This is a genomic window from Exiguobacterium acetylicum DSM 20416 (assembly GCF_000702605.1).
GTDB classification, from domain to species: domain Bacteria; phylum Bacillota; class Bacilli; order Exiguobacteriales; family Exiguobacteriaceae; genus Exiguobacterium_A; species Exiguobacterium_A acetylicum.
In genome coordinates this window covers 2,815,172-2,865,000 of sequence record NZ_JNIR01000001.1, presented here as the reverse complement: position 1 = coordinate 2,865,000, position 49,829 = coordinate 2,815,172, and the positions used below count along the sequence as shown (strand labels likewise).

Below are 49,829 nucleotides of genomic sequence, written 5' to 3'. Positions count from 1 at the left end.
GACACTAAAGCCGTAGATATCGGCATCAATCAAGCCGACTTTCTTCCCTGCTCGTGCGAGGGCAACTGCTAAGTTAACGGAAACCGTTGATTTCCCGACGCCCCCTTTACCAGAAGCGATCGCGATGAACGTCGTACCGGATTCTGGTTTGAGGATCGACGGTGTCGTTGCTGCTTGGATCCCGTGGTCACCAAGTGCCTCAAAACGGAGTCCAACCGTCTTGAATCCTTTTTCTTTTAGTTCCTTGACGATTTGCTGTTGGAGCACGAGTTGCTCCCCAGAACCAGATTGAGCTAAAGCGATTTTCAGACTGACATAATCACCTTTAATCCGGACGTCACGAATGCCGTTCGTATCTGCAAGCGGGCGGTCAATCGTCGGATCGACGAGCGTTCCGACTACCTCGCGAATTTCTTGTTCATTCAACATAGTGCCTTCCCCCTGAAAACGTTCGATTTAATCCTTATTAGTATAACAAAAATAAGAGAGCGCTTGCACATTTCGACACCGGAAAGGATGACTTTTCCATGTCCAGTGTCGGTTTTCATCATTTCACTCGATCATTCACTCGTTTTAGAACATTCGGTTCCATGTACCAGGACCCACGACACCATCGACATCAAGTCCTTGACGTGTTTGATAGGCGCGCACCTTCTGAGCCGTCTCTGCATCAAAGCGCCGAGTCACGGTTGCTTTGACTGCACGCTGAATTCGTTCGATATCCCGCGGATTCATATTGGCTGCACCTTGATACAACGGACGACCTGGATACGGAACGATCGCACGAGAGTGATTCGGCGTTTCTTCAGACACTCCTAGTAATTCAAAGTGTGGATAGTCCTTAAAGCTCGTCCAGTCCCCACCCCAAGAAAAGCCACGTCGTTTCATCGCAGCAACAATCTTTTGAAAGCTTTGATCGTTTCGAAACAGCGCTTGTGTACCGTCTTGGGAATATTGAAAAAGGTCGACGGCAATTCCGCGGTTATGACTCGATTGTCCCCCACGTGCATTCGTTACGATTGGTCCCGGTAGTGTCCGTCCCTGTGCGTACAACCGATTCTGTTCTGCAATGGATCGGTACCCTTGTGCGACGCCGACATAAATCCCTTGCGCATGCATCTCCCGGATGACCTCTTGCGTCCGTTTGGCGACTTCTCGTGAAAGTCCCGAAGCATTCAACTTCCGATTCGCTCGCTCGAGTAACCAGCTGATCGATAATGCCATCTATGCTCACTCCCTTTGTCTCCTGTTCCCGAAAACAAAATCCGCTATACTTATGGAATGCAGAATGATTTTAACTCATATCAAAAGGAGCATCCTATGAAAAAACGCATCATTTGGACACTTGGCGTCACCTGTCTCTTACATCTTAGCTTCGTCCTGTATCTGACGCTGCAACCGACCGTAGCTACCAAGACGGAGTTACCGGACAATGCAACCGTCTTGAGTGAAGAAACCTCTTTTACGGGACATGTCGGTCAAGCGACGACACATACACCTACCCAATTCATACAATCTCTCTTTGTTTGGAGCATCCCGCTGACGATCGTCATCCTCTATCTTCTTCTGACGGTGTTGCACCGATTACGCTCCACTAAATCGACTTGACTTGAATCGCTGTTCTGACACTTCGTCAGGAGAGCGGTTTTTTAGTGCACAAAAAAACCTCCCACCACAAGGGTGAGAGGGATTCGAAAAGAATTAACGTTTCGAGAATTGTGGTGCACGACGAGCTGCTTTAAGACCGTATTTTTTACGCTCTTTCATACGAGCATCACGAGTCAAGAAGCCTTTCGCTTTGAGTGCGCCGCGGAATTCTGGATCCGCTTGAAGAAGAGCACGTGAGATACCGTGACGGATAGCGCCTGCTTGACCAGTGAAGCCGCCGCCTTTGACCGTTACGATTACATCGTACTTGCCTTCTGTTTCTGTGATTACGAGTGGTTCTTTTGCAGTCATGATCAATGTCTCATAACCGAAGTATTCGCTGATATCGCGACCGTTAACTGTGACTTTACCGTCTCCAGCAACGAGGAAAACGCGCGCTGCCGCGTGTTTCCGGCGACCAGTGCCGTAGTAACGTACATCTGCCATCGTGTAGTTCCTCCTAAATTCGTATTAACCGCGAAGTTCGTAAACTTCTGGTTGTTGTGCTTCGTGCTTGTGTGCAGCTCCAGCGTAGACGTGGAGTTTGTTGAACATTTGACGACCGAGGCTACCTTTTGGAAGCATCCCTTTGATCGCGAGTTCAAGCATGCGCTCAGGTTTGTTAGCAAGCATATCGCGTGCAACAGTCTGCTTTAAGCCGCCTGGATGACCAGAGTGACGGTAGTAGACTTTTTTGTCGAGTTTGTTACCAGTTAAAACGATTTTCTCAACGTTGATGAGGATAACGTTATCCCCACAGTCAACGTGTGGTGTGAACGTAGGCTTGTGCTTACCACGGAGAAGTGATGAAACTTCGCTCGCAAGGCGACCGAGTGTTTTACCTTCAGCGTCGATAAGGAGCCATTTGCGTTCTACATCAGTAGCTTTCGCCATGAAAGTTGTGCGCATGTAAAATACCTCCTAAGGAATTAAAAGTTCTGTTTTTGATTTTTCATTTATTCACTAGGTGAATCTATCATAATCTTAGGTGTACGGGGCTAAGATTGTGGTTTCATAATAAATGAAATGCCAATAAACATTGTATGTTTTTTAATAGCCAATGTCAATTGCCTTTTTTCACTCCGGATAGAAAACTTCCCATAGATAGAGTCCATGAGGAGGCGCCGTCACGCCTGCGACGTTCCGGTCCTTTGCCAGCAACATTTTTTTAATGTCCTCTGGTGCAAAACGACCGCGTCCGACGTCAAGTAACGTCCCGACCATGATCCGGATTTGATTATAGAGAAAACCACTGCCCTGGAATCGAAAGACGAGTTCGTCACCGATCGTCATCAACTCTGCCTCGTAAATCGTCCGGACCCGGTTATCCGTTTCCGTCTTCGCGACACAGAACGAACTGAAGTCGTGCGTCCCGACGAGATGTGCCATCCCTTGACGGATGCGCTCGAGATCGAGCGGATACGGGATATGAACCGACAGATTTCGACGAAACGCATTTTCTTCGCGGCGGACGAAATAGCGGTATTCCTTCCCTACGACATCGTAACGTGCTTCAAAGGTCGGTTCGACCTCCTCGCAGCTCCGGACACGAATATCCGCTGGTAAGAGCGTATTCAGTGCCTTGACGACGTTCTCCGGGGGAATCGCTAGTTCCGTATCAAAATGAATGACTTGTCCGTAGGCATGCACTCTCGCATCCGTCCGTCCCGACCCGATGACCTTGACGGGATGTTTGTGCATCCGCGCAAGCGTCGTTTCAATCACTTCTTGAATCGTCAATCCGTTTGGTTGCACCTGATACCCGGCGTAGCCGGTTCCGTCATACTGAATCGTACATTTTAAACGACGCATTACCCGATCCCTCGCAATCCTACTAAACTGATCGTCAGGAGGACGAGTAGGATCATCAGACCCGTATCCCGCATCGTCCACTTGGACTCCCGTAGACGTGTCCGTCCCTCTCCTCCACGGTACCCCCGCGCTTCCATCGCTGTCGCAAGATCCTCTGCCCGCTTAAAGGCGGAGATGAACAAGGGAATCAATAACGGAATGATCGCCCGTAAGCGCTCCTTGATTGGTCCTGCTGACAAATCGACACCACGTGCTTGCTGTGCCTTCATGATTTTCTCTGTCTCCTCCGCTAAGGTTGGTAAGAACCGAAGTGAGATCGATAACATTAAGGCGATCTCATGCGTCGGGACACGGACGACCTTGAACGGCTTCAACAACAATTCAATCGCATCTGTCAATTCGATCGGTGAGGTCGTCAGCGTGACGAGCGTCGTGATCGAGACGAGATAGAAGAAACGTAATGAGACGATGATCGCGAGTCGAAGTCCTTCTTCGTAGATCCGGAGCCAGCCGAACTCAAAGAGGACGGCACCTTCGCGCGTGAAGAACAGTTGGATGACGAACGTAAAGACGATCAGGAACAGAATCGGGCGTAGTCCCTTTAGAACATAACGAAGCGGTAAGCGACTACTCATGAGTGCGAGAAACGTAAAAATGAGTAAAAAGATGTTCGTTGCTGCATTGTTCGCGAGAAAGACGAGCGGAATGAAGCAGAAAGCAAAGATGATCTTCGCGAGTGCTGACGAGCGATGCAAGTACGACTGACCGGGAATATGTTGTCCGACGATCATTCGCTCACCCCTTTCGTCATCAACCACTCGATCAATTCGGTCTCCGTCCGGATGTCCGGTCGTTCCAGTCCACGCTGATCAGCGACTTGCCAAGCAAGCGATAAGACATGTGGAAGATCGAGATGGAATTGCTCGAGCAAAGTCTCTTCTTTAAACAGATCAAGCGGTAGCCCGTCAAACGCCACCTGGGCGTCTTCCATGACGATGACACGCTCGGCATACTCAAGCACCTGATCCATGTCGTGCGTGATCAGGAGCAACGTCATACCGGTCTCTGCATGGAGCCGGGCAAACAGACTCAGCATATGCTTGCGCCCTTGCGGATCGAGTCCTGCCGTCGGCTCATCGACGATCAACACGTCTGGTTGACTAGCGAGTACGCCGGCAATTGCAACACGCCTCATTTGCCCACCAGACAGGTCAAACGGCGAACGACTCCAAAAGACTTCATCGAGTCCGACAGTCCGTAATGCCTCTTTCGCTAATTGCTCAGCCTTCGCGGCGTCATGACCGAAGTTCATCGGACCGAACATGACATCCTTTAAGACCGTCTCTTCGAACAATTGATATTCCGGATATTGAAAAACAAGCCCGACGCGACGTCTTAATGGCTTGAGGTCTTGTTTTTTCTTCGGTTCGACGATGATGTCATCGACTTGTACCTTCCCCGCTGTCGGCTTGAGCAACCCATTGATGTGCTGCACGAGCGTCGATTTCCCGGATCCGGTATGCCCTACAAACGCAACAAGCGCCCCTGACGGAATCTCAAGATTCACATCACGTAGCGCGACTCGTTCGAACGGACTATTGAGTTGATACGTATAATTTAATTCCTGGATTAAGATTGGCATAAACGGTTCACCAATTCTCTTTCATCTAGTATCGTCTCCTCGAGTGAGAGACCTTGCGCCCGTAAACGTTCTTGTACCCGAACAACGAATGGAACATCGAGTCCGATGTCTTCTAAGAACGATGCATGACGAAAGACTTCCTGAGGGGATCCTTCTAATACGATTTTCCCGGCATCCATGACGATGACACGACTAGCCCGTAATACTTCGTCTAATTCGTGTGTAATCGCGATGACCGCCATTGGGTGGGTCGCATGGAGTTCCTGAACGGTCGACATGACCTCTTGTCGTGCTAATGGATCAAGCATCGATGTAGCTTCATCGAGCACGAGAACATCAGGGCGCATCGCAAGCGCCGAAGCGATTGCGACACGCTGCTTCTGTCCGCCGGATAGTTGATGGGGTTCCCGATCAACAAAATCCGTAAGGCCAACGCGCGCTAGACTGTCGTCGATACGACGAACCATTTCCTCGCGTGGCACACCCCAGTTTTCTAGAGCAAATGCCACGTCGTCGCGCACGGTCGTGCCAACGAATTGATTATCTGGATTTTGGAAGACGATGCCGATTGCTCGGCGCATCTCCCACAGTTGCTCCGGATTCGCACTTGAAAAGCGCTCAGCAACCGTAACGGTCCCTGTCTCCGGTAACAACAATCCATTAAACAATTTCGTCAGCGTTGATTTTCCAGAGCCGTTGTGACCAACGATGGCGACCCATTCACCTGAACGAATCGTCAGAGAGACCTCGTGTAGGGCTGCTTGCTCCTGTTCCGGATACCGATAGGTGACCTGTTCCAGTTCAATCAGCTTGTCCATGATCTCTCCTCCTTCATCAAATCAATACTTTCATTTTGTAGCAAAAGGGCAGAAGCGGGATACGCACTGCCCTTTTATGGCGAATCATTTAATGAGGATTAAACGAGTTCGATGATGACCATTTCTGCGCCGTCACCACGACGTGGTCCCATTTTCATGATGCGTGTGTAACCACCTTGACGCTCAGCAAAACGTGGAGCCACATCAGCGAATAATTTTTGGATCGCGTCTTGTGCTTTGCCCTCTGCGTTTTGACCAGCAGCTTCACGGCGAACGAACGATGCAACTTGACGACGAGCGTGGAGATCACCGCGTTTACCTAAAGTGATGAGTTTCTCTACGACTGGACGAAGTTCCTTCGCTTTTTGTTCTGTAGTTTGGATACGCTCATTGATGATGAGATCAGTCGCAAGGTCACGCAAAAGTGCCTTACGTTGTGAGCTTGTACGGCCTAATTTCGAGTATGCCATGGATGGATTCCCTCCTTCGTGCAATTAATAGTATTAGTCTTCTTTGCGCAAGCCTAGTCCGAGTTCGTCGAGTTTCGCTTGAACTTCCTCGAGTGATTTACGTCCGAGGTTACGGACTTTCATCATCTCGTCTTCGCTCTTGTTCGCGAGTTCTTGAACCGTGTTGATACCAGCGCGTTTCAAACAGTTGTACGAACGAACTGAGAGATCGAGTTCTTCGATCGTCATTTCGAGTACTTTTTCTTTTTGATCTTCTTCCTTTTCGACCATGATTTCAGCATGGAGCGCTTCGTCCGTAAGACCAACAAAGATGTTTAAGTGTTCTGTCATGATTTTCGCACCGAGTGACACTGCTTCTTCAGGGCGGATTGAACCGTCCGTCCAAACATCAAGCGTCAACTTATCGAAGCTCGCATCTTGACCGACACGTGTTTTTTCAACTTGATAATTTACACGTTGAATTGGCGTGTAAATCGAGTCGATTGGGATTACACCGATTGGCATATCGTCCCGTTTGTTATCTTCAGCCTGAACATACCCACGACCACGGCGTGCTGTAAGACGCATATGAAGTGATGCACCTTCTGCAAGCGTTGCGATGTGAAGTTCTGGGTTGAGGATTTCGACGTCGCTGTCATGCGTAATGTTCGCAGCAGTGACAACACCAGCGCCTTGAATATCGATCTCAAGCGTTTTCTCTTCTTCCGAGTACACTTTGAGGGCGAGTTTCTTAAGGTTCAAGATGATTTGGGTAACGTCTTCTACAACGCCATCAATCGTCGAGAACTCATGAAGAACGCCATCGATTTGGACTGCAGTGACTGCAGCACCCGGAAGTGAAGACAATAGGATACGACGCAATGAGTTACCAAGCGTTGTACCGAATCCACGCTCAAGCGGCTCAACTACGAATTTACCAAACGTAGCGTTCTCGCTTAACTCGATCGTTTCAATCTTCGGTTTTTCGATTTCGATCATCTGAACCCCTCCTTGAATATCGTCATGTTGGCCATCGCGTTCAATCGCCAACCGCCTTGTGTACGTTTCTACTGCCTTGCTTGGTCAAACGATCAACAAAAGTCTACTCGAATCCCCGCTCTGCAGTACAAGACGGGTTACACGCGACGACGTTTTGGAGGGCGGCAACCGTTGTGTGGTACTGGAGTAACGTCACGGATTGCAGTGACTTCGAGACCGATTGCTTGAAGAGCACGGATAGCTGCTTCACGACCTGCACCAGGACCTTTAACGTTAACTTCTACAGTACGCATACCGTTATCCATTGCTGTTTTAGCAGCTGTTTCAGATGCCATTTGTGCAGCGAAAGGAGTCGATTTACGTGAGCCTTTGAAGCCCATGTTACCTGCAGTTGCCCAAGAGATTGCATTCCCTTGCATATCAGTGATCGTAACGATCGTGTTGTTGAATGTTGAACGGATATGCACGATACCAGATTCAATATTCTTTTTGACTTTACGTTTACTACGAACGTTCTGTTTGCGTTTTGCCATCTTAGTTTACCCTCCCTTACTTCTTCTTGTTCGCTACTGTACGGCGTGGGCCTTTACGAGTACGCGAGTTGTTTTTAGTGTTTTGACCACGAACTGGAAGACCACGACGGTGACGAACACCACGGTAGCAACCGATTTCGATCAAACGTTTGATGTTGAGTGAGATTTCACGACGAAGGTCACCCTCAACTTTGATTTTGTCTAAACCATCACGAAGTTGGTTCAATTGTTCCTCAGTCAAGTCGCGAGTACGAGTATCTTCAGAGATACCAGTTTCTTTCAAGACTTTTTGAGCAGTCGTTTTACCAACACCATAGATGTAAGTGAGTGAGATGACGATGCGTTTCTCACGTGGAATATCTACACCAGCAATACGTGCCATGTGTGCACCTCCTTGTTTAATTACCCTTGTTTTTGTTTATGCTTAGGGTTTTCGCAAATAACCATTACTTTGCCTTTACGGCGGATAACTTTACATTTTTCACAGATCGGTTTAACCGAAGGTCTTACTTTCATTGTGAATACCTCCTCCTGAAAAAATCGGAGTTTTTATTCGAAACGGTATGTGATCCGTCCGCGAGTCAAGTCGTATGGTGACAACTCAACCGTTACTTTATCTCCTGGCAAGATCCGAATGAAGTGCATCCGAATTTTTCCTGAGACGTGCGCGAGGACCGTGTGGCCGTTTTCTAACTCCACCTTAAACATCGCGTTTGGAAGCGGCTCGATAACCGTACCTTCCACTTCGATTACATCTTGTTTCGCCATCAATTATACCCCTTTCTCTATAAAGTTGATTGGGAGCCCAGACGATTTGTAGCGCTAGGGGCTTTCTACAAGAGCCATTGAGAGATCATCGGTCACAAACACGAGTGGATACTGGCTTATAGAAAGGTGACACCAATAACGCGCACAGCTCACTCTGCATCGACCGTTAAGATCTCGTAGCCGTCGTCTGTGATGGCGATGGTGTGCTCAAAGTGGGCGCACATGCTACCGTCCACCGTCACTACCGTCCAATTGTCGGATAGTGTGCGAACATAGCGTTTCCCGACGTTGACCATTGGCTCAATTGCCAGTGTCATGCCGGTTTTCAGGCGCGGCCCTTTCCCCGGTGGTCCATAATGTGGAATTTGCGGATCTTCATGCAAATTTTGTCCCACGCCGTGGCCCACATATTCGCGGACTACAGAAAAATTCGCTGCTTCAACATGTGACTGAATCGCATGCGAAATATCTGTCAGGTGCACGCCAGCTTTGGCGCGCTCCAATCCTTTATACAGAGATTCTTCAGTTACGTCAAGTAACCGCTTCGTCTCTTCAGAGATTGTACCTACCGGATATGTCCAGGCTGAATCTCCGTGATACCCATTGTACTCTGCTCCGATGTCAATCGAGATGATGTCACCGTCCTGAAGTACACGATCTCCCGGAATACCATGGACAAGCTCTTCGTTCACGGAAGCACAGATGCTACCCGTGAAACCATTATACCCTTTAAACGATGGTGTTGCCCCTTGACTTCGAATATAGCGTTCAGCGATCGCGTCGAGTTGCCCCGTCGTGATACCTGGGCGAATGTGAGCTTGAAGCTCCTTATGCGTCCGGGCGACGATTTGTCCTGCTTTACGCATGATGTCGATTTCACGCGGCGCTTTCGTGATGATCATTACTGATCACCAAGGAGTGCCTGAACATCGGAATATACATCGTTGATTGGACGATCACCGTCCAAATTACGAAGATACCCTTTTTCTGCGTAAAAGTCAATCAAAGGTTGCGCTTGAGCGACGTTGACTTCCAAGCGACGACGTACTGTCTCCTCTTGGTCATCTTCACGTTGTACAAGTGCTGATCCGTCGATATCACAGATCCCCTCCACTTTTGGTGGGTTATAGAGAACATGATACGTTGCTCCGCAAGTTGGGCAAATCCGGCGACCTGTCAAACGAGGGACAAGTTTCTCCGGGTCTACACCGATGTGGATGACGTGATCAATTTGTTTGCCCAGATCTTCAAGTAATGCTTCAAGAGCATCTGCTTGTTTCACTGTGCGTGGGAAACCGTCAAGGAGAAAACCATTTGCACAGTCTTCTTTGGCGAGACGCTCACGTACGATGCCGATTGTGACTTCGTCCGGAACGAGTTCCCCTTTATCCATGTATGATTTCGCTTCTTGTCCGAGTGGCGTTGAATCTTTGATCGCCGCGCGGAACATGTCGCCTGTCGAGATATGGGGGATCGCATAGTCTTCGATGATTTTCGCAGCCTGCGTTCCTTTACCAGCACCCGGCAAACCCATCAATACTAGATTCATGTCGGTAGCCTCCACTTCTATAGCTCTATAGACACAACAGAAAGGAAAGGGATGGTCCCCTTCCTCCCGCCTTATCGGATAAAGCCTTTGTAGTGTCGTTTAACCAATTGGCTTTCAATCTGTTTCATCGTCTCTAGTCCTACACCGATGACGATCAACAAGCTCGTTCCACCAATCTGCACCGAGTTCGGTAAGCCAGCAAACTTAATAAAGAATGTCGGCGTCACCGCGATGACAGCGAGGAAGAGTGAACCGAAGAATGTCAGACGGTATAGAATCTTCGTGATGTACTGCTCCGTTTGCTTACCAGGACGAATACCAGGAATGTATCCGCCTTGTTTTTGAAGGTTCTCTGCCATTTGTTCCGGGTTCACCTGAACAAATGTGTAGAAGTACGAGAACGCGATGATCAGTGCCACATAGATCGACATACCGATTGGACTCGTGTAGTCGAAGATGTCACGGATCTTCGTTGCCGTTTCCGGACTTGCAAAGAAACTCGCAATCGTTGGTGGCGTCACCATGAACGACACCGCGAAGATGACTGGAATAACACCGGCAGCGTTCAATTTGATCGGCAAGTGTGCCGATTGACCGCCAACTGGTGTCCGGTTCACCGTACGCTTAGCGTACTGAATCGGAATCTTACGTGCAGCTTGCTGGACGTAGATGACTCCGACGATGACCGCGATGATGATTAAAAGCAAGAGTACGATATAAAGCACGTTTACAAACAAAGCATCCCCTGCATTTTGGAGCTTCGTTTCGTAAATCTGGCGGAATGCATTCGGGAAGCCCGCGACGATCCCAGCGAAGATGATCATTGATATCCCGTTACCAATGCCCTTCTCCGTGATGAGTTCACCGATGAACATCAAGAATGCTGTTCCCGCTGTCAATACGAGTGCAATCATAACGTATGTCCAGGTGCCGAACTGTTCGTCGACAAGACCTGGGTAGATACGGTTAAATCCAAGCGCGATTCCAAACGCTTGGACTAATCCGAGTACGATCGTTCCATAGCGCGTTACCGTTGCTAACTTCTTACGGCCCGCCTCTCCTTGTTTTGCCCATTCGGCAAACTTTGGAACAACGTCCATCTGTAAGAGTTGGACAACGATCGAGGCCGTGATATACGGCATGATTCCCATCGCAAAGAGTGAGAAATTCTGCAAAGCATTCCCACCGAACGAGTTCAAGAAACCAAGAATACCATTCTGGTCGATCTTGAACACTTCCGTGTTTACCATCGGCACCGGGATATGTGCTCCGATCCGGAACACGATGACCAATGCCAAGGTAAAGAGAATGCGCCGACGAATGTCAGCTACGCGCCACATATTGGAGATCGCTTGAAACATTAGATCACCTCAACCGTACCGCCGGCAGCTTCGATCGCTTGCTTCGCAGCTTCGGAGAACTTATGAGCTTTAACTGTTAGTTTCTTTTCGATCTTACCGTTAGAAAGGATCTTAACGCCGTCTTTCATGCCTTTGACTGTACGAGTCTCGACAAGAAGTTCTGGAGTGATTTCAGTTCCTTCTTCAAAACGGTTGAGTGTGTCAAGGTTAATGACCGCGAACTCTTTACGAGTTGGGTTGTTGAAGCCGCGTTTTGGTAAACGACGGTAAAGTGGGTTTTGTCCACCTTCGAAACCTGGACGAACACCACCGCCTGAACGAGCTTTTTGACCTTTGTGACCACGGCCAGAAGTCTTACCGTTACCAGAAGACATACCGCGACCTACACGGTTGCGTTCTGAACGTGAACCAGTAGCTGGTTTCAATTCATGGAGTTTCATAGTGGGGCACCTCCTCATAAAATTATATCGAACTATTACTCTTGAATTTCTTTTACTGTCACTAAGTGTGACACGTGGTTAATCATCCCACGCATAGCAGCGTTGTCAGGTACGACAACAGTCTGGTGCATCTTACGGAGACCAAGCGTACGAGTAGTAACGCGTTGGTTCTCCGGACGACCGATCATGCTGCGTGTGAGGGTAACTGCGAGTTTCGCCATCTGTTTTCCCTCCCTTTCTTAACCGCGAAGTTCTTCGACGGTTTTACCGCGGAGTTTCGCAACTTCTTCAGCACGTTTGAGTGATGTGAGACCTTCGACAGTCGCACGAACCATGTTGATTGGAGTGCTTGATCCAAGTGATTTTGAAAGAATGTCGTTGATTCCCGCTAATTCGAGAACCGCACGAACTGGACCACCAGCGATGACTCCAGTACCTTCAGAAGCAGGCTTCAAGAAGACGTGACCTGCACCGAATACACCGTTGACTTCGTGTGGAATTGTTGTGTTAACGATTGGAACGTTAACCATGTTTTTCTTAGCATCTTCGATTGCTTTACGGATCGCTTCAGGCACTTCCTGAGCTTTACCCGTACCGAAACCTACGTGACCATTCTTGTCACCAACGACGACGAGTGCAGCAAAACGGAAGCGACGGCCACCTTTTACTACTTTCGCGACGCGGTTTACGGTAACAACGCGTTCTTCGAGTTGATCCATGTTAATTTCTAACTGGCGCATGTAGAGGTTCCCTCCTTTTCTATTAGAATTTGAGACCAGCTTCACGAGCTGCTTCAGCTACAGCTTTGATACGTCCATGATAGAGATATCCTCCACGGTCGAAAACGACTGTTTCAATACCCTTTTCAAGAGCGCGCTCAGCTGCAAGCTTACCAACTGCTGTTGCAGCGTCAGTCGTGTTGCCTTTTTCAAGGTCGAGTGATGATGCAGATGCGAGTGTTGCATGTGTTGCATCGTCAATGACTTGTACGTAAATGTTCTTGTTCGAACGGAATACGTTCATACGTGGACGTGTTGCAGTCCCGATGATTGTACGACGGACACGACCATGACGTTTTTTACGCGTAGCGTTTTTATCTGCCTTTGAGATCATTTATGCCACTCCTTTCCGGTCAATTCGCATTTGCGAATTACTTACCTGTTTTACCTTCTTTACGACGAACGACTTCATCACTGTAACGAATACCTTTACCTTTGTACGGCTCAGGCTGACGGTACGAACGGATCAATGCAGCGACGTGACCAACACGTTCTTTGCTGATTCCGCGAACGATGAGTTGCGTATTCGTAGGAACTTCGACTTCGATGCCTTGTTCCGGAGTGTACTCGATTGGGTGTGAGTAACCGAGGTTGAGTACGATTTTGTTACCTTGCTTTTGTGCACGGTAACCAACACCTTGGATATCGAGTGTCTTAGCGAAACCGTTGTTTACACCTTCGACCATGTTCGCGATAAGCGCACGAGTCGTTCCGTGGATCGTACGGCTTGCTTTCTCGTCGTTCGGACGAGTGACAGTCAATTCATTACCTTCTACGTTGATCGCCATAGCTGGGCTGAACTCGCGTGTGAGTTCCCCTTTAGGACCTTTTACCGTAACCGTGTTGTTTTCAACTGTTACTGTAACGCCTGCTGGGATGACGACTGGCTTTTTACCAATACGTGACATTTAAGACACCTCCGTTCTTTTTATGCGTGTATTACCAGATGTATGCGATCACTTCGCCGCCGACTTTTTGTTGGCGAGCTTCTTTGTCAGTCATTACACCTTTAGATGTTGAAACGATAGCGATTCCGAGACCACCGAGTACTTTCGGGATTTCATCAGCTTTCGCGTAAACGCGAAGACCTGGTTTCGAGATACGTTTGAGTCCAGTGATGACGCGCTCGTTGCTTGCGCCGTATTTAAGGAATACGCGGAGCGTACCTTGTTTGCTGTCCTCGAGATATTCAACATCGCGGATGAAACCTTCACGTTTGAGGATTTCAGCGACTTCACGTTTGATTGTAGAAGCTGGCATTTCCAACTTCTCATGGCGAACCATGTTTGCATTACGAATGCGTGTAAGCATATCTGCAATCGGATCTGTCATAACCATGCGATGTACCTCCTTTCACAACTTTAATGAATTACCAGCTTGCTTTTTTAACACCAGGGATTTGACCTTTATGAGCAAGATCACGGAACTTAATACGGCTGATACCGAATTTACCAATGTAACCGTGTGGACGGCCAGTGATACTACAACGGTTGTGTAAACGAACCGCTGAAGAGTTACGTGGGAGTTTGCTCAAGCCGATGTAGTCGCCTTGTGCTTTCAATTCTGCGCGTTTTTCAGCGTAGCGCTCAACGAGTGCTTGACGTTTTACTTCACGTGCGATCATTGATTTCTTAGCCATGTTGTCGACCTCCCTTATTTTTGGAATGGCATGCCGAGTGCTGTGAGAAGCTCACGTGACTCTTCATCCGTGTTAGCAGTAGTTACGATAACGATGTCCATACCACGGACTTTCGATACGCGATCGTAGTCGATCTCTGGGAAGATCAATTGTTCCTTCACGCCTAGCGTGTAGTTACCACGGCCATCGAAAGATTTTTTCGATACGCCACGGAAGTCACGTACACGTGGAAGTGACACGTTGATCAACTTGTCGAGGAATTCGTACATGCGCTCGCCACGAAGTGTAACCTTCGCACCGATTGGCATACCTTCACGAAGTTTGAAACCAGCGATTGATTTCTTAGCTTTCGTGATGAGTGGCTTCTGACCAGTGAGGAGCTGAAGCTCTTCAACTGCCATGTCAAGTGCCTTAGAGTTCGTAACAGCGTCACCAACACCCATGTTGATTACGATTTTATCGACTTTCGGCGCTTGCATTACAGAACTGTAATTGAATTTCTCCATCATTACTTTGACGATTTCGTCTTGGTATTTAGCTTTTAAACGGTTCATCAGAAAGTGGACCTCCTTTCTTTAAATCTTCTTATTTATCTAAAGCTTCGCCCGATTTTTTAGCGATACGTACTTTCTTGCCGTCAACCACAGTGAAACCAACGCGTGTTGGGTTACCTGTCTTAGGGTCGATGAGCATAACGTTCGATACGTGAATCGGTGCTTCTTTCTCGACAATTCCGCCTTGCGGGTTGAGTTGAGAAGGTTTTGAGTGTTTTTTGATCATGTTAACGCCTTCGACGATTACGCGATCTTTTTTAGGCATAGCTGTAAGGACAACGCCTTGTTTGCCTTTGTCTTTACCAGTCATAACCTGAACTTTATCACCTTTTTTGACATGCATCGTTAGAGCACCTCCTTGTAGGAATTCTTTGGAATTAAAGTACTTCCGGTGCCAACGAGACGATCTTCATGAAGTCTTTTTCACGAAGTTCGCGTGCGACTGGTCCGAAGATACGTGTGCCACGTGGGCTTTTGTCATCTTTGATGATGACTGCTGCGTTTTCGTCAAAACGGATGTACGAACCGTCTTTACGACGAACGCCGCGTTTAGTACGAACGACTACTGCGCGTACAACTTCACCTTTTTTGACAACGCCACCTGGTGTTGCTTGTTTTACTGTACAAACAATAACGTCACCAATGTTAGCAGTTTTACGACCAGAACCACCGAGGACTTTGATCGTCAAGACTTCACGAGCTCCTGAGTTGTCTGCTACTTTTAAGCGAGATTCTTGTTGAATCATACGATTGTACCTCCCTCCGGATGTTTATTCACCCGAACTAATTAGAGTTTAGATGATTACTGCTTCTTCAATGACTTCTACGAGACGGAAACGTTTGTCCTTAGATAATGGACGTGTTTCTTGAATGCGTACAACATCACCGATTTTAGCTGTGTTGTTTTCATCATGCGCTTTGTACTTTTTAGAGTAGTTTACGCGTTTGCCGTAAAGCTTGTGCTTTACTTTTGTTTCAACTGTAACTACGATCGTTTTGTCCATTTTGTCAGAAACGACGCGTCCAGTTAACACTTTGCGGTTGTTAGTGCGTTCCATTGAGTGTTCCTCCTCTCAGAATCCGAGTGAATTATGCGTTGTTGATGCCGAGTTCGCGTTCACGAAGAACGGTTTTCGCGCGTGCAATCGACTTGCGCACTTCACGGATACGAGCAGGGTTCTCAAGCTGACCAGTCGCGAGTTGGAAACGAAGGTTGAACAACTCTTCTTTCCACGAACCGACTTTACCGTTAAGCTCTTCAGTTGTTTGCTGACGGAGATCAGTTGCTTTCATTCGTATCACCACCATTTTCTTCACGTTTTACGAACTTACATTTTACTGGAAGTTTGTGTGATGCAAGACGGAGAGCTTCGCGTGCGATCTCTTCCGATACTCCTGCGATTTCGAACATTACTTTACCCGGTTTGACGACTGCTACCCAGCCCTCCGGAGCACCTTTACCTGAACCCATTCGGACTTCAAGAGGTTTTTTAGTGTATGGCTTGTGTGGGAAGATCTTGATCCACACTTTACCACCACGTTTCATATAACGAGTCATCGCGATACGCGCTGATTCGATTTGACGGCTAGTGATCCAGCTAGCTTCTTGAGCTTGGATACCGAACTCGCCGAAGTGTACTGTAGTACCACGTTTCGCTTTACCACGCATGTTGCCGCGGTGAACACGACGATATTTTACACGTTTTGGTAACAACATGTTGTGTTGCCTCCTTCCCTAGACGGATGTGGATTATTCTTCGTTTGCTGCTGCTTTTTTCGTAGGAAGCACTTCACCGTGGTGGAGCCATACTTTTACGCCAATTTTGCCGTAAGTTGTATCAGCTTCTGCAGTACCGTAATCGATGTCTGCACGGAGTGTATGAAGTGGAACTGTTCCTTCCGAATACTTCTCAGAACGAGCGATATCAGCGCCACCAAGACGACCAGAAACTTCAGTCTTGATTCCTTTGATACCAGAACGCATTGAGCGTTGGATTGATTGCTTCATAGCACGACGGAACGATACGCGACCTTCAAGTTGGCGAGCGATGTTCTCAGCGACGAGCTTAGCAACTGCATCCGGGTTTTTCACTTCAACGACGTTAACGTGAACGCGTTTGCCTTTTGCAAGGTTAGTGATGTCTTTACGAAGTGTTTCGATTTCAGAACCGCCTTTACCGATAACCATACCAGGCTTAGCAGTGTGAAGTGAGATGTTCAAGCGGTTAGCTGCGCGCTCGATTTCTACTTTAGAGACACTAGCGTCTTTAAGACGTTTTTCGATATATTCACGAACTACGTAGTCTTCATGAAGGAGATCAGCATAGTCTTTATCTGCGAACCAACGTGATTCCCAGTCTTTGATGATACCTACGCGAAGACCAGTTGGGTTAATCTTCTGACCCACGGTAATCCCTCCTTATTTTTCAGATACCACGATGTGAACGTGGCTCGTACGTTTGTTGATGCGGCTTGCGCGACCCATTGCACGTGGGCGGAAACGTTTGAGCGTTGGACCTTCGTTTACGTAAGCCTCAGTGACTACGAGGTTTTCGATGTTCATGTCGAAGTTGTGCTCAGCGTTCGCGATTGCCGATTTCAATACTTTCTCAACGATTGGCGTTGCTGCCTTGTTCGTGTAAGCAAGAATCGAAAGTGCTTCGCCGATTTGCTTCCCGCGGATTAAGTCTACTACGAGACGTGCCTTACGAGGAGCAATGCGAACCATATTAGCCGATGCTTTTGATTGCATAATGAGTACCTCCCCTCAGATTAACGTTTCGTTTTCTTATCGTTTCCAGCATGTCCTTTGTAAGAACGTGTTGGAGCGAATTCACCAAGTTTGTGACCGACCATATCTTCTGTCACGTAAACCGGTACGTGTTTACGACCATCGTAGACAGCGATCGTGTGACCGATGAACTCTGGGAAGATTGTCGAGCGGCGTGACCAAGTTTTGATGACATGTTTGTCACCAGCTTCGTTGGCTTTATCAACCTTAGCGAGCAGATGGTGATCTGCGAATGGACCTTTTTTCAAGCTGCGACCCATAGTTGTACCTCCCTTTGGCATGATTCAGGAACGGTTCCTACGAACCGTCCAGAAATCATGTAATTATTTTTTAGAACGACGGACGATATATTTATCGCTCGCTTTGTTTTTCTTACGAGTTTTGTATCCGAGTGCCGGTTTACCCCAAGGAGTAAGTGGGCCCGAACGACCGATTGGAGCACGTCCTTCACCACCACCGTGTGGGTGATCGACTGGGTTCATGACAGAACCACGAACTGTAGGACGTTTTCCGAGCCAGCGTGAACGACCAGCTTTACCGATATTGACGAGCTCGTGCTCTTCATTACCGACAGCGCCGACTGTTGCACGGCAAGTAGCAAGGATCATACGAGTTTCGCCTGATTGAAGACGAACGATCGCGTATTTACCATCTTTACCGAGAAGCTGAGCAGAAGTACCAGCTGCGCGAACGAGCTGACCACCTTTACCTGGCTTAAGTTCGATGTTGTGGATCAACGTACCGACTGGGATGTTTGAAAGTGGAAGAGCATTACCGACTTTAATGTCAGCTTCTGGTCCAGCCATGACTTGCATGTCTACTTTCAAGCCTTTCGGTGCGAGGATGTAGCGTTTTTCACCATCGATGTAGTGGATCAATGCGATGTTAGCAGAGCGGTTTGGATCGTACTCAATTGTAGCGACACGACCAGCGATGCCATCCTTGTTCCGTTTGAAGTCGATGATACGATATTTACGTTTGTGTCCGCCACCTTGGTGACGTACTGTCAAGCGACCTTGGTTGTTACGTCCGCCCTTTTTCGAAAGCTTTTCAGTTAACGATTTTTCAGGACGTGAAGCCGTAATCTCAGCAAAGTCAAGTGCAGTCATATTACGACGACCGTTAGTGGTCGGTTTAAACTTTTTAATTCCCATCGAGAGTTCCCTCCTTTTCTACAGAGTTCCGATTAACCGAGGTAATCGAGTTCTTTGCTATCTGCAGTAAGCGTGACGACCGCTTTTTTGCGGCGTGCTGTGTAACCAGCGTGACGACCTACGCGTTTTGCTTTTGGTTTTGAGATCAATGTGTTGACTTTGTCAACTTTCACTCCGAAGATCGCTTCGACTGCATCTTTGATTTGAGTCTTAGATGCCTTCACGTCTACTTCGAATGTGTACTTTTTCTCAGCCATTTGGTTTACTGAACGTTCAGTAATGACAGGACGTTTGATAATGTCGTGTGTGTGTGCCATTATGCAAGCACCTCCTCTACTCTCGCAACAGCGTCCTTCGTAATGATGACTTTGTCATGAGCGACAAGATCAAGGACGTTTACACCCGCAGCGTCAACGACTGTGACACCTGGGATGTTGCGTGTTGAAAGAACGACTGACTCGTTGTAATCAGCAGTAACGACGAGAACTTTACGTTCGATTGAAAGAGCAGCGAATACTGCGATCATGTCCTTAGTTTTAGGAGCATCGATTGTCAATCCTTCAAGAACGATGAACTCGTTGTTAGCGACTTTCGAAGAAAGTGCTGAACGAAGTGCGAGACGACGAACCTTTTTAGGAAGTTTGTAAGCGTACGAACGTGGTGTTGGACCGAAGACTGTTCCACCGCCAACCCATTGTGGCGAACGGATCGAACCTTGGCGTGCACGACCAGTACCTTTTTGTTTCCATGGTTTACGGCCGCCACCGCGAACTTCCGAGCGACCTTTTGTATCATGTGTACCTTGGCGACGTGAAGCTTGTTGCATGACGATTGCATCGTATACGACTGCTTCATTTGGCTCGATTCCGAAAACGGCATCTGCGAGCTCGATGTCTCCAACTTGTGTACCTGTTTGGTTAAGCAAAGCTACTTTAGGCATTCGTTATTCCTCCTTTCCTTGCAAACGGATTAGTTGCCTTTAACCGCAGTTTTGATGACAACTTGGCTCTTACGTGCGCCTGGGATAGCACCCTTGACGAGGAGTAAGCCGCGTTCTGCATCAACTTTTACGATTTCAAGGTTTTGAACAGTGATTTGCTCTCCACCCATGCGTCCAGGGAGCAATTTCCCTTTGAATACACGGTTAGGAGCAACAGGACCCATTGAACCTGGGCGACGGTGGTAACGCGAACCGTGAGCCATTGGACCACGTGATTGGTTGTGACGCTTGATTGCACCAGCGAAACCTTTACCTTTCGACGTACCTGTTACATCAACCATTTCGCCTGCAGCGAAAGTATCTGCTTTAATCTCTTGACCGATTTCGAAATCTGCTACTGATGTACGGATTTCTTTAATGAAGCGCTTAGGTGTCGCGTTTGCTTTCGCAGCGTGACCTTTTTGCGGTTTGTTTTGACGACCTTCTTTGATATCACCAAAGCCGAGTTGAACTGCTTCGTAACCGTCAACTTCCGTTGTTTTCAATTGAAGAACAACGTTACCTTCGACTGAAACGACAGTAACAGGGACAACTTCGCCTGACTCGTTGAAGATTTGTGTCATACCGAGTTTAGTTCCTAAGATTCCTTTAGCCATGAGATACACCTCCTAATATTGAATGATTTTGATCTTCTGGCTAGTATCAACTATCTATAGAAGAAAAATTAAAGTTTGATTTCGATGTCAACGCCCGATGGAAGTTCGAGACGCATAAGCGCATCAACAGTTTTCGGTGTTGGGTTAACGATGTCGATCAAACGTTTGTGTGTACGCATTTCGAACTGCTCACGAGCATCTTTGTACTTGTGAACGGCACGAAGTACTGTGTAGACCGCTTTCTCCGTTGGGAGTGGGATCGGACCAGATACAGTAGCACCTGAACGTTTTGCTGTGTCGACAATCTTCTCAGCCGATTGATCAAGCACGCGGTGATCGTATGCTTTCAAACGGATCCGAATTTTTTCATTTGCCATGTTATTTCCCTCCTTTTCGCCTATTTTGTAAATAGACATTCTCCGCGGAAATTTCCACACTAGCCATGGCAATGCCGCCTGGTGTGTCATAACCTCCCGCTTCATCGCGTTGTGTTTGTGACCAACATATTCTATCATACTGAATCACCAGCAAGAATGCAAGCACTAATAAAATAGAATATGTATTCAAGTCTCTCACCACTCGCACAAACACTTTCCTCAGTATATAAGATGTCAGACCATGTTGCAAGACTGTTTTCAAAGAAATGAAAAAAGGTCTTCCGCCACGGGAGACGGAAGACCTTTGTCTTAAAAATTACTCAACGATTTCTGTAACTGATCCAGCGCCTACTGTACGGCCACCTTCACGGATTGAGAAACGAGTTTCTTTTTCAAGAGCGATTGGTGCGATGAGTTCAACAGTCATTTCGATGTTGTCCCCAGGCATAACCATTTCAGTACCTTCTGGAAGTTGAACCATACCAGTTACGTCAGTTGTACGGAAGTAGAACTGCGGGCGGTAGTTCGCGAAGAATGGCGTGTGACGGCCACCCTCTTCTTTAGAAAGAACGTAAACTTGCGCTTTGAACTTTTTGTGTGGTGTGATTGTGTTTGGTTTCGCGAGAACTTGTCCACGCTCGATGTCGTCACGTGATACACCACGGAGAAGAGCACCGATGTTGTCGCCAGCTTCAGCATAGTCAAGAAGCTTACGGAACATCTCTACACCAGTACATACTGATTTTTTAGTTTCTTCGTGAAGACCAACGATTTCGATCTCGTCGTTGACTTTAAGAACTCCACGCTCAACGCGGCCAGTAGCAACTGTACCACGACCAGTGATTGAGAAGACATCCTCAACTGGCATCATGAAGTCTTTTTCAGTGTCACGAGTTGGTTCTGGGATGTACTCATCGACAGCTGCCATGAGTTCCATGATTTTTTCTTCCCATTTAGCTTCGCCGTTAAGCGCGCCAAGAGCAGAACCTTGGATAACTGGGAGGTCATCACCTGGGAAGTCGTACTCAGAAAGAAGCTCACGGATTTCCATTTCGACGAGCTCAAGAAGCTCTTCGTCGTCAACCATGTCAACTTTGTTCATGAATACTACGATGAAAGGAACACCTACTTGACGTGAAAGCAAGATGTGCTCACGTGTTTGTGGCATTGGACCATCTGTTGCAGAAACAACGAGGATCGCGCCGTCCATTTGTGCAGCACCAGTGATCATGTTTTTAACATAGTCAGCGTGACCTGGGCAGTCAACGTGTGCATAGTGGCGTTTTTCTGTTTCGTACTCGATGTGAGCTGTTGCGATTGTGATACCGCGCTCGCGCTCTTCTGGAGCACCATCGATTTGGTCAAACTTAGTTGCAGCTTTACCTTGTGCTTTTGCAAGTACAGCTGAGATAGCTGCTGTTAAAGTTGTTTTACCGTGGTCGACGTGGCCGATTGTACCAACGTTAACGTGCGGTTTAGAACGGTCGAATTTTTCCTTACCCATTCTGAATTCCTCCTCTATGTGTCTAATAATTTTTTATAACTAGGAAGGTGAGTCGTAAGATAACGTACACCTTCCTTAGCTTACACTAATCATAAAAGCGTGACAACCTGTGAAGGATTAGCCGTTCGCTTTTTTGATGATTTCTTCCGCAACTGATTTCGGTACTTCTTCGTAGTGATCGAAGTGCATCGAGTACGTTCCGCGACCTTGTGTGCGTGAACGAAGACCAGTAGCGTATCCAAACATTTCAGAAAGTGGAATCATTGAACGGACAACTTGAGCGTTACCGCGTGCTTCCATACCTTCTACGCGACCACGGCGTGATGTAACATCACCCATGATGTCTCCCATGTATTCGTCTGGGATAACGATTTCAACTTTCATCATTGGCTCAAGGATAACAGCGCCGCTCTTATCTTTAAGTTGTTTGACTGCCATTGAAGCCGCAACTTTAAATGCCATCTCGTTTGAGTCGACATCGTGGTACGATCCGAAGACGAGTGAAGCTTTTACGTCAACGACTGGGTAACCAGCAAGGATACCGTTTTGAAGTGCTTCTTCGATTCCGTGCTCAACCGCTGGGATGTATTCACGTGGAACAACACCACCGACGATTTTGTTGTTGAACTCGAAGCCAGCGCCTTCTTCGTTCGGCTCGAATTCTACGACGACGTGACCATACTGACCACGACCACCAGATTGACGAGCGAACTTCGAATCGATCTTCGCCGCTTGGCGGATCGTTTCACGGTAAGCTACTTGTGGAGCACCAACGTTTGCTTCGACTTTGAACTCGCGACGCATACGGTCAACGATGATGTCGAGGTGAAGCTCACCCATACCTGAGATGATCGTTTGACCAGTCTCTGGGTTTGTTTCAGTGCGGAACGTTGGATCCTCTTCAGCAAGCTTAGCGAGGGCTTGACCCATTTTATCTTGGTCAGCTTTCGTTTTTGGTTCGATAGCGACCGAGATAACTGGTTCTGGGAATGTCATTGACTCGAGAACGACGTTGTCTTTCTCTGCACAAAGCGTATCTCCAGTAGTCGTATCTTTCAAACCTACAGCTGCAGCGATGTCACCCGCGTATACCATCGGGATCTCTTCACGGCTGTTTGCGTGCATTTGAAGGATACGTCCAAGACGCTCACGTTTGCCTTTTGTTGAGTTTTTAACGTACGATCCTGCCGAAGCTGTACCAGAGTACACACGGAAGAATGTAAGTTTACCGACGTAAGGGTCAGTCATGACTTTGAACGCGAGTGCAGAGAATGGTGCTTCGTCCGAAGACTCACGCACGATTTCTTCATCCGTATCCATGTCGATACCTGAGATCGCTTTTACGTCGATTGGTGATGGGAGGTAATCGAGAACTGCGTCAAGCATAAGCTGAACACCTTTGTTCTTGAATGCCGAACCTACGAGTACAGGATAGAAGTCAACTGTCAGAGTTGCTTTACGGATAGCCGCTTTCAACTCGTCGATTGTGATTTCTTCACCCTCGAGGTATTTCATCATCAATTCTTCTTCATAATCCGCAACTGCTTCGATCAATGATCCACGGAGTTCTTCAGCTTGATCAGCGAGATCAGCTGGGAAACCGTCAGTCACTTCGATGTCAGTTCCGAGATCGTTACCGTACATATATGTTTTCTGTTCGACGAGGTCGATGATTCCTTTGAATTCATCTTCCGCACCGATTGGAAGTTGGATCGCGTGTGCGTTCGCTTGAAGGCGTTCGCGAAGCGTTCCGACCGAGTACAAGAAGTCTGCACCGATTTTATCCATTTTGTTAACGAAAACGATACGTGGTACGCCGTAAGTTGTAGCTTGGCGCCATACTGTCTCAGTTTGTGGCTCAACACCAGACTGAGCGTCAAGTACTGCTACCGCACCATCAAGTACGCGAAGTGAACGTTCAACCTCAACTGTGAAGTCTACGTGTCCAGGTGTATCGATGATGTTTACGCGGTTACCTTTCCATTGAGCAGTTGTTGCTGCCGATGTAATCGTGATCCCACGCTCTTGCTCTTGCTCCATCCAGTCCATTTGTGAAGCACCTTCGTGCGTTTCACCAATCTTGTGGATACGACCCGTGTAATACAGAATACGCTCAGTCGTTGTTGTTTTACCAGCATCGATGTGAGCCATGATCCCGATGTTACGAGTGTTCTTAAGGGAGAATTCTCTTGCCATCTTTAAACATTCTCCTTTCGCATTTTAGTTTAGTGGTCGTGTGTTGCCACACGTCATGACTATACCCGAAAGCCACCTCATAATTCCATTAAAAATGGCATGCATGAGGTGGTGATTTTCGGAATTACCAGCGGTAGTGAGCAAACGCTTTGTTCGCTTCCGCCATTTTGTGCATATCTTCGCGCTTCTTAACAGAAGCACCAGTGTTGTTTGCAGCGTCCATGATTTCGTTAGCAAGGCGCGCATCCATAGTTTTTTCGTTACGGAGACGTGAGTAGTTCACGAGGTAACGAAGTGCGAGTGTCGTACGACGCTCTGGGCGAACTTCGACAGGAACTTGATAGTTAGCTCCACCTACACGGCGTGCTTTAACTTCAAGAACTGGCATGATGTTGTTCATCGCTTCTTCAAAGACTTCCATTGCATCGCGACCTGAACGTTCAGCGATAGTTTCGAAAGCTTTGTATAAGATTTGTTGAGCAGTACCTTTTTTACCATCTAACATAAGACGGTTGATAAGGCGGGTAACGAGTTTAGAGTTGTAGATCGGATCAGCCATTACATCACGACGTTCTGCTTGACCTTTACGTGGCATTCCGAGTCCCTCCTTTCATATAGTGAGGTGATATCTTAAGATATCTAGATTATTTTTTAACTTTAGGACGTTTCGTACCGTATTTCGAACGACCTTGCATACGGCCGTCAACACCAGCTGTATCAAGCGCACCACGAACGATGTGGTAACGTACCCCTGGTAAGTCTTTTACGCGGCCGCCGCGGATAAGAACAACACTGTGCTCTTGAAGGTTGTGGCCGATACCTGGGATGTAAGCTGTTACTTCCATTGTGTTCGTCAAACGTACACGTGCGTATTTACGAAGAGCCGAGTTCGGTTTCTTCGGAGTCATTGTACCTACACGAGTACAAACACCACGTTTTTGTGGTGAGCTGATGTCAGTACGAGCTTTAATGAAGCTGTTGTACCCTTTGTTCAGCGCTGGCGAATCTGATTTCACAACTTTTGATTGACGTCCTTTACGGACTAATTGGTTGATAGTAGGCATCTTTGAGATCCTCCCTTCCTGAATTCATGACAAATTTCAAAACCACCGAGCCGGGTGGTTCATCGAAAGTCATAATGAAACGTTTTGCGTGGCTCAGGCATTCCATCGCCACACAAAACGCATTATCAAACTTTCTTAATTGCAACAGCGGTTGCTGCGACATCGATTCCACAAGCTTTTCCAAGCTCTTGCTTAGAAGGAACATTCACGACTGGAACGTTAGCTTGTTTTACGTGTTCATCTGCGTCATCCGCAATGATCACTTCCGACGCCTTGCCAGATCGCAACGCTTTGAGCGTTTGCTTTTGACCGACAAACTTCAAATCTGCGCCGACTACTTTTTTGTAAGACATGAAGATATCCTCCAAAATAACACAGCCGGTTGGCAACACTATATCATAGTAGCACCGCCATACCGGCGTGTCAAGGCGTTTTATTCTACCGGAGAATCGGCTTCTACAGGTGCTTCGCCAGCTACTTCGAGATCGATCTGACGGTAACGTGCCATCCCAGTACCAGCTGGAACCAACTTACCGATGATGACGTTCTCTTTCAAGCCGCGAAGGTAGTCGCTCTTCCCTTTAATCGCTGCATCCGTAAGGACACGAGTCGTTTCTTGGAACGACGCAGCCGATAGGAATGAATCTGTTTCAAGTGACGCTTTCGTGATACCGAGAAGAACTGGTTTCGCCGAAGCGAGAGCTTTCCCGTTACGGAGCGCTTCTTTACAAGCTTCCTTGAACGTGCTGATATCGACGAGCGAACCTGGTAAGAGTGAAGTCTCACCAGACTCGATGACACGTACGCGACGGATCATTTGGCGAACCATGACCTCGACGTGTTTGTCACCGATCTCAACCCCTTGCATCCGGTATACTTTTTGAACTTCTTGGAGCAAGTAGTTCTGAACGCCGGATACACCTTTAACGTTCAAGAGTTCTTTCGGATCGATCGAACCTTCCGTGAAGACTTGACCGGCTTTGACCTCGTCCCCGAGCTGAACACGTAGACGCGAACCGAATGGGATCGTGTATGTGCGTGTTTCGCTGAGTCCTTGGACCGTCAATTCACGTTTGTCACGCGATTCCGTGAAGTCGATGACTTGACCATCGATTTCCGAAATGACCGCTTGACCTTTCGGGTTACGCGCTTCGAACAACTCTTGGATACGCGGAAGACCTTGTGTGATATCATCCCCGGCAACCCCACCTGTGTGGAAGGTACGCATTGTAAGCTGCGTTCCTGGCTCACCGATTGATTGTGCCGCAATGATACCGACAGCTTCGCCGACTTCGACGTCGTTGCCTGTTGCCAAGTTACGTCCGTAACATTTCTTACAGACACCATGGCTTGTGTTACATGTGAAGGCAGTACGGATCTCAACGTTATCGACACCAGCATCAGTGATGACACGAGCGATGTCTTCATCGATGAGTTCGTTCGTTGAAACGAGGACTTCTCCTGTTTCTGGGTGAACGACGTTTTCGAATGCAGTACGTCCGACGAGGCGGTCGTAGAGGCTTTCGATCTCTTCCGTTCCTTCACGGAGTGCTGTGACGCGGATACCACGATCCGTTCCACAATCATCTTCACGGATGATGACGTCTTGAGCAACGTCAACGAGACGACGAGTCAGGTAACCTGAGTCAGCCGTTTTCAAGGCTGTATCGGCAAGACCTTTACGTGCACCGTGTGTCGAGATGAAGTATTCCTGTACCGTTAGACCCTCACGGAACGATGATTTGATCGGGAGCTCGATGATCCATCCACTTGGAGCGGCCATGAGTCCACGCATACCAGCGAGCTGCGTGAAGTTCGACGCGTTACCACGGGCACCGGAGTCACTCATCATGAAGATCGGGTTAAGACGGTTGAGGGATTTCATCAGACGAGACTGAATTTCATCCTTCGCATCATTCCACGATTTAACGACACGCTCATAGCGCTCGTCTTCTGTGATGAGACCACGACGGTACGATTTCATGACGCGGTCGACATTGTCCTGCGCTTCAACAAGAATCTCTTGTTTGTCCGGAAGAACGATGATGTCCGCGATCCCTACCGTGATACCGGCACGAGTCGAGTGTTTGAATCCGAGGTTTTTCATGCGGTCGAGCATGCGGCTTGTTTCTGTCGTCTCAAACCGTTTGAAGACTTCCGCGATGACATTTCCAAGGAATCCTTTTTTGAACGGGTCGATGATCGGACGGTTCTTCAGTTCTGCCGCGACATCTGTTCCTTTTTCAAGGAAGTACTTGTCTGGCGTCGCTTCTTGAAGGTTCGTCATCGTTGGTTCGTTCAAGTAAGGGAACGTCGTTGGGAGGATCTCGTTGAAGATCAACTTACCGACTGTTGTAATCAATAATTTCTCGTTTTGCTCTTCCGTGAATGTCGGGTTCTTGAGAACGCCGGCTGGAATCGCAACACGTGTATGGAAGTGCGCATAACCGTTTTGGTAAGCGATGAGCGCTTCGTTCACTGTCGAGAAGATTTTACCTTCGCCGATCGCGTTTTCGCGCTCGAGCGTGAGGTAGTAGTTACCGAGGACCATATCCTGCGATGGTGTAACAACAGGTTTACCGTCTTTCGGGTTCAAGATGTTTTGTGCAGCGAGCATGAGAAGACGCGCTTCTGCTTGTGCTTCTGCCGAAAGTGGTACGTGAACCGCCATTTGGTCACCATCGAAATCGGCGTTGTAAGCCGTACATACGAGTGGGTGAAGGCGAATCGCGCGTCCTTCGACGAGCGTTGGTTCGAACGCCTGGATACCGAGACGGTGAAGTGTCGGTGCACGGTTCAAGAGAACCGGATGCTCACGGATGACTTCTTCGAGGACATCCCAGATTTCAGGTTGAACGCGCTCGATTTTCCGTTTCGCACTCTTGATGTTCGGTGCGATGCCACGAGAGACGAGTTCTTTCATGACGAACGGTTTGAAGAGCTCAAGGGCCATTTCTTTTGGAAGACCACATTGATACATCTTCAGGTTTGGACCAACGACGATAACCGAACGACCAGAGTAGTCGACACGTTTACCGAGCAAGTTTTGACGGAAACGTCCTTGTTTCCCTTTCAACATATGTGAAAGTGATTTAAGTGGACGGTTACCTGGTCCAGTGACTGGACGACCGCGACGACCGTTATCGATCAAAGCATCGACTGCTTCTTGAAGCATCCGTTTTTCATTCTGAACGATGATGTTCGGAGCGCCAAGGTCAAGAAGACGCTTGAGACGGTTGTTACGGTTGATGACGCGGCGGTACAAGTCGTTCAAGTCAGACGTTGCGAAACGTCCGCCATCGAGTTGAACCATCGGACGAAGTTCCGGTGGGATGACTGGAAGTACTTCAAGCACCATCCATTCTGGATTGTTGCCTGAGTTACGGAACGCATCGAGAACTTCAAGGCGTTTGATCGCACGAGTACGACGTTGTCCTTGAATCATACGAAGCTCTTCACGTAATGCAGCGACTTCTTTATCGAGTTCTACGTCACGGAGCAATTTACGAACTGCTTCCGCACCCATTTCAGCAGTGAACGAACGACCGAACTTCTCACGATAGGCACGGTATTCTTTCTCTGAAAGGAGTTGTTTCTTCTCAAGTGTCGATTCGCCTGGATCTGTGACGACGTACGACGCGAAGTAGATGATCTCTTCTAACGCACGCGGTGACATGTCGAGGACGAGTCCCATACGGCTAGGAATTCCTTTGAAGTACCAGATGTGCGAAACCGGTGCTGCGAGCTCGATGTGACCCATGCGCTCACGACGGACTTTCGACTTCGTGACTTCAACGCCACAGCGGTCACAAATGATTCCTTTATAGCGGATCCGTTTGTATTTACCACAGTAACATTCCCAGTCTTTCGTTGGACCAAAGATACGTTCACAGAACAAACCGTCTTTCTCCGGTTTGAGTGTACGATAGTTGATCGTCTCCGGCTTTTTCACTTCCCCGAAAGACCATGAACGGATCTTTTCGGGGGAAGCGAGGCCGATTTGCATATATTCAAATCTATTAACATCTACCAAGGGGTGGACCTCCCTTTCGCTTATTCCTCTTCAGTAACAACTGGTGCGACAGGCGCTTGAACTTCTTCGAGTGCTGGAGTCGCGTTCGGGATATTGTCCTCGTCTTCGTCGCGCATTTCGATCTCTTCATCATCAGCAGACATCATCTTGACGTCCATACCGAGGGATTGAAGCTCTTTAATGAGGACTCGGAACGATTCCGGTACGCCCGGTTGTGGTACATTCTCACCTTTGACGATTGCTTCGTACGCTTTAACACGACCGATCGTGTCATCCGACTTGATTGTAAGGATCTCTTGGAGCGTGTAGGCTGCGCCGTATGCTTCAAGTGCCCATACTTCCATCTCACCGAAACGCTGACCACCGAACTGTGCTTTACCACCGAGCGGTTGTTGTGTAACGAGTGAGTATGGTCCTGTCGAACGTGCGTGAAGTTTATCATCGACCATGTGAGCAAGTTTAATCATATACATGACACCGACAGAGATGCGGTTATCGAACGCTTCACCCGAACGACCATCATAAAGGACAGTCTTCGCGTCGCGATCCATACCTGCTTCTTCAATCGTTGCCCAAACATCTTCCTCACGCGCACCATCAAATACTGGTGATGCGACTTTGATGCCGAGTTGACGTGCTGCCATCCCGAGGTGAAGCTCGAGCAACTGCCCGATGTTCATCCGTGATGGAACCCCAAGTGGGTTCAACATGATGTCAATTGGCGTACCGTCTGGCATGTACGGCATGTCTTCTTCTGGAAGGATACGCGAGATAACACCTTTGTTACCGTGACGACCCGCCATTTTGTCACCCTCGTGAATCTTACGCTTCTGAACGATATAAGCACGGATCAACTGGTTGACACCAGGTGAGAGCTCGTCCCCGTTATCGCGGTCGAAGATTTTGACGTCGAGGATGATTCCATCACCACCGTGTGGTACACGGAGAGATGTATCACGGACTTCACGTGCTTTTTCACCGAAGATCGCATGAAGAAGACGCTCTTCCGCTGTCAATTCCGTTACACCCTTCGGCGTAACTTTACCGACGAGGATATCGCCGTCCTTGACTTCCGCACCGACGCGGATGATTCCGCGATCGTCGAGGTTTTTCAAGGCATCATCACCGACGTTCGGAATATCACGTGTGATTTCTTCCGGTCCGAGTTTCGTATCACGCGACTCACATTCGTATTCTTCAATGTGGATCGATGTGTAGACGTCGTCTTTGACAAGACGCTCACTCATGATGACAGCATCCTCATAGTTGTAACCATCCCATGTCATGAAACCGACGAGTACGTTACGACCAAGCGCAAGTTCCCCACCGTCCATCGATGGACCATCTGCAAGGATCTCGCCTTTATCGACTGGGTCGCCTGCTTTGATGATTGGTTTTTGGTTATAACACGTTCCTTGGTTGGAACGGATGAATTTTTGGATCTTGTAACGGTCGAGCTCACCTTCAACGATGTTGCCATCGACTTCCGTCGTACGACGGACAAGGATTTCACGCGCCGTGACACGCTCAGCGATCCCTGCGTGCTTCGCAACAACAGCGGCTCCTGAGTCTTTCGCAGACACGTACTCCATACCTGTACCAACAATCGGAGATTCCGGGTTCAGAAGTGGGACGGCCTGACGTTGCATGTTCGCTCCCATGAGGGCACGGTTCGAGTCATCGTTCTCAAGGAACGGGATACAAGCCGTTGCGGCAGATACAACCTGCTTCGGTGAAACGTCCATGTAATCGACACGTGCTGGTTCGACAGACAAGTTTTGTCCACGGAAACGTGAAAGAACGTGTGAATCTTGGAACGTCTTCTCTTCCGTCAACAACATGTTTGCCTGAGCGACGACGTAGAGATCCTCTTCGTCAGCAGTCATGTAGTGGATTTCATCCGTGACAACGCCCGTTTCCGGATCGACACGACGATATGGCGCTTCGATGAAGCCGTACTCATTGACCTTCGCGTACGAAGACAACGAGTTGATCAAACCAATGTTTGGTCCCTCTGGCGTTTCGATCGGACACATACGGGAATAGTGCGAGTAGTGTACGTCACGAACTTCGAAACCAGCGCGCTCACGTGTCAAACCACCAGGTCCGAGTGCTGAAAGACGACGTTTGTGCGTCAATTCCGCAAGCGGGTTCGTTTGGTCCATGAACTGAGACAACTGCGAGCTACCGAAGAACTCTTTAATCGATGCGATGACTGGACGAATGTTGATCAATGCCTGTGGCGTGATCGCATTCTGATCCTGAATCGACATCCGTTCCTTAACGACACGTTCCATCCGTGAGAGACCGAACCGGAATTGGTTCTGGAGCAGCTCACCAACTGAACGGAGACGACGGTTACCGAGGTGATCGATATCGTCTGTCGTACCGACTTCATGCAACAAGTTGAAGAAGTAGTTGATAGAAGCAATCATGTCAGCAGGCGTGATGTGCTTGATGTCACGATCGATGTTACCGTTACCGATGATATTGATGATGCGTTCACCTTCAGCATCGTCCGGTGCGAACACCTTGATTGACTGTAAGTTGAAAGCCTCACCTTGCGTCACGCCGCCTGTAGGCGTCGCTTCGATGTAACCAACGGATCCTTCGAGGAATGGAAGGACTTTATCGAGCATACGACGATCAAGGACCGTTCCTGCTTCCGCGATGACTTCACCTGTCTCAGGATCAACAAGCGTTTCCGCAAGTTTTTGACCGAAGAGACGGTTCTTAAGATGAAGCTTTTTATTGATTTTATAACGACCAACGTTTGCCAAATCATAACGTTTCGGGTCAAAGAAGCGCGACACGAGTAACGCTTTTGCGTTTTCGACTGTCGGCGGCTCTCCCGGACGTAGACGCTCATAAATCTCGATGAGGGCTTTTTCCGTTGATTCCGTATTATCTTTTTCAAGTGAATTCCGGAGGTACTCATCATCACCGAGAAGATCGATGATTTCCTGATCCGTACCGAAACCAAGAGCACGTAAAAGAACCGTTACTGGAATCTTACGCGTGCGATCAATGCGAACATAAACGATGTCTTTCGCGTCTGTCTCGAGCTCGAGCCATGCACCACGGTTTGGGATGACTGTCGCGGAGAATCCACGCTTACCGTTCTTATCTAACTTATTGTTGTAATAAACACTTGGCGAACGAACAAGCTGCGAAACGATTACGCGCTCCGCTCCATTGATGATGAATGTTCCCGACTCCGTCATAAGCGGGAAGTCACCCATGAAGACTTCTTGTTCTTTCAATTCACCCGTCTCTTTATTTTGAAGACGGACTTTAACGCGTAGTGGTGCCGAATAGGTCACGTCGCGCTCTTTCGATTCATCGATCGAATACTTCGGCTCTCCGAGCGAGTAGTCGATGAATTCTAATACGAGATTCCCTGTGAAATCGGAAATCGGCGAAATGTCATGAAACATCTCACGAAGACCTTCCCGCAGGAACCACTCATACGAATTCGTTTGAATCTCGATTAAGTTTGGAAGTTCCAATACTTCGCTGATACGTGCATAGCTTCTTCTCTGACGGTGACGACCGTACTGAACAAGTTGACCAGTCAACTGATTCACCTCTCAGACCCACTTCTTCTTATAGAGAAGGACGGGTGTAATATCGAACATTGAAGCCATTTTTTGATTGATAAGCGCAAAAAAGCGACGTCTTGTCTACTCAATCATCTGTAGTCGAGAACGCCAGCTGCTTTCAAACATCTTATCCAAAAATCACTCCAATGGCATTTTATAATACTATCATAGACACAACATGCGGTCAACGACAAATCCTTCGATTTGTCAAGACCGAATTGATTTAAATATCGAGTACCCTTTATCGCGGGTAACTGTCTCACACATACCGAATACGTCTTCCATCAACTTCTTCGCAGATGGTCCACCTTGTTTCTTTTGAATGACAACCCAAAGCTCGCCGCCAACGACGAGGTGGTCATACGCTTCCCGGAGGATACGATGAACGACCGTTTTCCCCGCCCGAATCGGTGGATTCGTCACGATCGCTGCGAATGTCGATTCGCCTACCCCATCATACCCATCACTCACACCGGTCGTCACGGAAACACCGTTCGCGCGCATTGTCTGCCGCTAGTTCGAGCGCCCGTTCATTGACATCGATCAAGTGTGCCGGACGACCAGTCGACTTCGAAAGCGCAATACCCATCGGTCCGTATCCGCAACCGACATCCAAGATGTCTCCCGCTACAGCCGGTTCCGTGAATGCCTCGATCAACAGACGGGAACCAAAATCGATTCCGTTCTTCGAAAAGACACCATGATCCGATGTAAAGCGGAGCGTCTGACCACGCAGAACATATTCCCACGTCTTCGGATCTCGTTTCGATGAAGGGTCATTCGTATAATAATGATCCGCCATGCTTCCTTCCCCTCTCATGTAAAAGATGAAAACAAAAGAAGCTCGCAATGCGAGCTTCTCTTGTTTCTACGGAAGAAGAAAATTACTTAACTTCTACAGTAGCGCCAGCTTCTTCAAGCTTAGCTTTCATTGCTTCAGCGTCTTCTTTCGAAACGCCTTCTTTAACTGGTGCTGGAGTTCCGTCTACGAGAGCTTTCGCTTCTTTAAGACCGAGACCAGTCAATTCGCGAACTGCTTTGATGACGTTGATTTTACCAGATCCAGCGTTAGTAAGGATAACGTCGAATTCAGTTTGCTCTTCAGCTGCTGCGCCTGCGCCAGCACCTGCAACTGCTACTGGAGCTGCTGCTGATACGCCGAATTCTTCTTCGATTGTTTTTACGAGTTCGTTAAGTTCAAGAACAGTCATGCCCTTGAGGTCTTCGATAAATTGCTCTTTGTTGAAAGCCATTATGGTTTTCCTCCTTTGATTTAGCCCACGTTGGGGTGTGAAAATTGTGTTGGTTGCCTATCCCGCTAAGCAGAAATTAAGCAGATTGTTCTTCTTTTTGCTCTGCGATTGCGTTCGTTGCCACCGCGAGTCCACGGATTGGCGCTTGAAGCACGCTGAGGAGCATCGAAAGGAGACCTTCGCGTGATGGAAGTTCCGCAAGGGCTTTGACATCTTCTACTGAAGTGACTTTGCCTTCGATGATACCACCTTTAAGTTCGAGAGCCTTGTGCGTTTTAGCGAAGTCGTTCAAGATCTTAGCTGGCGCGATAACGTCTTCATTGCTGAAGGCGATCGCACTAGGACCTGTGAAGACTTCATCAAGACCTTCGAGGTTGCTTTGAACTGCCGCGCGGCGGAGGAGACCGTTTTTGTAAACTTTGAATTCAACGCCCGCTTCGCGGAGTTGTTTACGAAGTTCAGTGACTTCTTCTACTGTGAGACCACGGTAGTCGACGACAACTGTTCCTGCGCTCGCTTGGAGTTTCTCAGCGATCTCAGATACGAGATCCGCTTTGACAGCGATAACTTTTTCGTTTGCCATTTCTGTTGCACCTCCTGGTAGATGAAATGTACCGGTGCGAGGGGCTGCTCGATTTCAAATAAAAAGCCTCCGTCTGCAGAGCAGAGGAGGCGTAATCGTCAAAAAGGATACCTGAACAAACAGGCTCTCTGAGCAAGAACACCTCGGAAGGATTTATGCCCATGTGAGCACCTTCTGTCTACGGTATGTCGAAATATATCAACGTTTTATACTGTAACAGCGTTCTTAGAACGTTGTCAAGTTCGTTTTAGACGAAATTATTTCGCGAAGTCAGCTGAAGATACTTTTACACCAGGACCCATTGTAGAAGCGATCGCGATGTTCTTAAGGTATACACCTTTAGCAGTAGCAGGCTTAACTTTTACGAGAGTTTCGATAACTGTGTTGATGTTCTCAACGAGTTTCTCGTTATCGAATGATTTTTTACCGACAGGAACGTGGATGTTACCTGATTTGTCGACACGGTACTCAACTTTACCAGCTTTGATATCGTTGATTGCTTTTGTGACGTCAAATGTAACTGTACCTGTTTTCGGGTTTGGCATGAGGCCTTTTGGTCCGAGAACGCGACCAAGTTTACCAACTTCACCCATCATGTCTGGTGTCGCGACGATAACGTCGAAGTCGAACCATCCTTGTTGGATTTTGTTGATGTACTCAGCATCACCAGCGTAATCTGCTCCAGCAGCTTCCGCTTCTTTTAATTTCTCACCTTTCGCGAAGACGAGAACTTTTTGTGTTTTACCAGTACCGTGTGGCAATACGACTGCTCCACGGATTTGTTGGTCTGCTTTCTTCGGATCTACTCCGAGACGAACAGCCAATTCGATAGTCTCATCGAATTTCGCAGTTGCAGATTTTTTAGTCAAATCTACAGCTTCTGCGAGTTCGTATGAAACCGTACGATCGATAAGCTTAGCAGCTTCTTTGTACTTCTTACCCATTTTAGGTTCCTCCTTTGTGGTTGTGCGGAAAATCCTCCCACATAATGAAAGGGTAGCAGGCTTCAAGAAACTATCCGCCTGCGACCCTCATCGTTGTTCATGGTAATCAAAAAGACATTAGTCTTCGATTACGATACCCATAGAACGTGCAGTACCTTCAACCATCAACATTGCTGTTTCAACAGATGATGCGTTAAGGTCTGGCATTTTTGTTTCAGCGATTTCACGAACTTTGTCACGTTTGACAGTCGCTACTTTCTTACGGTTCGGTTCACCTGAACCACTCTCAATTCCAGCTGCTTTCTTCAAGAGAACTGCTGCTGGAGGAGTTTTAGTGATGAATGTGAATGAACGATCTTCAAAAACCGTGATGACTACAGGGATAATCAAGCCGGCTTGGTCTTGTGTACGAGCGTTGAACTCTTTACAGAAGCCCATGATGTTCACACCTGCTTGACCGAGTGCCGGTCCAACTGGTGGAGCTGGGTTTGCTTTGCCCGCAGGAATTTGAAGTTTTACGAGTTTCATAACCTTCTTCGCCACGAGACACACCTCCTTAATTCTTTAATGTGGTTTAATTGGACGTTGCGCGTCCTCCCACTCATTCTATTCGACGAGTTATTTATCGAAATAAGCACAACATCAAACACGAAAAATTGTATCATTAAAACAAAACATTCGCAATAGGAAACTTAATCGATTTTATCGACCTGTGCGAAATCAAGCTCGACCTTCGTTTCGCGACCGAACATATCAACAGAGACTTTCATTTTCTCAGCATCTGTATCAAGCTCCTCGATCGTACCTTCGAGATTCTCGAAAGCTCCTTCTTTGATTCGGACGATTTGTCCGAGTGAGAAGTCATAACGGCTCTTCAGATCGACGAGACCCATTGATCCAAGGATGTTTTCTGCTTCTTCCGGAAGGAGTGGTGTCGGTTTTGAACCGCCGCCGACTGATCCGAGGAAGCCCGTGACGTTCGGAGTATTCCGGACGACATACCAAGAATCATCCGTCATGACCATCTCAACGAGGACATACCCCGGGAAGATCTTGACTTCACGTTCCTTGATTTTCGTTTCTCCCTTTTTGTTCGTTACTTCTTCTTGTACCGTTTCAATCGGAACGAGTACACGGAAGATTTTTTCGTCCATGTTCATGGATTCAATCCGACGTTCAAGGTTCGCCTTGACGTTGTTTTCAAATCCGGAATACGTTTGGACGACAAACCATTGTTTCTCCATGGTAGGCCACCTCTTCTTTTTACTTAATCAACCAGCTCATCAATGCGCTAAGCCCTGAATCGACGCCGAAGATGAAGACACCCATGAAGATCACCATACCGATGACCGTCAATGTGTATTTCGTCAGCTCTTTCCGTTTTGGCCAGCTCGTCTTTTTCAATTCATTCCATACGTCACGCAAAAATTTCATCGTACTTTCCCTCCAGGATGTAATAAATCGGGACAGATGAAGCCTTATTTCGCTTCTTTATGAATCGTATGCGCGTTACAACGACGGCAGAATTTCTTCAATTCCAAGCGGACAGTGACGTCCTCTTTTTTCATCGTCGTATAGTCGCGGGCACCGCAATTATCACAAGCAAGGCCTACTTTCTTCGCCATCTCAAAGTCCTCCTTCTTTGCCACTCTTCTCTTCTGTTAAGGTACTTTCCTTCCGAAAAAGAGCGTAAAAAAAACGCCTATGAGCGGCGTCTCGCTAGTAAGGCGCTAGTTATACAGTAGCATAGGAAGGGATTACGGTCAATCTACCTCTCTGTTAGACCGTCATCTTTCGTGCTTCGAGATATCGCTCAAGTTTGCGCTTGACACGTTGCAAGGCATTGTCGATCGATTTCACATGACGATCGAGGTCGTCAGAGATTTCCTGATACGTCCGTCCGTCGAGATAGAGCGCGAGGACCTTCCGTTCGAGGTCGCTCAGAATCTCATCCATCTTCGATTCGATGTCTGCGTATTCTTCCCGGTTGATGATCAAGATTTGTGGATCAGAAGGTGCTGTCGACGTGATGATATCAAGTAACGTCCGCTCCGATTCATCGTCATAGATCGGTTTATCGAGCGAGATGTACGAGTTCAACGGGATATGTTTCTGACGTGTCGCCGTCTTGATCGCAGTGATCATCTGTCGCGTGATGCATAATTCGGCAAATCCTTTAAACGAGGCGAGCTTATCCGTTCGGTAATCCCGTACCGCCTTATAGAGACCAATCATTCCTTCTTGGATGATGTCTTCTCGGTCTGCCCCGATCAAAAAGTAAGAACGGGCTTTGGCACGTACGAAATTTCGATACCGCTCGATCAAAAATTCGAGCGCATCGCTGTTATCGAACTCTTTCGCTTGTTCTACAAGCGCTTCATCGGTCATGCACTCAAACTGGTCGAACGAAACCAAACTCATCCTGTATCCCTCCAAGCATCATTGACGAATAGTTCAATTGTTTTTAATTATACAATAATTACCTGTGGCACGACAATGAAAATTGGCATGACCTCTTTTGTTGTATCCAAAATGTATCTTTTATACAAAAAAATCCACCGTTCTTTCGAATGAAGGAGAACGGTGGATTGCTCATGCGAATGGTTCATATCATGTATCTGAATTCTTTCGGCGACGAATCGCTTCGAGGCGCGCGATGACGTCTTCCGGTAAATCAATCTTCGAACGCGGTTGAGCCGTCGTCTTCGCAGACGTCGTCTGTTGCTTGATGACGGCAACTGCTGCTTTCCACTCACGCCGGAGTTCCTGCGCCGATATACGGAGTGCTCCAAGCGTGAAGATGACCCATTGCTCCGTGTAGTCGTTCGTCGCTACCGTCAGCTTGACCCGGATATCCTGCAGCCAGTCAGCCGCTGTTTTCTCGATCCATTCGTCCGCCGTCTCGTTTTCTCGTGTGTAGACGATATCGATTCCGCTTTTTAGCATCCGAGACTCACGTCCTGGTTGCAGATAGGCATCAAAGACGATCGTAACGCTGATCCCTGTGACGGCTTGGTACTCCGCCATCGCATGAATCAACCGTTCCCTTGCTAATTCAAAGTCTTGCTCCCGCAACGTCCGAAATTCTGGCCATGCGCCAATGATATTGTAGCCATCTACGATGAGGCGATCATATTTCATCGCGCATACGGCTTTCTAGTCCGATAGACTTCATATAATAATAGCGAAGCCGCAACCGATGCGTTGAGCGATGTGACATGTCCTGCCATCGGGAGGTGGACGAGGAAGTCACATTTCTCACGGACGAGCCGGCTCATTCCTTTTCCTTCACTTCCAATGACGATTCCGAGCGGCATCGTACCATCGAGTGTCCGGTAGTCGTCACTTTCACGTGCATCCGTTCCGACGAACCAGATGCCTTGTTTCTTTAGATCCTCCATCGTCCGAGCGAGGTTCGTCACGCGAACGACCGGGATATGTTCGATTGCGCCTGTTGATGCCTTCGCGACGACTTGCGTCAATCCGACTGAGCGACGCTTCGGAATGATGATCCCGTGAGCTCCAACAGCGTCTGCCGTCCGCAAGATCGATCCGAGATTATGGGGATCCTCGAGTTCATCAAGCATGATCAAGAGTGGTGTTTCATCCTTTTGACGGGCAAGCTCGAAGATATCTTCCATCTCAGCATACTCATACGCTGCAACCGCGGCGACGACACCTTGGTGATTTTCCGTTCCAGCTAAACCGGTTAACCGTGAACGCGGGACGAGCTGGATTTGAATTCCTGCTTCCTGCGCCATCGCATGGATGACGGCAAGCGGTCCTTTTTGTTGTCCTTCCTGCAAGAACAGCTTGTTCATCTCTCGTCCACTCCGCAATGCCTCTAGGACCGGATTACGACCTGACAAGAAATCTTGTCCTTCTTCGAGTGGTTCGATCGCGACGGGCTGTTCCTTGACCGGAGCGGCTTTTCGTTTCTCTTGTGCTGGACGTTGTGCCTTCGTTTTCGGCTTCATACCGGTAGCCTTAGGATTCGTCTGTTTTTTCGGCTTCGAGTAGTTCGAACGCTTGTCCGATGAGTTCTTCAAGGCGATCCCCTCCTTCTGAAAGATAAATATAACCGAGCAATGCTTCAAATGCTGTCGCGTAGCGATACGTATGGACGTCCGTGCTCTTCGGGACAGAACCGGATTTTGCGTTCTTCCCGCGCCGGACGACCGCTGCCTCTTCTTCCGTCAACGCATCCGTGTTCAACCAGTGCGTCACGACCGTCGCTTGTGCTTGTGCCCGAACGTACCGGACAGCTGCTTTGTGCAACTCGCCCGGCTTCACATAACCTTGTTCGAGCAATCGCTCCCGCACACGAATCTCATAGACGACATCGCCCATGTACGCTAACGCGAGTGCATTCAGTTGTTTGTAGTTCTTCATCCGCGCTTCCACCGCATCCCTTGCGCTGTGTCTTCCAGCAGGATACCTTGATCACGTAGCTGATCGCGGATTGCGTCCGCTCGTGCGAAGTCACGATTTTGACGGGCTGTGTTCCGCTCTTCGATCAACTGTTCGACTTCTTCATCGAGTAAGCCTTTGTCGACTGTCAACGTCACACCAAGGACGCCTGATAATTCCGAGAAGAGTGCGAGGAACTGTTCGAGCACCTGTTTCGACACATGTGCTTCTCCGAGGTATAGATTGGCTTCTTTCGAGAGATCAAATAAATCCGTCACAGCGTTCGCTGTATTAAAATCATCATCCATCGATGTGATGAAGTGTTCCTTGATCGCCGCTAGACGATTCAACCACTTCTCGTCACCTGTTCCGAGATCAGCCGTCATTTCAAGACGATGTTCGATGTTTGCGACCGATTCCCGAATTCGTGCGAGACCATTCGCTGCTTGGTCGATCAGTTCACGACTGTAGTTGATCGGGTGACGATACTGAACCGATAACATGAAGAATCGTAATACCATCGGATCGACCGCTTGGATTGCTTCATGAACCGTCAAGAAGTTACCGAGCGACTTCGACATCTTCTCGTTTTCGATGTTTAAGAACCCGTTATGCATCCAGTAGTTTGCGAACTTCTGTGAGTTGCATGCTTCTGACTGGGCGATCTCATTCTCATGGTGCGGGAACTTCAAGTCTTGTCCACCAGCATGGATATCAATCGTCTCCCCGAGGTATTTCTTCGCCATCGCCGAGCACTCGATGTGCCAGCCTGGTCGTCCTTCGCCCCATGGACTCGTCCATGCCGGCTCCCCTGGTTTTGCTGCTTTCCAGAGCACGAAATCAAGCGGATCTTCTTTTTTCTCTCCGACTTCGATTCGTGCGCCTGCGCGCAATTCATCGATCGACTGTTGGCTCAATTGACCATAATCCTTGAAACTACGCGTCCGGAAGTAGACATCTCCGCTTGATGCGTAGGCATTGCCTTTTTCGACGAGGACTTCGATGAAGGCGATGATATCGTCCATCGTTTCCGTGACGAGTGGATGGATGTCCGCTTTTTGGACATTCAAGGCACCCGTATCCGCGTGGTACGCCTCGATGAAACGTTTCGTCAACGCATGATAGTCTTCTCCGAGTTCGTTCGCTGTCCGGATGATCTTATCATCGACGTCCGTGAAGTTCGAGACATATTTGACTTCGTATCCGCGGTATGTGAAGTAGCGACGAACCGTATCGAAGACGATTGCTGGACGTGCGTTCCCGATATGAATGTAGTTGTAAACAGTCGGGCCACAGACATACATCTTGACCTTTCCTTCTTCTAATGGTTTAAATGGTTCCTTTTTTCCGGTCATGCTGTTGTACAGTTGAATCATGACGTCGCCCTCCTTTAATCCGTTCAATTTCTTGTTTTAATACTTCTAGTTCCATTTCAATTCGCTCTTGGCATTCGCTGACCGGATCCGGGAAACGATGATCAAGCGGTGCTTCGACCTTCATGCCATCTTGAATGACGACACGTCCCGGAATGCCGACGACGGTCGCATTTGGCGGAACGTGTTTTAAGACGACGGAACTGGCACCGATTTTTGAGTATGCCCCGATCGTGATATCACCAAGGACACGGGCACCGGCAGAGACAAGTACGCCGTCTTCAATCGTCGGATGACGCTTTCCTGTTTCTTTCCCCGTTCCGCCGAGCGTCACGCCTTGAAATAACGTGACGTCATCACCAATGATCGTCGTCTCACCAATGACGACACCCATCCCGTGGTCAATAAAGAATCGGCGTCCAATCGTCGCTCCTGGGTGAATCTCGATGCCTGTCAAAAAGCGACTGAACTGCGAAATTAATCGACCGAGTAAGCGAAACTTTGCGTTCCAGAGTCGATGGGCCAGGCGATGCATCCAAATCGCATGTAAGCCCGGGTATGTCAAAATGACTTCTAACGTGCTGCGGGCAGCTGGATCTTGCTCAAACACATTGCGGATATCTTCTCGTATCCGTGTCATATACGTTCTCCTCTCCATAAGAAAAAGCGCCTCTATGCATTGCTGCACAGAGACGCTAACGAAGCGCGGTCCCACTCTGTTTGGACGATTGACTCGTCCCTCTCGACGTCCGTTAACGCCGGAGATACGTCTGCGCCTACTCTCAGGGATTTCGGGCAGCACTCAGAGGGGCATTTCATGATTCGCTTCTTCAAGCCCTCGCACCATTCGAGCTTGTCTCTGGAGAAGAAGACGCATCGTTACTTTCCTCGTCTACGCTTTCGTTATTCTGCTTCAAGCCGTGCAAGCACACGGTCTTTTCCTAGTAATTGAATCGTGTTCGGGAGTTCTGGACCATGTGTCTGTCCTGTCGTCGCGACACGAATTGGCATGAACAAGTTTTTACCTTTTTGACCAGTCGCTTTTTGCGTCGCTTTGATCGATGCTTTGATTGCTTCTGGTGTCCACTCTTCGAGAGCGCGTAACTGGTTCGCGAATTCTGTAAGTACAGTTGGAACCGTCTCGCCACTCAAGACAGTGTTTGCCTCTTCATCATACACCACTTCGTCCTCAAAGAACATCTCTGAAAGCTTGACGATTTCCGCGCCATGCGTCATCTGTTCGCGGTATAACGCGACAAGATCACGTGCCCAAGCGAGCTCTTCTTCTGAAGGCGACGCTTCGACGCGACCTGCTTCTTGTAAGAACGGAAGACTGGCTTCGAATACTTCTTCGAACGATTGATGTTTCATGTACTGACTGTTGATCCAAGCCAATTTGTTTTGGTCAAAGACAGCTGGACTCTTCGAGAGACGATCCGCGTCAAAGATTTCGATGAACTCTTCTTTCGTGAAGATTTCTTGTTCGCCGACCGGTGACCATCCGAGAAGCGTGATGAAGTTGAGCAATGCTTCCGGGAGATAACCGAGCTCTTTATACTGCTCGATGTACTGAATGATCGAGTGATCACGCTTCGAGAGTTTCTTGTGTGATTCGTTGACGATCAATGTCATGTGACCGAACGTTGGGTATTCCCAACCGAACGCATCATAGATCATCATCTGTTTCGGTGTGTTCGAAATATGATCATCGCCACGAAGAACATGGCTGATCGCCATTAAATGATCGTCGATGACGACGGCAAAGTTGTACGTCGGAATGCCATCTTTTTTGACGATGACCCAGTCACCGAAGTCTTTTGATTCGAATGAGACATCGTCTTTAACGATATCATTCCATGTATACGTGACATCCTCCGGTACACGAATCCGAATTGACGGCGTGCGACCTTCTGCGCGGAACGCTTCTTCTTGTTCTGCTGTCAGGTTACGGTGCGCTCCTGAATAACGTGGTGCTTCTCCGCGTGCGATTTGTGCTTCGCGTTCTGCTTCGAGTTCTTCCGATGTCATGTAGCAACGGTAAGCAAGTCCTTTTTCAAGTAACTCATCCGTGTACTTTTGATAGATATCGAGACGTTCCATTTGTGAATAAGGACCGTACTCGCCACCGCGACCTGGACCTTCGTCCCAATCGACACCGAGCCACTCGAGGTTCTTCATTTGACTCTCGACACCACCTGCGATGTTCCGCTTTTGGTCCGTATCCTCGATTCGTAATACCATCTTACCGCCTAAATGGCGTGCAAACAGATAGTTAAATAATGCAGTCCGGGCATTCCCGATATGCAAGTGTCCTGTTGGACTTGGGGCATAACGTACTCGTACTTCTGCCATTGCCAATCACTCCTTCGACTAAAATTCGCTTATCTAGTATACCTTATTCTTCGATTCGTTTCAGTAGAATCACTGCTTGACAAGCGATTCCCTCTTCACGTCCCGTAAAACCTAACCATTCCGTCGTCGTTGCCTTGACATTGATCTGTTCAATGTCCGCTTCGAGTAATTCCGCGATCCGCGCACGCATCGTGTCGATGTAAGGACGCAGCTTTGGTGCCTGTGCGATGACTGTCGCATCTAGGTTGCCAAGCTCATACCCTTGTTGTTTAACAAGCGCGTAAACATGTTGTAGCAATTTTGCTGAATCGGCATCCTTGAATTCCGGATCCGTATCTGGAAAATGTTTTCCGATATCCCCTGCTGCGATCGCACCAAGTGCTGCGTCGGCAATCGTATGTAATAAAACGTCTGCATCCGAATGACCGAGCAATCCTTTCGTATGCGGAATCTCGATGCCGCCTAAAATCAATTTCCGATCCTCTGCAAAGGCATGTACATCAAAGCCTTGTCCAATTCGAATCATCGTCATTTCCCTCGTTTCATTAGAATCGCTTCACCGAACCAAAGATCGTCCGGTGTCGTCATCTTGATATTTTCGTAGTGACCGTGGACGATCGTTACTTTTCCTCCGTCCCATTCTATCAAACTTGCATCGTCGGTTCCTAGGTATTTCGTTGCCGCTTTTTCATGAACCGTACGAATCGTCGCAAGATCAAACGCTTGCGGTGTCTGGGCTGCCATCAGGTGCTCCCGCGGAACGGTCTCGCTGATGTGGTTCGCTTCAATCCGTTTGACGGTGTCTTTGATCGGCACGGCAAGAATCGCTGCTTGATCCAAAGCTGCCGCCTGGACGACCGCATGAATCGCTGCTTGTGAAATGAACGGTCGGGCACCATCATGGATCAGAACAATTCCTTCGCCTTCTAACGCCTCAAGACCACGGAGCACACTTTCCTGACGTTCGGCACCACCCGTGACAAGTTTAATCGATGTCTTATAAGACGCGATAATACTTGTAAACCATTCCTGTTCTAGTGGATTGATCGCGAGGACGATTTCCGTACAAGCTGGATCTGCCTCGAAGACATCTAGTGTCCAAGCGATGATTGGACGGTCTCTCAGTTCAAGCATCAATTTATTACGATCTGCGCCCATCCGCTTACCGGCACCGGCAGCGGGGATGACGACGCGATAGGTGGTTGTAGACATCCCATTCCCTCTTTTCTCTCTCACTGATCATCGTGATTCATTCCATCACACCGAAAACGGACTCGATCATGAAATCGAATCCGTTGCGGGGTCTATCCGAATGCCTCTCGATGTCTCTCTAGGCATAGTGTCTCATTTTTCTTGTGGTTTCGCAAAAATCATTCGTCCAGCTGACGTCTGCAAGACACTCGTGACGACGACACCAATCGTTTTCGAAATGAGGTGTTTGCCTCCTTCGACGACGACCATCGTCCCATCTTCGAGATAAGCGATGCCCTGTTTTTGTTCTTTCCCTTCCTTGATGACAAGGACGGTCATCTCTTCTCCTGGAATGACGACTTGTTTGACGGCATTCGCCAGATCATTGATGTTGAGAACAGGAACATGTCGGACTTCACAGACTTTGTTCAAGTTATAGTCGTTCGTGACGACGATGCCTTTGACGAGTTCCGCGAGTTTAATTAGCTTAATATCGACTTCCGGTACATCCTCGAAATCGCCGTCATAAATTTCGACCTCGACTCCAGGGATGTCTTGTAACTCTTTTAAGACATCAAGTCCACGACGTCCACGGTTTCGTTTCAACGTATCGGAAGAATCCGCGATGTACTGCAACTCACCGATAACGAATTGCGGGACGATCAGTTTTCCTTCGACGAAGCCGGTTTTCGTGATATCCGTAATTCGTCCGTCGATGATGACGCTCGTATCAAGTACCTTGCTGTTTGATTTAACTGGAACGACGACTTCAGGTGTTGCTTTTTTCTCACTTTGGTTGCTGCGTAAGAAGATTTTCGTCAATTCATGACGTTTACGATACCCGACCGTAAAGCCGAGATATCCGAATAACGCGGTCACGAAAATCGTTAAGACGTTACTGAGGACAGGAATACCTACTAAATCAATCAATGTACTAACAAGGAAAGCCAGTACCAACCCGATCAACAAACCAAATGTTCCAAAAAAGAGATCTGGCACTGGGGCTTTGACGAGTCGTTCTTCTAAAAATCGGAGAAGTCGAATTACCGAATCCGTAATGAATAATCCAATTAATAAGAATATGAGTGCACCAATCGTTCCAGTTACGTATTCGCTCATCAACCAGGCGGGGAATGTCGTATTCGTTGCCGTTTCAATTAATTGGAAGAACTGAGGCAGCAACAAAATCCCGAGGGCAAGTCCGAGTAATGCAAAAAATACCCGAATGACGATTTTCAATCTTCTCACCTCCTTTGCTTATTTTAAGTTCATTGTAACATGTACTGATTTGAACTACCTACGCCGGAAGGAGGGGAAACTGTTTACATATCCATTACAGTTCCCCCATTTTTTGCGTCATTCCAGTTTAAAACGGAATTGTTTCACGTAATGCTTCGTCCACACTCTCGACACCAACGACCGTAATTCCATCCGGATACGTCCAACCACCCAAGTTGTTTTTCGGAATGATGGCGCGTGTGAAACCAAGTTTAGCTGCTTCTGCTACACGTTGTTCGATCCGCGATACACGGCGAACCTCACCTGTCAATCCGACTTCACCAATCACGACATCCGTCGGACGCGTCGGTTTGTCACGGAAACTAGAAGCAATCGCAACACAAACCGCCAAGTCAATCGCAGGTTCATCAAGCTTCACACCACCGGCTGCCTTGAGGTAGGCATCTTGTGTTTGTAAGAGAAGACCCGACCGTTTCTCAAGAACAGCCATCAATAAGGCAACCTTATTTTGATCGATTCCGGTCGCCATCCGTCTTGGATTCCCGAATGACGTCGGTGAAATCAACGCTTGTAGTTCAACGAGGACCGTCCGTGTCCCCTCCATGGAAGCGACGATCGTCGAACCAGATACACCGGATGTCCGTTCCTCGAGGAAAATTTCTGACGGATTCAAGACCTCTTCAAGACCGGACTCCCGCATCTCAAAAATTCCGATTTCATTCGTTGAACCAAATCGGTTTTTGACGGCACGCAGAATCCGGAACGTATGGTGACGTTCGCCTTCGAAATACAAGACGGCATCCACCATGTGCTCCAGTAAACGTGGTCCAGCAATCGAACCCTGTTTCGTGACGTGACCGACGATGAAGATAGCAATACCGCGACTCTTCGCAATTTTCATCAGCATCGCCGTACATTCACGTACCTGTGTCACGCTGCCGGGTGCGGACTGGATTTCATCGATGTAGACGGTTTGAATCGAGTCGATGATTAAAAAACGTGGCTGTTCTTCATCGACGACACGTTCAATCATGTTCATATCCGTCTCACTGAGGACGAACAAATCTTGTGTCGGTAAGCCAAGCCGTTCCGCGCGCAATTTGGTTTGTTTAAGCGATTCTTCCCCTGAGATGTAGAGCACTTTTTCGCCACGTTGAGCAAGGCGTGCACTCGTCTGCAGCAAGATTGTCGACTTCCCGATCCCTGGGTCTCCTCCAACAAGCACCATCGAACCTGGAACGATACCTCCTCCGAGGACACGGTCGAATTCACCACTTCCGGTAAAGACGCGACTCTCTTCTTGCGAGACGATGTTCGCGAGACGCTCTGGCTTCAATTGTTTTGTCGTCGTATGAACGAAAGCGGCACCGCGCCGTCCTTTTTTCTCTTCGACGACTTCTTCGACCATCGTGTTCCATTCCCCGCACCCGGAACAACGTCCCATCCATTTCGGTGATTCGGTCCCACAGCTTTGACAAACGAATTTTGTTTTTAACTTAGCCAATCGATTCATCCTTTCTGTTTCAAAAAAAGGACCAGCTTCGCTCAGAAAGTGCGAAAGCTGGCCCTGTGCTCAGTGCTTATTCCGTTGCGGCAGAACTCACGTGATTCCGGCGAACGATGAATTCGTTCTCTTCGACATCAAGCGCAACACGTTCTCCTTTTTGGATATCGCCTGCGAGCAATGCTTCTGACAACCGGTCTTCCGCTTCCCGTTGAAGGGCACGACGGATTGGACGTGCGCCGTACTCTGGATCGTACCCGATATCAGCGATCTTCGAGAGGGCAGCTGGTGTCAATTCGAAATGAATTTCCTGTTCAGCCAAACGTTTTTCAAGGGTTTTCGCCATCAACTTCACGATCTCTTCGATGTGTTGTTTCTCGAGTGAGTGGAAGACGATCGTTTCATCAATCCGGTTCAAGAACTCTGGACGGAATGCCCGTTTGAGTTCTTCCATGACTTTATCTTTCATGTCTTTGTATTCGCGATCCGTATCTTCAGAAACAGCGAATCCAACATATTTATTCCGTTTAAGGGCACTTGCACCGACGTTCGATGTCATGACGATGATCGTGTTACGGAAATCAACCGTCCGACCTTTCGAGTCTGTTAAGCGTCCATCATCAAGTACTTGCAAGAGAATGTTGAAGACTTCTGGGTGCGCCTTCTCGATTTCATCAAGTAAGATGACCGAATACGGTTTCCGGCGAACTTTTTCCGTTAATTGACCGCCTTCTTCGTAACCGACATATCCTGGAGGTGAACCGACGAGACGGCTCGTTGCATGTTTCTCCATGTACTCTGACATGTCGATCCGGATGATCGCATCCTCATCTCCGAACATCGCTTCGGCAACAGCGCGTGCGAGTTCTGTTTTACCAACCCCAGTAGGGCCGAGGAAGATGAACGAACCGATCGGACGTTTTGGATCTTTGAGTCCAGCACGTGCGCGGCGGATGGCTTTTGAAATCGATTTAACGGCTTCGTTTTGACCGATGACACGATCGTGAAGGATTTCTTCGAGACGAAGGAGACGATCCGTCTCTTCTTCCGCGATCTTCGTGACCGGTACACCTGTCCAGTTGGCAACAACTTGTGCGATGTCATCTTTTGTGACTTCAAGTTTTTCATTGCCTTGTTTATTCTGCCATTCCTCTTTCAAACGCTCAAGTTCATCGCGTAATTTTTGTTCTGTGTCACGAAGACTTGCTGCTTTTTCAAACTCTTGGCTTTGGACAGCTTCATCCTTGTCCTTACGGATACCTTCGAGTTTTGCTTCGACTTCTTTTAAGTTCGGTGGTGCTGTATACGAGCGTAAACGAACTTTTGATGCCGCTTCATCGATCAAATCGATCGCTTTATCCGGAAGGAAACGATCCGAAATGTATCGATCCGACAATGTGACGGCTTCTTGGATTGCTTCGTCTGTGATCGTCACACGGTGGTGTGCTTCATAACGATCGCGAAGACCAAATAGGATTTGTGTTGCTTCATCCGTCGTTGGCTCTGCGACTTGGATCGGTTGGAAACGACGTTCGAGTGCCGCATCTTTTTCGATGTATTTCCGGTACTCATCAAGAGTCGTTGCTCCGATACACTGAAGTTCGCCTCGTGCGAGTGATGGTTTAAGGATGTCCGATGCATCGATCGCACCTTCTGCTCCACCCGCTCCAATC

The 49,829-nt window shown here is 48.2% G+C and carries 65 protein-coding genes, 1 pseudogene and 2 other annotated features (2 of these 68 running past the window's edge); of the genes and pseudogenes, 1 reads left to right on the top strand and 65 read right to left on the bottom strand.

The window, feature by feature from the left end; translation table 11 throughout:
• Both P401_RS0115200 and P401_RS0115195 read right to left on the bottom strand, forming a co-directional pair.
• Positions 1–429, bottom strand: partial view of an Mrp/NBP35 family ATP-binding protein gene (locus P401_RS0115200; RefSeq protein WP_029343101.1) — the start only. Its footprint begins 603 nt before the window's first position; only the first 429 of its 1,032 coding nucleotides appear in the window; the start codon lies at positions 427–429; its stop codon lies off the left edge, out of view.
• A 144-nt stretch (positions 430–573) separates the two neighbouring features.
• Positions 574–1,224 carry a M15 family metallopeptidase gene (locus P401_RS0115195; RefSeq protein WP_029343100.1) on the bottom strand — a complete coding sequence of 217 codons (651 nt, stop codon included), beginning with the start codon at positions 1,222–1,224 and terminating at the stop codon, positions 574–576.
• 96 nt (positions 1,225–1,320) lie between these two features.
• On the opposite strand from P401_RS0115195, the gene P401_RS0115190 reads away from it, so the two are divergent.
• Positions 1,321–1,608 (top strand): hypothetical protein, encoded by a 288-nt coding sequence (locus P401_RS0115190; protein ID WP_029343099.1) that lies wholly within the window; start codon positions 1,321–1,323, stop codon positions 1,606–1,608.
• 93 nt (positions 1,609–1,701) lie between these two features.
• Here the strand turns inward: P401_RS0115190 and rpsI are convergent, their stop codons facing one another.
• From rpsI to clpC, 63 genes and pseudogenes are all read right to left on the bottom strand, one after another.
• On the bottom strand, positions 1,702–2,094 hold the full coding sequence (gene rpsI / locus P401_RS0115185; protein WP_023466655.1) for a 30S ribosomal protein S9: 393 nt from the start codon (positions 2,092–2,094) through the stop codon (positions 1,702–1,704).
• A 24-nt stretch (positions 2,095–2,118) separates the two neighbouring features.
• Positions 2,119–2,556, bottom strand: coding sequence for a 50S ribosomal protein L13 (rplM, locus tag P401_RS0115180; RefSeq protein ID WP_023466654.1), 438 nt, complete (start codon positions 2,554–2,556; stop codon positions 2,119–2,121).
• Between the two features lie 168 nt (positions 2,557–2,724).
• Complete coding sequence (truA, locus tag P401_RS0115175; RefSeq protein WP_029343098.1) at positions 2,725–3,459, bottom strand: tRNA pseudouridine(38-40) synthase TruA; 735 nt, start codon at positions 3,457–3,459, stop codon at positions 2,725–2,727.
• Positions 3,459–4,250 (bottom strand): energy-coupling factor transporter transmembrane component T family protein, encoded by a 792-nt coding sequence (locus P401_RS0115170; RefSeq protein ID WP_029343097.1) that lies wholly within the window; start codon positions 4,248–4,250, stop codon positions 3,459–3,461. The genes truA and P401_RS0115170 overlap by 1 nt, the downstream gene beginning before the upstream one ends.
• Positions 4,247–5,101 (bottom strand): energy-coupling factor transporter ATPase, encoded by an 855-nt coding sequence (locus P401_RS0115165; RefSeq protein ID WP_029343096.1) that lies wholly within the window; start codon positions 5,099–5,101, stop codon positions 4,247–4,249. The genes P401_RS0115170 and P401_RS0115165 overlap by 4 nt, the downstream gene beginning before the upstream one ends.
• Positions 5,089–5,919 (bottom strand): energy-coupling factor ABC transporter ATP-binding protein, encoded by an 831-nt coding sequence (locus P401_RS0115160; RefSeq protein ID WP_029343095.1) that lies wholly within the window; start codon positions 5,917–5,919, stop codon positions 5,089–5,091. The genes P401_RS0115165 and P401_RS0115160 overlap by 13 nt, the downstream gene beginning before the upstream one ends.
• A 98-nt stretch (positions 5,920–6,017) precedes the next feature.
• Positions 6,018–6,389 carry a 50S ribosomal protein L17 gene (gene rplQ / locus P401_RS0115155; RefSeq protein WP_023466649.1) on the bottom strand — a complete coding sequence of 124 codons (372 nt, stop codon included), beginning with the start codon at positions 6,387–6,389 and terminating at the stop codon, positions 6,018–6,020.
• A gap of 33 nt (positions 6,390–6,422) precedes the next feature.
• Positions 6,423–7,367, bottom strand: a complete 945-nt coding sequence (locus P401_RS0115150; protein WP_023466648.1) for a DNA-directed RNA polymerase subunit alpha — start codon at positions 7,365–7,367, stop codon at positions 6,423–6,425.
• 137 nt (positions 7,368–7,504) lie between these two features.
• Complete coding sequence (gene rpsK, locus P401_RS0115145) at positions 7,505–7,900, bottom strand: 30S ribosomal protein S11 (protein WP_023466647.1); 396 nt, start codon at positions 7,898–7,900, stop codon at positions 7,505–7,507.
• Positions 7,901–7,916: 16 nt separating this feature from the next.
• Positions 7,917–8,282 (bottom strand): 30S ribosomal protein S13, encoded by a 366-nt coding sequence (gene rpsM, locus P401_RS0115140; protein WP_023466646.1) that lies wholly within the window; start codon positions 8,280–8,282, stop codon positions 7,917–7,919.
• A gap of 20 nt (positions 8,283–8,302) precedes the next feature.
• A complete protein-coding gene (gene rpmJ, locus P401_RS0115135) occupies positions 8,303–8,416 on the bottom strand; it encodes a 50S ribosomal protein L36 (protein WP_003156543.1) in 114 nt (37 codons plus the stop codon).
• A 33-nt stretch (positions 8,417–8,449) separates the two neighbouring features.
• A complete protein-coding gene (gene infA / locus P401_RS0115130; RefSeq protein ID WP_029343094.1) occupies positions 8,450–8,668 on the bottom strand; it encodes a translation initiation factor IF-1 in 219 nt (72 codons plus the stop codon).
• A gap of 149 nt (positions 8,669–8,817) precedes the next feature.
• On the bottom strand, positions 8,818–9,570 hold the full coding sequence (gene map, locus P401_RS0115125; protein WP_023466644.1) for a type I methionyl aminopeptidase: 753 nt from the start codon (positions 9,568–9,570) through the stop codon (positions 8,818–8,820).
• Positions 9,570–10,217 (bottom strand): adenylate kinase, encoded by a 648-nt coding sequence (locus P401_RS0115120; protein ID WP_023466643.1) that lies wholly within the window; start codon positions 10,215–10,217, stop codon positions 9,570–9,572. The genes map and P401_RS0115120 overlap by 1 nt, the downstream gene beginning before the upstream one ends.
• Positions 10,218–10,288: 71 nt before the next feature.
• The gene (gene secY / locus P401_RS0115115) at positions 10,289–11,578 is read right to left on the bottom strand and encodes a preprotein translocase subunit SecY (protein WP_023466642.1); all 1,290 of its coding nucleotides are present in this window, start codon (positions 11,576–11,578) and stop codon (positions 10,289–10,291) included.
• Complete coding sequence (rplO, locus tag P401_RS0115110) at positions 11,578–12,018, bottom strand: 50S ribosomal protein L15 (RefSeq protein WP_029343093.1); 441 nt, start codon at positions 12,016–12,018, stop codon at positions 11,578–11,580. The genes secY and rplO overlap by 1 nt, the downstream gene beginning before the upstream one ends.
• Positions 12,019–12,053: 35 nt before the next feature.
• On the bottom strand, positions 12,054–12,239 hold the full coding sequence (gene rpmD, locus P401_RS0115105) for a 50S ribosomal protein L30 (protein ID WP_023466640.1): 186 nt from the start codon (positions 12,237–12,239) through the stop codon (positions 12,054–12,056).
• 18 nt (positions 12,240–12,257) lie between these two features.
• On the bottom strand, positions 12,258–12,758 hold the full coding sequence (gene rpsE / locus P401_RS0115100) for a 30S ribosomal protein S5 (RefSeq protein ID WP_023466639.1): 501 nt from the start codon (positions 12,756–12,758) through the stop codon (positions 12,258–12,260).
• A 22-nt stretch (positions 12,759–12,780) separates the two neighbouring features.
• Positions 12,781–13,131 (bottom strand): 50S ribosomal protein L18, encoded by a 351-nt coding sequence (gene rplR, locus P401_RS0115095; protein ID WP_029343092.1) that lies wholly within the window; start codon positions 13,129–13,131, stop codon positions 12,781–12,783.
• Between the two features lie 37 nt (positions 13,132–13,168).
• Entirely contained in the window at positions 13,169–13,705 is a 537-nt protein-coding gene (rplF, locus tag P401_RS0115090; RefSeq protein ID WP_029343091.1) for a 50S ribosomal protein L6, read from the bottom strand.
• 31 nt (positions 13,706–13,736) lie between these two features.
• Complete coding sequence (rpsH, locus tag P401_RS0115085; RefSeq protein ID WP_012369023.1) at positions 13,737–14,135, bottom strand: 30S ribosomal protein S8; 399 nt, start codon at positions 14,133–14,135, stop codon at positions 13,737–13,739.
• Positions 14,136–14,166: 31 nt separating this feature from the next.
• Positions 14,167–14,436, bottom strand: a complete 270-nt coding sequence (gene rpsN, locus P401_RS0115080) for a 30S ribosomal protein S14 (RefSeq protein ID WP_023466636.1) — start codon at positions 14,434–14,436, stop codon at positions 14,167–14,169.
• 14 nt (positions 14,437–14,450) lie between these two features.
• Complete coding sequence (gene rplE / locus P401_RS0115075; RefSeq protein WP_023466635.1) at positions 14,451–14,990, bottom strand: 50S ribosomal protein L5; 540 nt, start codon at positions 14,988–14,990, stop codon at positions 14,451–14,453.
• Positions 14,991–15,021: 31 nt separating this feature from the next.
• Positions 15,022–15,333, bottom strand: a complete 312-nt coding sequence (gene rplX / locus P401_RS0115070) for a 50S ribosomal protein L24 (protein ID WP_012369020.1) — start codon at positions 15,331–15,333, stop codon at positions 15,022–15,024.
• A gap of 34 nt (positions 15,334–15,367) precedes the next feature.
• Complete coding sequence (gene rplN, locus P401_RS0115065; RefSeq protein ID WP_012369019.1) at positions 15,368–15,736, bottom strand: 50S ribosomal protein L14; 369 nt, start codon at positions 15,734–15,736, stop codon at positions 15,368–15,370.
• A gap of 48 nt (positions 15,737–15,784) precedes the next feature.
• Positions 15,785–16,048 (bottom strand): 30S ribosomal protein S17, encoded by a 264-nt coding sequence (gene rpsQ / locus P401_RS0115060; protein ID WP_023466634.1) that lies wholly within the window; start codon positions 16,046–16,048, stop codon positions 15,785–15,787.
• Between the two features lie 31 nt (positions 16,049–16,079).
• Positions 16,080–16,283, bottom strand: coding sequence for a 50S ribosomal protein L29 (gene rpmC / locus P401_RS0115055; RefSeq protein WP_012369017.1), 204 nt, complete (start codon positions 16,281–16,283; stop codon positions 16,080–16,082).
• On the bottom strand, positions 16,270–16,707 hold the full coding sequence (gene rplP, locus P401_RS0115050) for a 50S ribosomal protein L16 (RefSeq protein ID WP_012369016.1): 438 nt from the start codon (positions 16,705–16,707) through the stop codon (positions 16,270–16,272). Before rplP ends, rpmC begins: the two co-directional genes overlap by 14 nt.
• Positions 16,708–16,740: 33 nt before the next feature.
• Complete coding sequence (rpsC, locus tag P401_RS0115045; protein WP_023466633.1) at positions 16,741–17,397, bottom strand: 30S ribosomal protein S3; 657 nt, start codon at positions 17,395–17,397, stop codon at positions 16,741–16,743.
• A 12-nt stretch (positions 17,398–17,409) separates the two neighbouring features.
• A complete protein-coding gene (gene rplV / locus P401_RS0115040; protein ID WP_012369014.1) occupies positions 17,410–17,742 on the bottom strand; it encodes a 50S ribosomal protein L22 in 333 nt (110 codons plus the stop codon).
• Between the two features lie 20 nt (positions 17,743–17,762).
• Positions 17,763–18,041, bottom strand: a complete 279-nt coding sequence (gene rpsS / locus P401_RS0115035) for a 30S ribosomal protein S19 (protein WP_012369013.1) — start codon at positions 18,039–18,041, stop codon at positions 17,763–17,765.
• Positions 18,042–18,104: 63 nt separating this feature from the next.
• Positions 18,105–18,935: a 50S ribosomal protein L2 gene (gene rplB / locus P401_RS0115030; RefSeq protein WP_023466632.1), complete on the bottom strand. Its 831-nt coding sequence runs from the start codon at positions 18,933–18,935 to the stop codon at positions 18,105–18,107.
• A 32-nt stretch (positions 18,936–18,967) separates the two neighbouring features.
• Positions 18,968–19,252: a 50S ribosomal protein L23 gene (gene rplW / locus P401_RS0115025; RefSeq protein WP_023466631.1), complete on the bottom strand. Its 285-nt coding sequence runs from the start codon at positions 19,250–19,252 to the stop codon at positions 18,968–18,970.
• The gene (gene rplD, locus P401_RS0115020) at positions 19,252–19,875 is read right to left on the bottom strand and encodes a 50S ribosomal protein L4 (RefSeq protein WP_023466630.1); all 624 of its coding nucleotides are present in this window, start codon (positions 19,873–19,875) and stop codon (positions 19,252–19,254) included. The genes rplW and rplD overlap by 1 nt, the downstream gene beginning before the upstream one ends.
• 29 nt (positions 19,876–19,904) lie before the next feature.
• Entirely contained in the window at positions 19,905–20,531 is a 627-nt protein-coding gene (gene rplC, locus P401_RS0115015) for a 50S ribosomal protein L3 (RefSeq protein ID WP_023466629.1), read from the bottom strand.
• A gap of 68 nt (positions 20,532–20,599) precedes the next feature.
• Positions 20,600–20,908 (bottom strand): 30S ribosomal protein S10, encoded by a 309-nt coding sequence (rpsJ, locus tag P401_RS0115010; RefSeq protein ID WP_029343090.1) that lies wholly within the window; start codon positions 20,906–20,908, stop codon positions 20,600–20,602.
• 316 nt (positions 20,909–21,224) lie between these two features.
• Entirely contained in the window at positions 21,225–22,412 is a 1,188-nt protein-coding gene (gene tuf / locus P401_RS0115000; protein ID WP_023466627.1) for an elongation factor Tu, read from the bottom strand.
• A gap of 117 nt (positions 22,413–22,529) precedes the next feature.
• On the bottom strand, positions 22,530–24,608 hold the full coding sequence (gene fusA / locus P401_RS0114995) for an elongation factor G (protein WP_029343088.1): 2,079 nt from the start codon (positions 24,606–24,608) through the stop codon (positions 22,530–22,532).
• Between the two features lie 124 nt (positions 24,609–24,732).
• Positions 24,733–25,203: a 30S ribosomal protein S7 gene (gene rpsG, locus P401_RS0114990; RefSeq protein WP_023466623.1), complete on the bottom strand. Its 471-nt coding sequence runs from the start codon at positions 25,201–25,203 to the stop codon at positions 24,733–24,735.
• Positions 25,204–25,252: 49 nt separating this feature from the next.
• On the bottom strand, positions 25,253–25,672 hold the full coding sequence (rpsL, locus tag P401_RS0114985; RefSeq protein ID WP_023466621.1) for a 30S ribosomal protein S12: 420 nt from the start codon (positions 25,670–25,672) through the stop codon (positions 25,253–25,255).
• Positions 25,673–25,797: 125 nt separating this feature from the next.
• Positions 25,798–26,025, bottom strand: coding sequence for a ribosomal L7Ae/L30e/S12e/Gadd45 family protein (locus P401_RS0114980; RefSeq protein WP_029343087.1), 228 nt, complete (start codon positions 26,023–26,025; stop codon positions 25,798–25,800).
• A gap of 80 nt (positions 26,026–26,105) precedes the next feature.
• Positions 26,106–29,705 carry a DNA-directed RNA polymerase subunit beta' gene (gene rpoC, locus P401_RS0114975; protein WP_029343086.1) on the bottom strand — a complete coding sequence of 1,200 codons (3,600 nt, stop codon included), beginning with the start codon at positions 29,703–29,705 and terminating at the stop codon, positions 26,106–26,108.
• Positions 29,706–29,725: 20 nt separating this feature from the next.
• Positions 29,726–33,283, bottom strand: coding sequence for a DNA-directed RNA polymerase subunit beta (gene rpoB / locus P401_RS0114970; protein ID WP_029343085.1), 3,558 nt, complete (start codon positions 33,281–33,283; stop codon positions 29,726–29,728).
• 231 nt (positions 33,284–33,514) lie between these two features.
• A pseudogene (locus P401_RS17840) lies at positions 33,515–34,109 on the bottom strand (class I SAM-dependent methyltransferase).
• Between the two features lie 82 nt (positions 34,110–34,191).
• Positions 34,192–34,560 (bottom strand): 50S ribosomal protein L7/L12, encoded by a 369-nt coding sequence (gene rplL, locus P401_RS0114960; protein ID WP_023466613.1) that lies wholly within the window; start codon positions 34,558–34,560, stop codon positions 34,192–34,194.
• A gap of 76 nt (positions 34,561–34,636) precedes the next feature.
• Positions 34,637–35,143 (bottom strand): 50S ribosomal protein L10, encoded by a 507-nt coding sequence (gene rplJ / locus P401_RS0114955; RefSeq protein WP_023466611.1) that lies wholly within the window; start codon positions 35,141–35,143, stop codon positions 34,637–34,639.
• 50 nt (positions 35,144–35,193) lie between these two features.
• Positions 35,194–35,345 (bottom strand) — a sequence feature (ribosomal protein L10 leader region).
• Between the two features lie 55 nt (positions 35,346–35,400).
• Positions 35,401–36,087: a 50S ribosomal protein L1 gene (rplA, locus tag P401_RS0114950; RefSeq protein ID WP_023466610.1), complete on the bottom strand. Its 687-nt coding sequence runs from the start codon at positions 36,085–36,087 to the stop codon at positions 35,401–35,403.
• Between the two features lie 117 nt (positions 36,088–36,204).
• Positions 36,205–36,630, bottom strand: a complete 426-nt coding sequence (gene rplK, locus P401_RS0114945) for a 50S ribosomal protein L11 (RefSeq protein ID WP_023466609.1) — start codon at positions 36,628–36,630, stop codon at positions 36,205–36,207.
• 149 nt (positions 36,631–36,779) lie between these two features.
• Entirely contained in the window at positions 36,780–37,331 is a 552-nt protein-coding gene (gene nusG, locus P401_RS0114940; RefSeq protein ID WP_023466607.1) for a transcription termination/antitermination protein NusG, read from the bottom strand.
• 19 nt (positions 37,332–37,350) lie between these two features.
• Positions 37,351–37,521, bottom strand: a complete 171-nt coding sequence (gene secE, locus P401_RS0114935; RefSeq protein WP_023466605.1) for a preprotein translocase subunit SecE — start codon at positions 37,519–37,521, stop codon at positions 37,351–37,353.
• A gap of 44 nt (positions 37,522–37,565) precedes the next feature.
• Positions 37,566–37,712: a 50S ribosomal protein L33 gene (rpmG, locus tag P401_RS0114930; RefSeq protein ID WP_023466603.1), complete on the bottom strand. Its 147-nt coding sequence runs from the start codon at positions 37,710–37,712 to the stop codon at positions 37,566–37,568.
• Positions 37,713–37,866: 154 nt separating this feature from the next.
• The gene (sigH, locus tag P401_RS0114925; RefSeq protein WP_029343084.1) at positions 37,867–38,508 is read right to left on the bottom strand and encodes an RNA polymerase sporulation sigma factor SigH; all 642 of its coding nucleotides are present in this window, start codon (positions 38,506–38,508) and stop codon (positions 37,867–37,869) included.
• Positions 38,509–38,697: 189 nt separating this feature from the next.
• A complete protein-coding gene (locus P401_RS0114920) occupies positions 38,698–39,228 on the bottom strand; it encodes an NYN domain-containing protein (protein WP_029343083.1) in 531 nt (176 codons plus the stop codon).
• A complete protein-coding gene (gene rlmB / locus P401_RS0114915; RefSeq protein WP_412767687.1) occupies positions 39,225–39,908 on the bottom strand; it encodes a 23S rRNA (guanosine(2251)-2'-O)-methyltransferase RlmB in 684 nt (227 codons plus the stop codon). Before rlmB ends, P401_RS0114920 begins: the two co-directional genes overlap by 4 nt.
• Positions 39,909–40,074: 166 nt before the next feature.
• On the bottom strand, positions 40,075–40,479 hold the full coding sequence (locus tag P401_RS0114910; protein ID WP_023466600.1) for a Mini-ribonuclease 3: 405 nt from the start codon (positions 40,477–40,479) through the stop codon (positions 40,075–40,077).
• Positions 40,476–41,873: a cysteine--tRNA ligase gene (cysS, locus tag P401_RS0114905; protein ID WP_029343081.1), complete on the bottom strand. Its 1,398-nt coding sequence runs from the start codon at positions 41,871–41,873 to the stop codon at positions 40,476–40,478. Before cysS ends, P401_RS0114910 begins: the two co-directional genes overlap by 4 nt.
• Complete coding sequence (epsC, locus tag P401_RS0114900; RefSeq protein ID WP_255343794.1) at positions 41,827–42,546, bottom strand: serine O-acetyltransferase EpsC; 720 nt, start codon at positions 42,544–42,546, stop codon at positions 41,827–41,829. The genes cysS and epsC overlap by 47 nt, the downstream gene beginning before the upstream one ends.
• A 9-nt stretch (positions 42,547–42,555) precedes the next feature.
• Positions 42,556–42,774, bottom strand: a binding site (T-box leader).
• On the bottom strand, positions 42,774–44,222 hold the full coding sequence (gene gltX, locus P401_RS0114895) for a glutamate--tRNA ligase (RefSeq protein WP_029343080.1): 1,449 nt from the start codon (positions 44,220–44,222) through the stop codon (positions 42,774–42,776). (Overlaps the previous feature by 1 nt.)
• 43 nt (positions 44,223–44,265) lie before the next feature.
• Positions 44,266–44,748, bottom strand: a complete 483-nt coding sequence (gene ispF / locus P401_RS0114890) for a 2-C-methyl-D-erythritol 2,4-cyclodiphosphate synthase (RefSeq protein WP_029343079.1) — start codon at positions 44,746–44,748, stop codon at positions 44,266–44,268.
• A 2-nt stretch (positions 44,749–44,750) separates the two neighbouring features.
• The gene (gene ispD, locus P401_RS0114885) at positions 44,751–45,434 is read right to left on the bottom strand and encodes a 2-C-methyl-D-erythritol 4-phosphate cytidylyltransferase (protein WP_029343078.1); all 684 of its coding nucleotides are present in this window, start codon (positions 45,432–45,434) and stop codon (positions 44,751–44,753) included.
• Positions 45,435–45,566: 132 nt separating this feature from the next.
• A complete protein-coding gene (locus P401_RS0114880) occupies positions 45,567–46,652 on the bottom strand; it encodes a PIN/TRAM domain-containing protein (RefSeq protein WP_029343077.1) in 1,086 nt (361 codons plus the stop codon).
• A 127-nt stretch (positions 46,653–46,779) separates the two neighbouring features.
• The gene (gene radA / locus P401_RS0114875; RefSeq protein WP_029343076.1) at positions 46,780–48,156 is read right to left on the bottom strand and encodes a DNA repair protein RadA; all 1,377 of its coding nucleotides are present in this window, start codon (positions 48,154–48,156) and stop codon (positions 46,780–46,782) included.
• A gap of 76 nt (positions 48,157–48,232) precedes the next feature.
• A protein-coding gene (clpC, locus tag P401_RS0114870) for an ATP-dependent protease ATP-binding subunit ClpC (RefSeq protein ID WP_029343075.1) crosses the window boundary here: on the bottom strand, positions 48,233–49,829 show its 3' portion. Its footprint extends 851 nt past the window's final position; 1,597 of the gene's 2,448 nt are visible here — the last part of the coding sequence; its start codon lies beyond the right edge, outside the window; the stop codon is at positions 48,233–48,235.

Bases quoted from the DNA above. Each gene is read 5' to 3' on its own strand.
- P401_RS0115195 (WP_029343100.1), bottom strand. From the start codon at position 1,224: ATGGCATTATCGATCAGCTGGTTACTCGAGCGAGCGAATCGGAAGTTG.
- P401_RS0115190 (WP_029343099.1), top strand. From the start codon at position 1,321: ATGAAAAAACGCATCATTTGGACACTTGGCGTCACCTGTCTCTTACAT.
- rpsI (WP_023466655.1), bottom strand. From the start codon at position 2,094: ATGGCAGATGTACGTTACTACGGCACTGGTCGCCGGAAACACGCGGCA.
- rplM (WP_023466654.1), bottom strand. From the start codon at position 2,556: ATGCGCACAACTTTCATGGCGAAAGCTACTGATGTAGAACGCAAATGG.
- truA (WP_029343098.1), bottom strand. From the start codon at position 3,459: ATGCGTCGTTTAAAATGTACGATTCAGTATGACGGAACCGGCTACGCC.
- P401_RS0115170 (WP_029343097.1), bottom strand. From the start codon at position 4,250: ATGATCGTCGGACAACATATTCCCGGTCAGTCGTACTTGCATCGCTCG.
- P401_RS0115165 (WP_029343096.1), bottom strand. From the start codon at position 5,101: ATGCCAATCTTAATCCAGGAATTAAATTATACGTATCAACTCAATAGT.
- P401_RS0115160 (WP_029343095.1), bottom strand. From the start codon at position 5,919: ATGGACAAGCTGATTGAACTGGAACAGGTCACCTATCGGTATCCGGAA.
- rplQ (WP_023466649.1), bottom strand. From the start codon at position 6,389: ATGGCATACTCGAAATTAGGCCGTACAAGCTCACAACGTAAGGCACTT.
- P401_RS0115150 (WP_023466648.1), bottom strand. From the start codon at position 7,367: ATGATCGAAATCGAAAAACCGAAGATTGAAACGATCGAGTTAAGCGAG.
- rpsK (WP_023466647.1), bottom strand. From the start codon at position 7,900: ATGGCAAAACGCAAACAGAACGTTCGTAGTAAACGTAAAGTCAAAAAG.
- rpsM (WP_023466646.1), bottom strand. From the start codon at position 8,282: ATGGCACGTATTGCTGGTGTAGATATTCCACGTGAGAAACGCATCGTC.
- rpmJ (WP_003156543.1), bottom strand. From the start codon at position 8,416: ATGAAAGTAAGACCTTCGGTTAAACCGATCTGTGAAAAATGTAAAGTT.
- infA (WP_029343094.1), bottom strand. From the start codon at position 8,668: ATGGCGAAACAAGATGTAATCGAAGTGGAAGGTACGGTTATCGAGCCG.
- map (WP_023466644.1), bottom strand. From the start codon at position 9,570: ATGATCATCACGAAAGCGCCGCGTGAAATCGACATCATGCGTAAAGCA.
- P401_RS0115120 (WP_023466643.1), bottom strand. From the start codon at position 10,217: ATGAATCTAGTATTGATGGGTTTGCCGGGTGCTGGTAAAGGAACGCAG.
- secY (WP_023466642.1), bottom strand. From the start codon at position 11,578: ATGTTTCAAGCGATCTCCAATATGTGGCGCGTAGCTGACATTCGTCGG.
- rplO (WP_029343093.1), bottom strand. From the start codon at position 12,018: ATGAAACTCCATGAATTGAAACCAGCTACTGGTTCACGTTCAGAACGC.
- rpmD (WP_023466640.1), bottom strand. From the start codon at position 12,239: ATGGCGAAACTCGCAGTTACCCTCACACGCAGCATGATCGGTCGTCCG.
- rpsE (WP_023466639.1), bottom strand. From the start codon at position 12,758: ATGCGCCAGTTAGAAATTAACATGGATCAACTCGAAGAACGCGTTGTT.
- rplR (WP_029343092.1), bottom strand. From the start codon at position 13,131: ATGATCTCAAAGGCAGATAAAAACGCTACGCGTAAAAAACGTCATGGT.
- rplF (WP_029343091.1), bottom strand. From the start codon at position 13,705: ATGTCACGTATTGGTAAAAAGCCAGTCGTCATCCCAGCAGGCGTTACA.
- rpsH (WP_012369023.1), bottom strand. From the start codon at position 14,135: ATGGTTATGACAGATCCGATTGCAGATATGCTTACACGCATTCGTAAT.
- rpsN (WP_023466636.1), bottom strand. From the start codon at position 14,436: ATGGCTAAGAAATCAATGATCGCACGTGAAGTAAAACGTCAAGCACTC.
- rplE (WP_023466635.1), bottom strand. From the start codon at position 14,990: ATGAACCGTTTAAAAGCTAAATACCAAGACGAAATCGTCAAAGTAATG.
- rplX (WP_012369020.1), bottom strand. From the start codon at position 15,333: ATGCATGTCAAAAAAGGTGATAAAGTTCAGGTTATGACTGGTAAAGAC.
- rplN (WP_012369019.1), bottom strand. From the start codon at position 15,736: ATGATTCAACAAGAATCTCGCTTAAAAGTAGCAGACAACTCAGGAGCT.
- rpsQ (WP_023466634.1), bottom strand. From the start codon at position 16,048: ATGGAACGCACTAACAACCGCAAAGTGTTAACTGGACGCGTCGTTTCT.
- rpmC (WP_012369017.1), bottom strand. From the start codon at position 16,283: ATGAAAGCAACTGATCTCCGTCAGCAAACAACTGAAGAGCTTAACGGT.
- rplP (WP_012369016.1), bottom strand. From the start codon at position 16,707: ATGTTGTTACCAAAACGTGTAAAATATCGTCGTGTTCACCGCGGCAAC.
- rplV (WP_012369014.1), bottom strand. From the start codon at position 17,742: ATGCAATCAAAAGCATCGGCTAATATGGTTCGCATTGCTCCTCGTAAG.
- rpsS (WP_012369013.1), bottom strand. From the start codon at position 18,041: ATGGGTCGCAGCTTGAAAAAAGGTCCATTCGCAGATCACCATCTGCTC.
- rplB (WP_023466632.1), bottom strand. From the start codon at position 18,935: ATGGGAATTAAAAAGTTTAAACCGACCACTAACGGTCGTCGTAATATG.
- rplW (WP_023466631.1), bottom strand. From the start codon at position 19,252: ATGGCACACACACACGACATTATCAAACGTCCTGTCATTACTGAACGT.
- rplD (WP_023466630.1), bottom strand. From the start codon at position 19,875: ATGCCTAAAGTAGCTTTGCTTAACCAAACAGGTACACAAGTTGGAGAC.
- rplC (WP_023466629.1), bottom strand. From the start codon at position 20,531: ATGGCTAAAGGAATCTTAGGAACTAAACTCGGTATGACACAAATCTTC.
- rpsJ (WP_029343090.1), bottom strand. From the start codon at position 20,908: ATGGCAAATGAAAAAATTCGGATCCGTTTGAAAGCATACGATCACCGC.
- tuf (WP_023466627.1), bottom strand. From the start codon at position 22,412: ATGGGTAAGGAAAAATTCGACCGTTCTAAACCGCACGTTAACGTTGGT.
- fusA (WP_029343088.1), bottom strand. From the start codon at position 24,608: ATGGCAAGAGAATTCTCCCTTAAGAACACTCGTAACATCGGGATCATG.
- rpsG (WP_023466623.1), bottom strand. From the start codon at position 25,203: ATGCCACGTAAAGGTCAAGCAGAACGTCGTGATGTAATGGCTGATCCG.
- rpsL (WP_023466621.1), bottom strand. From the start codon at position 25,672: ATGCCTACTATCAACCAATTAGTCCGTAAAGGACGTCAATCAAAAGTT.
- P401_RS0114980 (WP_029343087.1), bottom strand. From the start codon at position 26,025: ATGTCTTACAAAAAAGTAGTCGGCGCAGATTTGAAGTTTGTCGGTCAA.
- rplL (WP_023466613.1), bottom strand. From the start codon at position 34,560: ATGGCTTTCAACAAAGAGCAATTTATCGAAGACCTCAAGGGCATGACT.
- rplJ (WP_023466611.1), bottom strand. From the start codon at position 35,143: ATGGCAAACGAAAAAGTTATCGCTGTCAAAGCGGATCTCGTATCTGAG.
- rplA (WP_023466610.1), bottom strand. From the start codon at position 36,087: ATGGGTAAGAAGTACAAAGAAGCTGCTAAGCTTATCGATCGTACGGTT.
- nusG (WP_023466607.1), bottom strand. From the start codon at position 37,331: ATGGAGAAACAATGGTTTGTCGTCCAAACGTATTCCGGATTTGAAAAC.
- secE (WP_023466605.1), bottom strand. From the start codon at position 37,521: ATGAAATTTTTGCGTGACGTATGGAATGAATTGAAAAAGACGAGCTGG.
- rpmG (WP_023466603.1), bottom strand. From the start codon at position 37,712: ATGGCGAAGAAAGTAGGCCTTGCTTGTGATAATTGCGGTGCCCGCGAC.
- sigH (WP_029343084.1), bottom strand. From the start codon at position 38,508: ATGAGTTTGGTTTCGTTCGACCAGTTTGAGTGCATGACCGATGAAGCG.
- P401_RS0114920 (WP_029343083.1), bottom strand. From the start codon at position 39,228: ATGAAATATGATCGCCTCATCGTAGATGGCTACAATATCATTGGCGCA.
- rlmB (WP_412767687.1), bottom strand. From the start codon at position 39,908: ATGAACAAGCTGTTCTTGCAGGAAGGACAACAAAAAGGACCGCTTGCC.
- P401_RS0114910 (WP_023466600.1), bottom strand. From the start codon at position 40,479: ATGAAGAACTACAAACAACTGAATGCACTCGCGTTAGCGTACATGGGC.
- cysS (WP_029343081.1), bottom strand. From the start codon at position 41,873: ATGATTCAACTGTACAACAGCATGACCGGAAAAAAGGAACCATTTAAA.
- gltX (WP_029343080.1), bottom strand. From the start codon at position 44,222: ATGGCAGAAGTACGAGTACGTTATGCCCCAAGTCCAACAGGACACTTG.
- ispF (WP_029343079.1), bottom strand. From the start codon at position 44,748: ATGATTCGAATTGGACAAGGCTTTGATGTACATGCCTTTGCAGAGGAT.
- ispD (WP_029343078.1), bottom strand. From the start codon at position 45,434: ATGTCTACAACCACCTATCGCGTCGTCATCCCCGCTGCCGGTGCCGGT.